General features: G+C 48.3%; 39 protein-coding genes, 17 tRNA genes and 3 rRNA genes (1 of these 59 running past the window's edge). 12 read left to right on the top strand and 47 right to left on the bottom strand.

The window, feature by feature from the left end; translation table 11 throughout:
- Positions 1 to 75 carry the 3' end of a chromate transporter gene (locus MHI48_RS01910; protein WP_076329890.1) on the top strand. Its footprint begins 471 nt before the window's first position, so 75 of the gene's 546 nt are visible here — the last part of the coding sequence; its start codon lies off the left edge, out of view; it ends in the stop codon at positions 73 to 75.
- Positions 76 to 479: 404 nt separating this feature from the next.
- Here MHI48_RS01910 and MHI48_RS01905 read toward each other — a convergent pair whose 3' ends face one another.
- Positions 480 to 2,837: an Ig-like domain-containing protein gene (locus MHI48_RS01905; RefSeq protein ID WP_340388586.1), complete on the bottom strand. Its 2,358-nt coding sequence runs from the start codon at positions 2,835 to 2,837 to the stop codon at positions 480 to 482.
- A 226-nt stretch (positions 2,838 to 3,063) separates the two neighbouring features.
- On the opposite strand from MHI48_RS01905, the gene MHI48_RS01900 reads away from it, so the two are divergent.
- The gene (locus MHI48_RS01900) at positions 3,064 to 3,669 is read left to right on the top strand and encodes a methyltransferase domain-containing protein (protein ID WP_076319587.1); all 606 of its coding nucleotides are present in this window, start codon (positions 3,064 to 3,066) and stop codon (positions 3,667 to 3,669) included.
- A 321-nt stretch (positions 3,670 to 3,990) separates the two neighbouring features.
- Here MHI48_RS01900 and MHI48_RS01895 read toward each other — a convergent pair whose 3' ends face one another.
- The 6 genes from MHI48_RS01895 to MHI48_RS01870 all read right to left on the bottom strand — a co-directional run bounded on the left by MHI48_RS01895 (position 3,991) and on the right by MHI48_RS01870 (position 11,380).
- Positions 3,991 to 5,127 (bottom strand): glycoside hydrolase family 88 protein, encoded by a 1,137-nt coding sequence (locus tag MHI48_RS01895; protein WP_076319588.1) that lies wholly within the window; start codon positions 5,125 to 5,127, stop codon positions 3,991 to 3,993.
- Between the two features lie 200 nt (positions 5,128 to 5,327).
- Positions 5,328 to 7,280, bottom strand: a complete 1,953-nt coding sequence (locus MHI48_RS01890) for a glycosyl hydrolase (protein WP_076319589.1) — start codon at positions 7,278 to 7,280, stop codon at positions 5,328 to 5,330.
- Positions 7,273 to 9,273: a heparinase II/III family protein gene (locus tag MHI48_RS01885; protein WP_143781523.1), complete on the bottom strand. Its 2,001-nt coding sequence runs from the start codon at positions 9,271 to 9,273 to the stop codon at positions 7,273 to 7,275. Before MHI48_RS01885 ends, MHI48_RS01890 begins: the two co-directional genes overlap by 8 nt.
- 292 nt (positions 9,274 to 9,565) lie before the next feature.
- The gene (locus tag MHI48_RS01880) at positions 9,566 to 10,222 is read right to left on the bottom strand and encodes an SGNH/GDSL hydrolase family protein (protein ID WP_076216567.1); all 657 of its coding nucleotides are present in this window, start codon (positions 10,220 to 10,222) and stop codon (positions 9,566 to 9,568) included.
- Positions 10,223 to 10,355: 133 nt separating this feature from the next.
- Entirely contained in the window at positions 10,356 to 10,685 is a 330-nt protein-coding gene (locus MHI48_RS01875; protein WP_036673050.1) for an AzlD domain-containing protein, read from the bottom strand.
- Entirely contained in the window at positions 10,676 to 11,380 is a 705-nt protein-coding gene (locus MHI48_RS01870; protein ID WP_036673217.1) for an AzlC family ABC transporter permease, read from the bottom strand. The genes MHI48_RS01875 and MHI48_RS01870 overlap by 10 nt, the downstream gene beginning before the upstream one ends.
- Positions 11,381 to 11,826: 446 nt before the next feature.
- Between MHI48_RS01870 and MHI48_RS01865 the strand changes: the two genes are divergently transcribed.
- Entirely contained in the window at positions 11,827 to 13,827 is a 2,001-nt protein-coding gene (locus tag MHI48_RS01865) for a methyl-accepting chemotaxis protein (protein WP_076329889.1), read from the top strand.
- Positions 13,828 to 14,023: 196 nt separating this feature from the next.
- Here MHI48_RS01865 and MHI48_RS01860 read toward each other — a convergent pair whose 3' ends face one another.
- Together MHI48_RS01860 and MHI48_RS01855 are read right to left on the bottom strand one after the other, a co-directional pair.
- Entirely contained in the window at positions 14,024 to 15,220 is a 1,197-nt protein-coding gene (locus MHI48_RS01860; RefSeq protein ID WP_076329888.1) for a DUF2087 domain-containing protein, read from the bottom strand.
- Between the two features lie 272 nt (positions 15,221 to 15,492).
- Complete coding sequence (locus MHI48_RS01855; RefSeq protein WP_076329887.1) at positions 15,493 to 17,466, bottom strand: methyl-accepting chemotaxis protein; 1,974 nt, start codon at positions 17,464 to 17,466, stop codon at positions 15,493 to 15,495.
- A gap of 266 nt (positions 17,467 to 17,732) precedes the next feature.
- Between MHI48_RS01855 and MHI48_RS01850 the strand changes: the two genes are divergently transcribed.
- Positions 17,733 to 19,133 carry a serine hydrolase gene (locus tag MHI48_RS01850; RefSeq protein WP_076329886.1) on the top strand — a complete coding sequence of 467 codons (1,401 nt, stop codon included), beginning with the start codon at positions 17,733 to 17,735 and terminating at the stop codon, positions 19,131 to 19,133.
- Positions 19,134 to 19,301: 168 nt separating this feature from the next.
- On the opposite strand, the gene nagZ is transcribed toward MHI48_RS01850, so the two are convergent.
- The 7 genes from nagZ to MHI48_RS01815 form a co-directional block, all read right to left on the bottom strand.
- Positions 19,302 to 21,020, bottom strand: a complete 1,719-nt coding sequence (gene nagZ, locus MHI48_RS01845) for a beta-N-acetylhexosaminidase (RefSeq protein ID WP_076329885.1) — start codon at positions 21,018 to 21,020, stop codon at positions 19,302 to 19,304.
- 31 nt (positions 21,021 to 21,051) lie between these two features.
- On the bottom strand, positions 21,052 to 22,248 hold the full coding sequence (locus tag MHI48_RS01840) for an exo-beta-N-acetylmuramidase NamZ domain-containing protein (protein WP_076329884.1): 1,197 nt from the start codon (positions 22,246 to 22,248) through the stop codon (positions 21,052 to 21,054).
- Positions 22,248 to 22,958 (bottom strand): hypothetical protein, encoded by a 711-nt coding sequence (locus MHI48_RS01835; protein ID WP_076329883.1) that lies wholly within the window; start codon positions 22,956 to 22,958, stop codon positions 22,248 to 22,250. The genes MHI48_RS01840 and MHI48_RS01835 overlap by 1 nt, the downstream gene beginning before the upstream one ends.
- Before the next feature lie 48 nt (positions 22,959 to 23,006).
- The gene (locus MHI48_RS01830; protein ID WP_076329882.1) at positions 23,007 to 24,116 is read right to left on the bottom strand and encodes an ABC transporter ATP-binding protein; all 1,110 of its coding nucleotides are present in this window, start codon (positions 24,114 to 24,116) and stop codon (positions 23,007 to 23,009) included.
- A 43-nt stretch (positions 24,117 to 24,159) separates the two neighbouring features.
- A complete protein-coding gene (locus tag MHI48_RS01825; protein ID WP_017691096.1) occupies positions 24,160 to 24,993 on the bottom strand; it encodes a carbohydrate ABC transporter permease in 834 nt (277 codons plus the stop codon).
- A 64-nt stretch (positions 24,994 to 25,057) separates the two neighbouring features.
- Positions 25,058 to 25,981 (bottom strand): carbohydrate ABC transporter permease, encoded by a 924-nt coding sequence (locus MHI48_RS01820; protein ID WP_036616502.1) that lies wholly within the window; start codon positions 25,979 to 25,981, stop codon positions 25,058 to 25,060.
- 55 nt (positions 25,982 to 26,036) lie between these two features.
- A complete protein-coding gene (locus MHI48_RS01815) occupies positions 26,037 to 27,389 on the bottom strand; it encodes an ABC transporter substrate-binding protein (RefSeq protein ID WP_076329881.1) in 1,353 nt (450 codons plus the stop codon).
- A gap of 356 nt (positions 27,390 to 27,745) precedes the next feature.
- Here MHI48_RS01815 and MHI48_RS01810 point away from each other — a divergent pair, with 356 nt between their 5' ends.
- Together MHI48_RS01810 and murQ are read left to right on the top strand one after the other, a co-directional pair.
- Positions 27,746 to 28,708, top strand: a complete 963-nt coding sequence (locus MHI48_RS01810; RefSeq protein ID WP_076329880.1) for an N-acetylglucosamine kinase — start codon at positions 27,746 to 27,748, stop codon at positions 28,706 to 28,708.
- Positions 28,709 to 28,730: 22 nt separating this feature from the next.
- The gene (murQ, locus tag MHI48_RS01805) at positions 28,731 to 29,636 is read left to right on the top strand and encodes an N-acetylmuramic acid 6-phosphate etherase (RefSeq protein WP_076329879.1); all 906 of its coding nucleotides are present in this window, start codon (positions 28,731 to 28,733) and stop codon (positions 29,634 to 29,636) included.
- Between the two features lie 147 nt (positions 29,637 to 29,783).
- Here the strand turns inward: murQ and MHI48_RS01800 are convergent, their stop codons facing one another.
- On the bottom strand, positions 29,784 to 30,623 hold the full coding sequence (locus MHI48_RS01800; RefSeq protein ID WP_076329909.1) for a MurR/RpiR family transcriptional regulator: 840 nt from the start codon (positions 30,621 to 30,623) through the stop codon (positions 29,784 to 29,786).
- 125 nt (positions 30,624 to 30,748) lie between these two features.
- Positions 30,749 to 31,978 (bottom strand): anhydro-N-acetylmuramic acid kinase, encoded by a 1,230-nt coding sequence (locus MHI48_RS01795; RefSeq protein WP_076329878.1) that lies wholly within the window; start codon positions 31,976 to 31,978, stop codon positions 30,749 to 30,751.
- A gap of 378 nt (positions 31,979 to 32,356) precedes the next feature.
- On the opposite strand from MHI48_RS01795, the gene MHI48_RS01790 reads away from it, so the two are divergent.
- Positions 32,357 to 33,673, top strand: coding sequence for an N-acetylmuramoyl-L-alanine amidase (locus MHI48_RS01790; protein WP_405142832.1), 1,317 nt, complete (start codon positions 32,357 to 32,359; stop codon positions 33,671 to 33,673).
- A gap of 73 nt (positions 33,674 to 33,746) precedes the next feature.
- Positions 33,747 to 34,268: a GerMN domain-containing protein gene (locus MHI48_RS01785; protein WP_405142830.1), complete on the top strand. Its 522-nt coding sequence runs from the start codon at positions 33,747 to 33,749 to the stop codon at positions 34,266 to 34,268.
- 76 nt (positions 34,269 to 34,344) lie between these two features.
- On the opposite strand, the gene MHI48_RS01780 is transcribed toward MHI48_RS01785, so the two are convergent.
- From MHI48_RS01780 to MHI48_RS01765, 4 genes are all read right to left on the bottom strand, one after another.
- Positions 34,345 to 35,922, bottom strand: a complete 1,578-nt coding sequence (locus tag MHI48_RS01780) for an MBL fold metallo-hydrolase (protein WP_245838470.1) — start codon at positions 35,920 to 35,922, stop codon at positions 34,345 to 34,347.
- A complete protein-coding gene (locus MHI48_RS01775; protein ID WP_076329908.1) occupies positions 35,919 to 37,589 on the bottom strand; it encodes an iron ABC transporter permease in 1,671 nt (556 codons plus the stop codon). The genes MHI48_RS01780 and MHI48_RS01775 overlap by 4 nt, the downstream gene beginning before the upstream one ends.
- 88 nt (positions 37,590 to 37,677) lie before the next feature.
- Positions 37,678 to 38,751: an ABC transporter substrate-binding protein gene (locus tag MHI48_RS01770; RefSeq protein WP_076329875.1), complete on the bottom strand. Its 1,074-nt coding sequence runs from the start codon at positions 38,749 to 38,751 to the stop codon at positions 37,678 to 37,680.
- Positions 38,752 to 38,821: 70 nt separating this feature from the next.
- Entirely contained in the window at positions 38,822 to 39,838 is a 1,017-nt protein-coding gene (locus MHI48_RS01765; protein ID WP_076329907.1) for an ABC transporter ATP-binding protein, read from the bottom strand.
- Between the two features lie 357 nt (positions 39,839 to 40,195).
- Between MHI48_RS01765 and MHI48_RS01760 the strand changes: the two genes are divergently transcribed.
- From MHI48_RS01760 to MHI48_RS01745, 4 genes are all read left to right on the top strand, one after another.
- Complete coding sequence (locus MHI48_RS01760; RefSeq protein ID WP_076329874.1) at positions 40,196 to 41,104, top strand: LysR family transcriptional regulator; 909 nt, start codon at positions 40,196 to 40,198, stop codon at positions 41,102 to 41,104.
- A 146-nt stretch (positions 41,105 to 41,250) separates the two neighbouring features.
- Positions 41,251 to 42,111: a hypothetical protein gene (locus MHI48_RS01755; RefSeq protein WP_076329873.1), complete on the top strand. Its 861-nt coding sequence runs from the start codon at positions 41,251 to 41,253 to the stop codon at positions 42,109 to 42,111.
- A gap of 372 nt (positions 42,112 to 42,483) precedes the next feature.
- Positions 42,484 to 44,166: a helix-turn-helix domain-containing protein gene (locus tag MHI48_RS01750; protein WP_076329872.1), complete on the top strand. Its 1,683-nt coding sequence runs from the start codon at positions 42,484 to 42,486 to the stop codon at positions 44,164 to 44,166.
- Positions 44,167 to 44,260: 94 nt separating this feature from the next.
- Positions 44,261 to 45,310: an ABC transporter substrate-binding protein gene (locus MHI48_RS01745; RefSeq protein ID WP_083677607.1), complete on the top strand. Its 1,050-nt coding sequence runs from the start codon at positions 44,261 to 44,263 to the stop codon at positions 45,308 to 45,310.
- Positions 45,311 to 45,534: 224 nt separating this feature from the next.
- Here the strand turns inward: MHI48_RS01745 and MHI48_RS01740 are convergent, their stop codons facing one another.
- From MHI48_RS01740 to MHI48_RS01620, 25 genes are all read right to left on the bottom strand, one after another.
- The gene (locus tag MHI48_RS01740; protein WP_076329870.1) at positions 45,535 to 46,140 is read right to left on the bottom strand and encodes a short chain dehydrogenase; all 606 of its coding nucleotides are present in this window, start codon (positions 46,138 to 46,140) and stop codon (positions 45,535 to 45,537) included.
- 184 nt (positions 46,141 to 46,324) lie between these two features.
- Positions 46,325 to 46,395, bottom strand: a tRNA-Gly gene (locus tag MHI48_RS01735).
- A 12-nt stretch (positions 46,396 to 46,407) separates the two neighbouring features.
- Positions 46,408 to 46,481 (bottom strand) — tRNA-Pro (locus tag MHI48_RS01730).
- Positions 46,482 to 46,497: 16 nt separating this feature from the next.
- Positions 46,498 to 46,574 (bottom strand) — tRNA-Arg (locus tag MHI48_RS01725).
- A 6-nt stretch (positions 46,575 to 46,580) separates the two neighbouring features.
- Positions 46,581 to 46,655 (bottom strand) — tRNA-Gly (locus tag MHI48_RS01720).
- 8 nt (positions 46,656 to 46,663) lie between these two features.
- A tRNA-Leu gene (locus MHI48_RS01715) sits at positions 46,664 to 46,750 on the bottom strand.
- A gap of 9 nt (positions 46,751 to 46,759) precedes the next feature.
- Positions 46,760 to 46,835, bottom strand: a tRNA-Lys gene (locus MHI48_RS01710).
- A gap of 9 nt (positions 46,836 to 46,844) precedes the next feature.
- Positions 46,845 to 46,919 (bottom strand) — tRNA-Gln (locus MHI48_RS01705).
- Between the two features lie 11 nt (positions 46,920 to 46,930).
- Positions 46,931 to 47,006 (bottom strand) — tRNA-His (locus MHI48_RS01700).
- 97 nt (positions 47,007 to 47,103) lie between these two features.
- Positions 47,104 to 47,179 (bottom strand) — tRNA-Thr (locus tag MHI48_RS01695).
- A gap of 23 nt (positions 47,180 to 47,202) precedes the next feature.
- Positions 47,203 to 47,280 (bottom strand) — tRNA-Asp (locus tag MHI48_RS01690).
- 26 nt (positions 47,281 to 47,306) lie between these two features.
- Positions 47,307 to 47,380, bottom strand: a tRNA-Met gene (locus tag MHI48_RS01685).
- A gap of 16 nt (positions 47,381 to 47,396) precedes the next feature.
- Positions 47,397 to 47,472, bottom strand: a tRNA-Val gene (locus tag MHI48_RS01680).
- A 6-nt stretch (positions 47,473 to 47,478) separates the two neighbouring features.
- A tRNA-Glu gene (locus tag MHI48_RS01675) sits at positions 47,479 to 47,550 on the bottom strand.
- A 15-nt stretch (positions 47,551 to 47,565) separates the two neighbouring features.
- Positions 47,566 to 47,657, bottom strand: a tRNA-Ser gene (locus MHI48_RS01670).
- 3 nt (positions 47,658 to 47,660) lie between these two features.
- Positions 47,661 to 47,736 (bottom strand) — tRNA-Asn (locus MHI48_RS01665).
- A gap of 1 nt (position 47,737) precedes the next feature.
- A tRNA-Ala gene (locus tag MHI48_RS01660) sits at positions 47,738 to 47,813 on the bottom strand.
- 33 nt (positions 47,814 to 47,846) lie between these two features.
- A tRNA-Ile gene (locus MHI48_RS01655) sits at positions 47,847 to 47,920 on the bottom strand.
- Positions 47,921 to 47,979: 59 nt separating this feature from the next.
- Positions 47,980 to 48,096: ribosomal RNA gene (gene rrf, locus MHI48_RS01650) — 5S ribosomal RNA — on the bottom strand.
- Between the two features lie 78 nt (positions 48,097 to 48,174).
- Positions 48,175 to 51,102 (bottom strand): 23S ribosomal RNA (locus MHI48_RS01645).
- A 309-nt stretch (positions 51,103 to 51,411) separates the two neighbouring features.
- Positions 51,412 to 52,964: ribosomal RNA gene (locus MHI48_RS01640) — 16S ribosomal RNA — on the bottom strand.
- The 16S, 23S and 5S rRNA genes sit together here with 17 tRNA genes alongside, the layout of an rRNA operon.
- 616 nt (positions 52,965 to 53,580) lie before the next feature.
- The gene (gene rocF, locus MHI48_RS01635; RefSeq protein ID WP_083677620.1) at positions 53,581 to 54,546 is read right to left on the bottom strand and encodes an arginase; all 966 of its coding nucleotides are present in this window, start codon (positions 54,544 to 54,546) and stop codon (positions 53,581 to 53,583) included.
- Positions 54,536 to 55,756: an ornithine--oxo-acid transaminase gene (locus MHI48_RS01630; RefSeq protein ID WP_076329977.1), complete on the bottom strand. Its 1,221-nt coding sequence runs from the start codon at positions 55,754 to 55,756 to the stop codon at positions 54,536 to 54,538. Before MHI48_RS01630 ends, rocF begins: the two co-directional genes overlap by 11 nt.
- A gap of 141 nt (positions 55,757 to 55,897) precedes the next feature.
- Positions 55,898 to 56,554, bottom strand: a complete 657-nt coding sequence (locus MHI48_RS01625) for an amino acid ABC transporter permease (RefSeq protein ID WP_338707557.1) — start codon at positions 56,552 to 56,554, stop codon at positions 55,898 to 55,900.
- Between the two features lie 23 nt (positions 56,555 to 56,577).
- Entirely contained in the window at positions 56,578 to 57,399 is an 822-nt protein-coding gene (locus MHI48_RS01620; RefSeq protein ID WP_405142824.1) for a transporter substrate-binding domain-containing protein, read from the bottom strand.
- Between the last annotated feature and the right edge of the window lie 272 nt (positions 57,400 to 57,671).

Below are 57,671 nucleotides of genomic sequence, written 5' to 3'. Positions count from 1 at the left end.
ACCAAGCTGCATCCGGCCATTCTGATCGTGATCGCTTTTGCCTATGGTGCGCTGGTACTGTCTCACACGATGTAGTTATAGAACATACAGGGAACGTCACAGAATCACTTGATACATCTGCAATGGGTGTATCAAGTGGTTCTGGGCGTTGGCGAATGGCTAGATTATTTTCATTTTCTAAGGAACTCAGGACGTCTTATTTGGTCTTTAGGTCCTCTTTATAAATTGTAAGGAATCTCAGACACGTTATTCACCAAAAATACCTGACAAAAGTGCTATAACAGACTGTACTTTCCGATATAACGTGTCTCAGATTCCTTAGATTTCTGCAAACGCTCCAGACCCCTGAATAAGACGTTTCAGATTCGTTAGCGCTTGAAGACATGCCTAGTTTATAAACAAAAAACGGTGATACCAGCTATTAGCTGGCATCACCGTTTTTATTTCCACGTTTCACACTCACAGTTGAAAAATATCGTTTACTTTGCTTCAACCACTACCGTTACTTTGGTTTTCACACCTGCAAATGTCACCGTAATTGTTGCTTTACCTTTGCCGTTCGCCTGAATAATTCCATCTTTCACCGATGCTGTTGCAATACGGGAAGATTTCCAGAGAGCCGGTTTGGATACATTCGCTTCACTGCCATCAGCATACGTTGCAGTAGCCGCCACAGTTACCTTTTCACCAGGTTTCATGGTCAACGTTACTTTATCCGTCTGCAAATATTTCAGTGTATCCACATCTAGAGCAATCGTTACAGACTTGCTGCCGTATTTTGCTGTGATTTTGGCTTTACCTGAACCTGTAGCTTTGACTTTACCTTTGGTCACTTGAGCTACTTTGTAGCTGTTCGTTTTCCATTCAGCTTTGTCCGTAACATCACGCTCGCTACCGTCGCTCAAGAAGGCAGTTACCGTCAGATCAGCTGTATCGCCTGATTTCAGGGAAAGAACCGGCTCGGAAGCTTCAATACGTGTGATGACATCCACTTCAACTTGGATCGTCACTTTTTTGGAGCCGTATTCTGCTGTGATATTGGCTTTACCACTGCTGTTACCCGTAATCACGCCTTTTTTCACATCCGCTACACGTGCATTGCTGGATTTCCAGGTTGCTTCAGATGTAACATCCAACGTGTTGCCGTCCTCATCCGTACCTGTTAGAAGGATCGTCTGAGTTTCTTTGGCAGACAGAACAACGAAGTTCACATCTGCTTCCAGTCCACTAGCCATACCTACTTCAACAGGCAGAGTCAGTGTTTTGCCTTCAATCTTCGCGGTAATGGTTACTTTACCTGTAGCAACACCTGTGATAACCCCTTTGCTATCTACCTCAGCGATTTTGTCGCTGCTGCTGCTCCAAGTTGCATCTTCAGATACATCTTTGGATGTTTCACCATACAACGCCAGTACTTTGGCCGAAGTCGTTCCACCAACAGCTACTGATGCTTTCTTCTTGTCCATCTCATACTTGTCTGCTACGTCTACATTGACTGTGAATTTAACCGTTTTACCGCCATAAGCTACAGTAATCGTAGCCGTACCGGATTTGTATGCAATCAGATCGCCGTTTGATACATATACAACATCTGCATTGCTTGAAGTCCATGTTGCTTTGGAAGTTACATTTTCTGTGCTTGCATCAATATACTCTGCATTGGCTACCAATTTTTTGGACTTGTTCTCACCTGTAACACTCATGGCGAGCTTGTCAGTCACATCTTTGATATCCAAATATCTTGCCGTATCTACATCCACAGCAACTTCTACGGTTTTACCACTGTAGGTTGCTTTAATCGTTGTTGAACCTGCACTAATCGCTGTGACCTGTCCCTTGAATACCGTTGCAACCTTCTCGTTGCTGGATGTCCATGTTGCCTGATCGGTTACATTCACATCGCTGCTGTTTGGATAAGAAGCCGTTACAACGACATTAGCCGTTTTGGTTGTATCACTCAAACGGAAGAAAATACTTTGTTTCACCACACTCAGTTTGCTCGTCAGATCCACATCCACGTCAACGGATACTGATTTCGTACCGTATTTGGCTGTGATCTTGGCAGAACCTGCCGAGTATCCTGTAATTTCGCCTTTGAGAACATCTGCGACCTTCTCATTGCTGGATGTCCACTCCGCCAGATCGGTTACATCTTTGGTTGTACCATCTGGATACGTAGCCGTCACTTTCACACTTTCACTTTTGTTCAACAGCAAGTTAACTTGCTGTTTATCTACATCTACACGTTTAACCACTTCAACGTTAACATCCACCGTCACGCTTTGGCTGCCAACTTTGGCTGTGATCACAGCTGTACCCGCGCTTTGTCCAGTTACTTTACCATTCACAACGGTAGCAACCTTCTCATCACTGGTAGACCATTCTGCCGTACTTGCTGCTTCATTATTTGTTTCATTGTCACTATACGTTGCTGTCAAAATAATTTCTTTCGTATCTCCCGTGCGCAAATCCAGACTTTGCACGTTTTTCGAAAGGGCTTTGACCTTCTTCGTTACTTTCACTTGAACGGTCTGACTCTGACCCTGGTAAGCTGCCGTAATCGTCGCTTTACCTTCCTTTTTGGCCGTGATTGCACCATTATATACAGTTGCTATCGAAGTATCTTCGCTACTCCAGGTTGTACTAATCGTTACATTAGCCGAGGTATTGTCTGAATATACCCCTGTCACCGTAACAGACCCAGAATCACCAACTTCGAGCGACATCTCATTCTTGGAAACCACAATTTTGGACAGTTCTTTATCTGCCGCAGCGGCCAAGCCTACGTTGGAAATACTCAGCATCAACACCAGCATCATCACCATGTACTTGGTCAATCTTGGCTTTAACATCATTTCCCCCCGATTATCATCATTTTTTTCCTTATGTTTTATGTCGGCAAGTCCTTTCCAGATGTTTAGACTTTCAGGAAATTTTCAGGGAATTCTATGGAAATTAATTTATCTTCTATTCCTGTTTCAACCGATCATACCTGCGAATATTGCGCATACCTATGTATATTGGCAGTCTTGAACTTCTTTTAACAGGATTGGAGGAAACATAATGCATCAGCCTTTTGATTACATCGGGTATTGGGAGGAAACATATCGTTCGGGTGAAACTTCTGGGAGGGGTTCATACGGGGTTTTGGCTGAATTCAAGGCCGAGGTCGTGAACGGACTGATTCAACGTGAAGGGATTCATCGTGTCATTGAGTTTGGATGTGGGGATGGCAACCAGTTGCAATACATGAATTATGAGGACTACCTGGGCGTGGATGTAGCGGCTTCTTCAGTAAAGCGTTGTGCTTCCCAATTTGCCAAGGATTCGTCCAAGAGCTTCATGTTGTATACACCAGGCCTATGGATTAACCGTGGTTTCCTGCAAGCCGATCTGACGGTCTGTCTGGATGTGTTATATCACATCACGGATGAAACAGATTTTCGCAATACCCTCTATGATATTCTGCACTCCTCAACAGCATGGGTGGTGCTTTACACCCGTTTGAAAGAAAACGGTAACCCGGGGATTGATACAATCCAGGACCGTAATCTGTTTGAATATCTCTTCGACTACCCTGATTTCAAAGTTCATGAGATTATTCCGCAGCGTTATCCAGATCAATCATCAGCCGACTTTGTCATCCTGAGACGTAAACCTTCGAAGTGAAAATCGATTTTTTCAGTAAAGCATAGCTAATTCTGCACCCAACTGGACCCGTAAGAATGAATATTCATAGGCCAGATACTTCTTTTGTCTTCATTCGATTATGTACACCATCTGCCTGTCCGCTCACCTTAATTTTCTATCCAAAGCTCAAGCTTAGGTATACTCTGTCTCCAATAGAAGGAATATCGTTCCTGATACTGAAGACAACCGCACGCGGACAGGTGATGATGGTTTGCTAACAACTCGAAGGCTCATAACACTAGGACCTTACTAATCCGCTCTCAATCTCAGTTCCTCTTGTGCATAGTTTCAATTCTTTTTTTAAAATAACCCCGCATGTCCACGCAGCTTCGCCAGCGCTTCCATATAGAAATAATCGCCGTATATAATCGGCACATTCAGCCCTCGCCCTTCCGGGTAATGCACCGTTCCCTGCATGATCAGACCTTCTTCCGCTGCCGAGTCGCCAGAGCTATAGTGCTCATGCAAGCCGCGGACAATACGTTCTCCCGCGGCGGCATAGGTTTCCCCGCGTGGCGACAGCTTCGCCAGCTCTAGCAACCCGCTCGCGGCAATCGCCGCAGCGGACGAGTCCCACGCCACCTGATGCTCCGCAGGTGCGCGGAAATCCCACACCGGCACGATCTCTTCGCCAAGCATGGCGAGGAAGAAATCGGCCGCACGCTCCGCTGTCTCCAGATATCGGGCTTCGCCCGTATACCGGAAAGACAGCGCAAACCCGTGCAACGCCCAGGCGGTGCCCCGCGCCCAGGCGGAACCTGGAGCATGGCCCTGTCCGCCATGCTCTCGCAGCTTCTGCCCCGTGTGTGGATCAAACTCCACCACGTGGCAGATGGACCCGTCAGCGCGGATGAATTCGCGCGCGACGGTGTCCGCATGTGCTTCCGCCAGCCAGCGGAAGCGAGGGTCGCCGCTCTGCTCGGATGCCCAGTAGAGCAGCGGCAGGTTCATCATGCTGTCAATGATGGCTACGCCGCGCGTATCCATTGCTGACGAGCTGAAGTTCCAGGCGCGGATGAACTCACCGCGCACGTGGAACCGGGCAGCGAGCAGGTTGGCGGCAAGCATGCCGCGCCGCCGTCCATCCATGCTGCCCGTCTGGCGGTAGTTGGCTACGCCACTAAGCAGCCAGATGAACCCCAGATCGTGATCTACCGATTCGGGATCACGCAGACAACCTTCCAGTTGCCGCTCACAGCTTTCGGCAATGCGATGTAGCGGAGCCGCCGCTTCATTTTCCGGCGCATCCCCATAGACCAGCCATAACAATCCAGGCCAAAAACCTGCTGTCCACCATTCCGGATCATTCCGATCATACGTCCCTTGCGGGGCAATGTGCGGAAATGTATCCTTAATCCGCTTTGCATTCCGAATCGTCTTGGCAGCTCCCTGTTGCCACGCTTCCTCGAGCCATTTTACCGACGTTGATGTGTTCATGAACATATCCCTCCTCGATTCAATACCAGACATCTAAGCTTGATGCTCCAGCTCATCCTCAACTTATCTATAGCGTCGTATGCCGTAACTGCAATATCTATCCGATAAATATCACTAATCATCCACGAATAACACTTTCAACTATGCTTCGAGCTGTTTTGAGGTGTTTGGAGATCTAATGATCCTCAACCTGAACACCTTCAGTTAACCTCGCCCAATCGGATCGCAAATGACAACCTACGTGCTCCGTTCACTTCAATCCGGGCTTCCTTCAGTAAACCATTACGGGAGGCCACAGCCTGTTCCTCCAGATGAATTATGGCTCCCTGATCAAGCGCAGTGGATTCTACATACGCCCCCCGATACTCCGTTCGCACGCTATGATCCGTATGGGTAATTACCGCCTGTTCACGGCCATCATGGAACATCAACGGAATGAGTGCACCTGCCGCCGCAATCTCACCTTCGAATTCATACGTTATAGTCAGCACATCCGCCTGTTGTACATAATGGGTACGCAATGTTTCAATTCCCGGTAATGGACCGACCCATGTCACGGCAAAAGCATTCTCCAAGGCGTTCACGCCATCTTCTGCCGCTCTTTCCTCCAGATGCTGCTCCACTTGGTTCCATGTATCATCGTCCACCTTCTCATACACAATGGAACCACCTCCCTGAGCAGGGTCTAATCCAACATCCCGATCATATGCACCACCGGATGGAATCCCCTCTGCAAGACTGTGCCATACCCCATCTGGTGTCTTCCAGGCAGGACAGTAGCTGAGCGGTCGGACCTCCCCATCGGCAAATTCCGTGAATCCGGCCTGCACATGGCTGGCGGCGGACGGACCAATCAGACCAGGTAACCCCATCTGCTGAATCCGTACCAAACCAGGGAGCGTATACGGATCATTCATCGCCGTGTGTAATACCAGTTGCTGACCAGGTATGGAAGCAATCACAGTTTCAAACCACCCATCGGTCTGCAAAACCCTGCTGCCTAACTCGGAAGGAAGGTACACTTCGCTCACATCGTCTCCCGGATCACTGAGACAAGCGTGAGCCAGCGCTGCTGCCGTCCACAGATTGTAACAGGTATGGTTGGTATAGATTTCATACCCATGCCGATCTTCTGGCTTGTATTCATTGCGTACAATTTTCAAGCGTCCATCATCCATCTTCCAGCGCTCCACAGCAGCAAAACACCGATTGGCCGCACGTGCAAAAGCACCCGCCATCACCGGATCTCCCGCCTCCAGAGCGTGCGTTGCATGTGTAGAACATACATAAGCTGCGGCAGCTTCATTCCACTGATGCTGGGAGCTGCGACCACGCGGTGGAATCTCACCTAGCGGCGAGAGCGTCAGTAGCGAGCTGAACGCACCATGGCGCAGCTGCTCACGTAACGTATCGGCAGTGGCTCCCTCGTAACCAGCTTCAAGCATCACCCCAAGGTGATAACGGGTGGCAATATCATAGGAAAATGGACAATTCGGACGGTCTAGCGGTCCATCCTGATACAACCCAAGGGCCGTAAATCGGGGCAGATGATAGGCTTCCAGATAACGATCCATCCACGTTGTACCCTCATTCGCGAGCTGTTCATGCCACCGCAGATATTCACCAGAGATCATGATGGCGTTCCAGTTAATCATGCGATTGGGATTGTTCATCTTGCTCATCGTAAATACATAATCTTGTTCAGGACTGATCGTCTTGAGTGCCTCAGCCCAGATCTGTGCTTGTTCAGGCAGATGTGACTTCAACAACATGTAAGCTCTCATCATGAGCACTGGAAAAAAATCGGGGTGATTGTCAGGTGCGCTACCTTTGACCACAGCATCAATGCTCTGTGATAGTGCTGCCGCTGCGGAATCCAGCAGATCTGTACATCCCGCGTCAACCAGAACAGCCGCAGCCATCGCATAGGCTGGTGTAGAATAATACCTCTCCACACCCGAGAACGGGTCGATAATTGCACCCTGACTGTCCTGATATGATGTGTAAGCGCGAACAACACTTTCAACAAGTGCCAACTTGCGCTCCCTATTCCAGCCGTCTGCCGGAGGGGGGCCCGCTTGTTCTGCCAATGTACGGTAATGTTCGAGTTCGTCTTTCCATGGATACGTGGACGCAGATGTATATTTACTCACGCATGCTCACCTCGGTTTCTCCCATTTTCGGTTCAATGATGAAGCGTACCTCACATACCGTTTCAAGCGGATTAGGGTGTTCTGTCCGAACATCCGTCTCATCAATTGCACCTGTCCATGATAGTGACGTCCGATAGAATGTGACAGGAACATTGTCATGATCAACTGTGTTCATAACCTCCGTAAAGACCTGCCACTGGTTCGCATCATACGTCATATGGATCGCCCCATGTGCACCTTGCCAGCGAAGATTACCGCTCTTCACCACCTCAGGTTGTACTCTGCTCATCCAGCGCTCCACTACGCTCGAACATCCTGCATCTGAATCATCCACCGAAGAGAATCGTTCTGCCGAAGACACCACCCTGCTCTTCCATTGAAAACGGTCAATGAGACGCAATTCCGCTCCATTCCCGCTCCCGTCAGAAGCCATCTTCCAATGAAATTGGCGCGTATAACGAGCCAGTGAAGCTGCCCCAGAGTATGCGGATGTCAGATCCAATGTAGTATCCAGCTCACCGCCACCCTCTGCCAGCTTTGCCTCTAACACATGGGCTTGCGCTTGCCGACCGGAGCATTGCTCCTGGCCTTCAATGAGCGGAACGTTATGACCGGATGACGAGATGTGGAACAGTTGCTCTCTGCCTGGCGCAAAATACGCTTGGGTATACAACCCTGCTCCTGGATCACACAGAATATTCTCACCACCGCAATGGATAATGAACTGCCCCAGATCATTATGGTTGTGAGGTTCATCGTTATGCCCGCCTTTAATGGAAATAGCCACATGAAGGGGTGCGCCGTTCGCATGTTTTGTATCCGGAGAATCGAACGATCCTTTTGCAATCATCCATCCCAGATTTTGAAAAATAAATCCTCGTTCAGCCTGCCCAGAGGCACCTTCATCACCGTACACTGGCGGATCTCTCCACATCACGTTCCGCAACAGATGAGCCCAGCGATGACAGGGATCATCAGTAAGCAGTGGGATATGAAGCGGCAAATCCACCTGCAACCCAAATCGGGATGCGAGCAGGGAAAGCAATCCGGAAGGGATCTCTTCCTGCTCGGCACTGTCCGAATAATTCACATATGTGCCGCCCGACAGATGAACTCGCAGCGGGAAGGCTGAGATAGCTGTTATTTTGGAACCCGTCAGCAGATCTAGTTCGCCCTCACTGTACTCACGAAGCATCTCGGCATAATAGGTGAAATAACCAAATCCATATACCCAATATCCAATGCCTTCGGCACAGCCGCCATCCTCTCCATAACCGCTCAGGAATGCGTTCATACAGCTGACCGTATGGGAGATCGATTCCTGTAGTGTGGACTCATCCTCGAGCAGCAACAATGCGGCCATGCCACAGCACCCACCACAGACCGCCGACCAGTTGTGATCCGCTGTCTGCCAGTGGAACTTCCGTTGATCCCGGTAAAGCGGAGTGAAGATTCGCCGTTCTGCTTCAGACCTGATCCGTTCTATGACAAGGCGATCCAGCCGCTCGGCGTGAATGGTCACAATCTCGGCCAGCATATGTACCGTCTCTGCTGCGAACAGATCGATGTTCCCATTCACCTGGTTGACCTCTCCCGTACCCAGATGCGCGGGCAAACACCACGTATACTCACCACACACGTCCCACAACATTTCCTCCAGCGCCTGCAGTGCGTCCGGCCTAGCTGTGTCTAATGCGAGCATCGCCACAGCAGCAAGTCTGCCCCTTCGATCGAAATAAGCCTCTTCATAGGCTTTTCGCTCACCCATATCACTGAACTGTCGATATAGACGGAACGACAAGGAAGGCATGGGTTCATTCAAGGCACGTTCACCGTAAGCCTTCAAGTCTGTGTATAACGTAGCCAATTCAGGCCGGGATAACTTCTCCAAGAGTCTGTCGGCACTTAAGGATCTCAATGCTCTGCTCTCAGTTCTCCGTTGGTTTATATTTTCATTTTCGACTTCGTGAATGGAATCTTCCACTGGATTCACCACTCTTCGTTAATGGATTGTCATACTCACATTATAATGTAATCGATTTCATTTTACCGGATATAATAGCACTTTTGAAGAATTATCCATTAGAATCCTTTCCACGACGTTACGTCCTTCTCCTTCCTAACCAAAAAAAACGAAGAACCTTCGTCAGGTCCTCCGTTGTATTCGGCCTGTCACCACAGGCTTTTTATGGCTATCTCATCTTCTTAACTATCTTATGTCCTCAACTAATCCTGAATATCTTTAATGCTGCTGCCCATACCGCAACTGTCCGCTGTTGTTGTCGTTACACAATCGCAAGCGAAGAATTCTGTACAACAGACAACCATTGGCGTGCAATCAGCTCATGACCTGCTGCGGTTGGATGTACGCCATCCCACAACCAGTAGGCTGCATCCGCCTGTTTCAGAGCGTCATTAAACGTCTGCTGCAATGGCACCCACACAGCTCCAAATTCTTCAGCAAGACCTTGAGCCAGTTTCTGATATTGACCGATGTACTCTTCCCAGGCTTCCCATTTCTCCGCAGTTGCTCCGGTTCTCAGAATAAACGGCTCCATCAAAATCAGCCCCGTATCCGGCATCACTTCCCGAGTTTCTTCAAGCAAATGGCGATACGCCCGTCCGAAACGATCCGTTACCCCGCTAGGTTCACCATTCATCGTGCGCCAGGCATCATTAACCCCAATCAGGATGCTGATCAGGTCCGGTTTTAGACTAATGGTATCCTCATTCCAGCGTGCGTACAGATCGGATGCCCGATCCCCGCTGATGCCTCTGTTATAGAAGGTCTTTTGCTTACCCGCCAGTTCCATACCCAGTTTGCTGGAGATCAGATACGCATACCCATGGCCGAGAAAATGATTCGGATCATCATTGCGTGATCTTCCCCCATCTGTAATCGAGTCTCCCTGAAACAATATAACGGATGGACTTGTACTCATGATTGAAATCGTTCCTTCCTCTTGTGCAAAATGGAAACACTGAACACCTCAGTCTCCATTTTATCCCTTTCGGCTACAATAGAAAATAGCGTTTTCATCACTGAGGGTCGCCATCTTATGACTCTCCTAGCAATTATCCGATCCAATATCGCAAAATCATCATAGCCACAATACCGACCAATACGGTTCCAAGTAGACTGCGTGTCCAGATGGCTACTGCAATCGTAGGCAGGGAGGCCCACAGAGCTGCATTGTGCCTAATCGGCACTAACTGGTTGCCCGACATGAACAGTTCCTGACCAATCAGTGCTGCCATGACTGCTACGGGTACATACTCCAGCCAGCGTAATAACCACATTGGAATCTGTATCTTGCTGAACAGCATCAGTGGCAGTACACGCGGGATAAATGTTAATAGCGCCGAACCCATAATAATCCAGAATACATCCCATCTTACTTCCATCGTTCCATGAACACTCCCATCGTTGCCGCAATGACCGCAGCCACAATGACACTCATGCTGCCAAGTGAAGCCATGCTGGCGAAGATTACACAGACAACGGCGATAATAGCCACATTAATGTGTATTTTTTTGTTTTTGCGATGCACCAACTGGAGTACAACCAGTCCAATAAACATCGCTGGCAGGGCATAATCCAGACCCAGTCGTTCAGGATTGGTGATCCAGCGTCCAAAGTACGCTCCCGCCATATTAGCCACGAACCAGTTCAGATATGCGGTAATATTCAGACCGTGCATCCAGCGTTCACTGAGCCTTTCTCTGCCAATTGCACGTGTCATCGCAACGCCGAAAGACTCATCGGTAAGCAGTGAACCAATCCACATATTTTTAAGCGGGGTCAGATGCCGAAAATACGGTGATACAGCTGCACTGAGCAGCAAATGACGAAGATTCACAAAAAATATGGTGAACATGATGGCTATTGCTGATCCATTCGATGCGAGCATGCCTGCTGCAATGAACTGAGCCGATCCTGCATATAAAATCAGGCTGAGCAGTGCCGTTTCCGCCAGACTCAGACCTGCGGTCATTTCAATAACACCCGCCGCAAAGCCAATACTCAAATAACCAAGCAGGGTTGGGATACAATCTTTGACCCCCTGCATGAATGTAGCTTGATCCTGGACCTCTTCCATGTTCTCCTGTCCAGATATCTGTAGTGTACTTTGGTCCAACTGCCTTACAACCCCTCTCCAATTTCAGTCCCCATAAACCGATATATATGGATGTAGATCCATCCAGGTCCACTCTTCATGAAAACAACTTCTTTGTGTATTCAACATGACCAGTTACATGTCTTATGGATTTCACATTTTGCAGAATTCACTTCACATTAATTCAGAAATATACCACAAGATGTGCACTAAGGGAGAGACAGATTACTTTTTATAGAACAGATGTAATCCTAAATACCTACAAAATCGAAAAATATTTTCGCGAAACTCATAAATTATGTTGAATAAACGCGAAATTTGTCATACGATAGCACCAGAAACTTCTGGAAAGGATGGAATGAAATATCTTTTACCAGATGGGCTTGTCCACTAGACATGGGGATGGGTTACACAGAGGGGGAATGTGTATGAAAAAAATTCGTAAACAAGGGGTCAAAAGAACAATGCAGATGAGAGAGAAACTGATTTTGTCATTTGCCATTGTATTGCTCATTCCAACCATTAGTCTGGGCATTATCTCGTTCCAAACAGCTGATGCCAAGGTTGAAGAGAAAATGTATGAGAACGCGATCAGCAGTGTTACTGTGCTCAACCAGACCATTGACCAGATCATTGGTGCAACACGCAAAAATGTTGATTTCCTGGCAAGTCAGCTGGATGCAGGCAATGTCGGACCCAATCAGGGTGACGAAACAGATACCATCCGTACCTTGCTCGACGCTTATAAGGAAACGCATGATGACGTAGAACTTGCCTCCATCGGTACCGATCAGGGCGTGTATATTAACTCCCCTGTAACTGCGGTGAACAAAGAAGGATATGACCCGCGCGAACGCCCGTGGTATCAGGCTGCTACGCAGAACAAAGATGTCCCTACCGTAATCACCCCCTACTTATCAAGCAATACCGGCAATGTTGTTGCTTCGGTAGCTCAGACCTCAGCGGATGGCCATGGTGTCGTCTCTGTCAGCCTATCGCTTGAAGCCCTCTCGAAAACGGTTAACTCCACGAAGATTGGCGAGAAGGGTTATATCTATATCATTGATAATGCCAATAAAATCATTGTACATCCTACCGAAAAACCGGGGACCGAAGGAACCATGGCACCCTATAAAGATATTTTTGCACAGAAAAACGGAAGTCTGACTTATACGCTAAATGGAAACCAGGAACACGCCTTTTTCTCCACCAATGAAACGACGGGTTGGACCGTGGTTGGTGTCATTGACAGTGGGGAAGTGACGGCTTCTGTCCGTCCAATCCTATACACCACACTTATTGTTGTAGCGATTGCAATTGCGGTAAGCTCCATTATTATTTTCTGGATTGTGCAATCAATCACCAAACCACTGAACCGCTTGGTGAAGGCATCTGACGAAATTAGTAATGGTAATCTGACCATCGAAGTTGCTGTATTGGGACAGGATGAATTCGGCAAGCTGAGCACCAGCTTCAATAAGATGAGCGAATCCCTGCGAACCGTTATTCAGGACGTGCGACACACGGCTGACGAGTTAACCGCCTCATCCACACAATTGGCAGTCAACTCATCGGAGACAACCAAAGCAACAGAGCAAGTCGCCCTAATCACGGAAGAATCCGCAGCTGGACTTGAGAAACAAACAAGCAACCTGAAACATACGGCACTGCAGATGAATGAACTTGCTGGAGGTGTGGGACAGGTAACGAACAGCACACAGCAAGTATCCGAAGCTGCCATGCAAGCAAGTGAGCTCGCGGATAAAGGGAATGCTACCATGCAGACGGCCGTATCCGAGATGAGTTCCGTCAGTCGCTTTGTGCAAGGTATGGCAGATACTGCTGGACGACTTGAACAGCATTCCACATCCATTGGTGAGATGGTATCTGTCATTACAGATATCGCTGCACAGACCAATTTGCTTGCTCTCAATGCTTCTATAGAAGCAGCACGTGCAGGTGAGCATGGACGTGGCTTCTCCGTTGTTGCCAGCGAAGTCCGCAAGCTGGCGGAACAATCGAGCCTGTCCGGCCAGAAGATTGTAGAGATGGTCGGAGCGATTCAACAGGAGATTTCAATGGCCAATCACAATGTACAGATCGGGCAACAGGATGTAAGCAACGGCATTCGTGCCGTTCAGTTTGCAGATGAAGCTTTTGCCCAGATTAGTGAGGCTGTTGGGGTCGTCAATCATCAGCTTGAGAACATTGCAGCCGCCTCACAACAGATGTCTGCAAGTACAGCCGAAGTGGTGCAATCCATTGATCAGATCCACGCCATATCGGAAACCAATGCCGATGGAACAGAGAACATCTCTGCTGCTACGGAGGAGCAGGTGGCTTCCATGCAGGAGATATCATCCTCTGCTGATTCCCTTGCCCATCTGGCTCACAAGCTGCAGAAGCTGGTGGAACAATTCAAGCTGTAATCGTTGAACCAAAGATTATTTACACTGACACTACGATGACAGAATAACCTTCCAATCGCTGTTATCGTGTAAAAGATTAGTTCAACTTATATAATAATAAGTAGTCTGTAACACCCAAAGCCCCTTTGCCATCATATTGGCAAAGGGGCTTATGGGTTATAAAAGGTCAGGCATTTTAGAGAGGAAAATGCCTCTCCTATTCAGCAGATTGCTTTTTATCTCCGTGGTACCCTTGATCTCCGTAGGGCTCTAACTGTTCAAACCAGCGATTCAGACATTTGGCGAGTGCATCTTTGGAATCGTAATACGGGTTATCGTCTTGTTTCAATGTCTCCAGCACCTCAATCACAAACGCAGTCTCTCCATATTCATTCCATTCAGCCTGCAATCTTCGATTCAGATGGCTACCCATCTGTAACATAAACCGTTGTCCGTTAATGGTTTTCAGGTTCAGTGTGCTGTCGATATAAACTTTACCGTTACGTTCATTCCGAATTTGGTAGACGCCCGCTTCCGTTTTAACTTCTTTGGCCTGTTCCTGCAATTCTTTGCGACGATTCATCTTCTCCTGCTCCCCCTTTTCTTTGCGCTTCTGTTTTCCAACTTTGGCGCTCTGTTGATCTGTGTGGCTTCCCAACCAATACTGACTGCCGTCTGGCTCACGTTCCAGCAAACCATAGTCGACGAGATACCTCCGTATTTCCACGTAATCATCATGAACTTCCTTCAGCAGCTCATTGACCTGTTTCTCGGAATATTTGCGCTCTGTCTCGAATCGTTTGGCAATTTCGATGAGCACAATATATTTATGCTTTTGCTGCATATGAAATGTCGTCAGCCGACCGCCAGTACCCTCTGGAAAATACTTGTTTAACACCTTCTCCCGATCCTGTTCTGTAATATCAAATGAGTTCGGATGGATCGTATGCCCATGTCTTGTCACCGACGACACCCATTCAGCCGGGGCTTGGGTATCTTTACTCTTGAGAAGCTCCATTAATGCCAGAAATATCTTGGCCTGCCGTTCCTTCTCCTTTAATACAAACCGATGATTCCGGATCGTGGAAGCACTCCCGATGCCAAGGGTCTTCTGTACTTCAGCATCCTTCTTGCCTTCATAGAATTGTGACAACAAGCCCCGCTGGACATCAGACAATCCGGTTACGCTTTTATCCAGCTCCAGCAAATATTCAAATACCGATCCATGAACCTTCTCAATATGCACTCGCATATAACGGGCTGCCTCATAGAGCACTCCTTCTTCAGGATAGATAATCCCCGATTCCGTCCTGTATCCGCAGCAGACACATATATAGGCGGGACCCTCCTCCATATAACCACGCTTGATCTCTTCCAATGAAGCTGTTTGCAACCAGGATTCCGATGATTTCATGTAAAAGCTCCTTTTTATCATTGTATGGTCATTCCAACCGTATATCAATCAAATATTTTATAATTATGTTTGTTTATTTATAGATATAATATAGTTTTGTTTATTTTATGTCAATATAACGGAAAAGAATGCTATGTTTAAAGACATAACGGATGCCCCTTGTTCAACAGAAAAAAGACCGCAGGGTCGCAACCCTGCAGTCTCATCGCAGAAAGGGCATTTCAGCACCTTCCATAAGCATTTATCCTCAATCATTATCATTTCAATCTCTGTTACAACTTAAACCGTTCAATCATGCTTTGCAGATCTTCAGCCATACGTGACAATGCTGCCGAAGAAGCTGCAACCTCTTCCATTGTAGCCAACTGTTCTTGAGCCGCCGCTGATCCATCTTCCGTTCCAGAGGCAATTCTGTCCGACAGAACCATGGTATCACTTACTGCCTTGTTAATATGACTCATGCCGCCATCAATCTGACGGGAAGCCGCGGATACTTCTCCAGCTTGTGCAGCCACCAACTGAACCGCAGTACGAATGTTATTGAACGCTTCGCCCGCTTCTGTAACCATCTGCGAACTCTTCACCATACCTTCTCCCGTACGGGCAAAAGTGGATTGCACCGCATTGGTTTTCTCCTGCATTTCATGCATAAGCTCATTAATCCGCTCGGCTGAAGCGCCTGAACTGTGAGCCAGTGTCTTCACTTCGTTGGCTACGACCGCGAATCCGCGCCCTTGCTCGCCAGCTCTTGAAGCTTCAATAGATGCATTCAAAGCGAGAATGTTCGTCTGCTTGGCAATGGCCGTAATCTCGGCCACGATCACAAGAATCTCTTCATTTTTCGCGCGCAAATCCTCAATGACCACAGACATGGCTTTGCTCTCATCATTCACCTGCTGAATATGGGTAACCGCTTCTTCTACTGTAACCATACCCGCTTCCGACTTAGTGGATGCATCCAGAGCGATACGAGCGGTGTCTTCAGCACTTGATGAGATCTCTTTGACTCCAATGGACATTTCGCCCACAAGTTGACCTGTAGCAGCAAGACTATTGTTCTGCAAAGTCGTTCCCGCAGCTGCATCCTGCATCAGTTCGGCCACCTGTTCTGTGGCTTTGGATGTCTGCTCGGAACTTGCCATCAGTTCTTCAGAAGACGCCGCCAGCTGGCTGGACGTATCATGTACTTCTCCAAGCACACTACGGAGTGAGGTCGTCATCATATCGAAGCTTTCCCCGAGCTGTCCAAACTCATCCCGGCGCTGTAAACCTACCCGAACGGTGAGATCCCCGGCGCTTACTTTGGATGCTGCCTGCGTTAATTGCAGCAATGGCCGGTGAATGCTGCGGATAATGAATATAAGCAGAATCAACCCGATAACCAATGCAGATGCCACAATTGTAATTGCACGGATCAAAATAGGCATTACAGCTTCACTTGCTTCGGAAGGAACCATCTCGCCAACAATTTTCCAACCTGTCACCGGATTGGTGAAATACACAGCTTCCACTTCGTGACCATCATATGTATACTTCACCGTTCCACTTTCCTTCGTATACATCTCATTAATGTAGCTTTCATCCGACTGTGTACCGGATTCAATATTGTAGTGGAACAGGAATTTACCCCCGTTATCTAGCATGTACAGTTTGCCTTCTTTACCAATACGTATCTGATCAACGGATTCTTTCAGATGATTGAGACTGACATTGGCCCCGAATACCCCTTTGCCATCAGCCAGCTTGGCAGCTGCCGTTACAACCCATTCACCTGTTGTGACCGATTGGAACGTATCCGAGATTACAGGTTCGTCCTGGGACATGCCCATCGTATACCATGAACGTTCACGTGGGTCATAGATCTGTTCCCCGGGATCAGGAGATTTCATCCAGCTGCCATCTTCCGCACCTGCGGTGAGTACACCCAGTTCCTTATGATTCTGAGACATCCGATCCATCTGCCTTTGCAGTGCAGGGGATTTATTAATAATATCGTTTGAAGTAATACCCGTAGCCATCTGCGCTGCGTTATCCTTCTCCATATCCAGCATTTGATTTATCTGCAGACTAAGCATTTCTGTTTTGGCTTGTGCGGAACGAATAATTTCCATTTTAACCTGGTCAGCAGCTTTTTGATAAGACAACCAACCAACAGTAATGCTCGGTACAATCAGGAACAGGAGCAATGCAGCGATCAGGCGTTTTTTTACGGTTAAAGTAAACCAATTTCGAATCCTTTTCTTCATTAAACTATCCCCCATCATAATCTTCACCCATCCTTTTATCGGACATTTGCTGTAAAAATATTATGTATAGATACTAAATTAGAATAAATTTAATCTTTTTGGTCAGTTTAGATGGATTCACCTAATCCTTCTATTCGTTTTGACCCCCTTAGCGAGATCGTTTACAATGCTCATAAGCTGGCTATTCATGAAACGATTGGAAGGAGAGGATTCAAATCTTACGCAAGTCAAATGAAAGACAACGTATTTCCACGGTATATTCATCCATGTTCCGCATTCTGTTAGCGCTCATCCTGTGTACAGGCCCGATTCTGGGACAGGCTGGTATTACGGCATCCGCAGCGCAGGCGACGCAAGCAGTTCACATTGAAGTGAATGGTGAGCAACAATCCTGGAAGAACGCACCACTTATCATCAAAGGCTCAACGTTTGTTCCACTGCGGGATGTGGTCACATCGGTTAAAGGCACGTTGAAATGGGATAATCGCACGAAGACGGCTACCATTACCGTTGGCAGAGACAAGCTGATCCATCAGGCTGGCAGCAATTCCATTAAAGTAAACAAGGTCGATCTAGCTACAGGTGTGAATTCACGCACCGTTAACGGTACGTTGATGGTACCTGTTCGGGCCATGGCTAATGCAATCAAAGCAGACATCAAGGTCCAACGTACAGCCACGGGGCAGATGAGTGTAAGTATGGTCACTGATCAAGTCAGTCTGCTGAACAGCGAGGTTGCCAGCGTTGATACGTATCTGCGCGAGATCAACTATCCAGGTATGGCTCTGATCGCCCGCGATGGTGAAGTACTTCTAAAGCAAGGCTACGGACTTGCCGATGAACAGACGCTGAACCGCCCGGATCAGAAGACTCGAATCGCATCGCTGAGCAAATCCTTCACGGCCGCGTCCATTCTGAGTCTCGTGGAGGATGGTAAGATTAATGTGCAAGATCCAATCTCCAAGTATATCTCTGGTATACCAAAGGGAGATCAGATCACGCTGCATATGCTGTTATCCCAGACTTCAGGTCTGCCATCTGCATTTGGTCGGGGTGAAGGAACTTCTATGGAAGAGACTGTAGAGGAGATTCGCCACAAAACGCTGAAGTTTGAACCAGGAAGTGCCTATCTGTACAGCAACAGCGGGTATGTTTTACTTGCATACGTCGTTGAACAGGTATCTGGCATGAGTTATGCCGACTACGTGCAGCAGACGATACTGAAACCACTTGGTATGAAGAATTCGGGAGAGGCCTCCCGTAAAGTGCACACGATTAGTGGTTTTGTTCAAGAAGATAACGCATGGGTAACTGCACCTTACTATGTGTCTCAATCCGGATCAGGAACCATCTATTCCACGGTGGACGATATGCTGAAATGGGATCGTGCGCTGTATACGGACAAGATTCTAAGCCAGGATACGATTGAACAGATGTATGAGCCTTATTCTGATAAAAACTATGGCTACGCCTGGATTCTCAAAGAGAATGGCGCAAACCGTACCGTCTTCCACAACGGTAGTGGTGGCGGGTTTGCCACAGCCTTTTCACGTAATCTGTCCGATGATATCACCATTATCCTGCTTGGCAACCACGCAGGTATGGACATGACTTCACTTTTGGATGAAGTTGAGGCACAGACAGCCAAAGCACTGCAATTGCAATAATCTATAATTAATAGCTTATAATGAGCAAAGAGACGGTCCTTTAAAGGATCGTCTCTTTGTGTTGTATATGTTCTCATTTTAACGACTCACACTTCCGTTTCGCTCAACCCACAATCCATCTCTTCTCCATCCTGCAAAAGGTAGTTTTACTCATATTCTTATCACTGCCTAGGAGACATCCGCTCTTTCATCATCTGTCTGCTTTAATGTTACAGGAAGTTTCCCGGCAAAATGAATGCGCCCCATCATCGCCTGAGCGACGCTATCCATGGCAAGTGGTCGGCTCTCGTAAGCCGCTACATAGACCTGGGCATCCGGAAGCGCCAGCAGATCATAGGGGCTTCGCAATGCCACTACAGCAAGTGGTTTACCCAATTGCTGTATCCAACCAATCAGCCTGCACTGTGGATCGCCAGAGGGACTTCCCGCATTGTAGGTTCCCACCACAATCTGCCGAATGTCATCTGCTTCCGCTGCCTGAAGCAGACGGGCGGAACGAATGGCAACCTCCTCGGGCGTGACCGTCAGATCGACAACATCCAGACCATACATGGATAAGGCTGAGCCCAAGGTGAACGTCTGAGTCAGCTGTTCGTCGGCAATTGACGTCACGGACGTGGCAACCGTTATGACCAGCGTACGTTCCGGTTTCAGAGGCAGCATATTCAGCTGATCGCGCACCAGTGTGATACTGTTCTCGCTAATACGGCGAGCAACCTCTTGGTGTAATGAACTTTTGCGCTCCGACCCACTGGATAGAGCAGGAGCGTTTGATGCCTTTGGCAATGATACATTCGATACTACACCATACACTTCCTCATCACCTGCGCCACCCGTTTCACTCTCTAACAAACCACGTTTCGCCTTGTACATCAGCAAGCGATTCACCGACTCATCAATACGTCTCTCGCTAATCCGCCCGCTCCTCACAGCAGCTAACAAAGCATCAAATGCCTCTGCCTGAAGCTTAGCCGTATGGCTAATTAACACCAGATCTGCCCCGGCCTCTACCGCCATTACGGCTGCATCGACAGTGCCATAGTTCACGGCAATGGCATCCATCTCCATGCAATCTGTCACGATCATGCCCTCATAACCCAGTTCCTGGCGAAGCAGACCGCTTAATACGGTTTGCGATAGCGTTACGGGCAGACGCTCTGGCTCCAGTGCAGGGAAATAAATATGCGCCGACATCATGGCATCGACACCTTCGGCGATAGCCGCTCGGAATGGAATCAACTCCAGGCGCTCTACCCGTTCCCGATCATGAGTGATGATCGGGAGATCCAGATGGGAATCGGTATCCGTATCCCCATGCCCCGGGAAATGCTTGGCTGTCGCTGCAATCCCAGCGTCCTGTATTCCCGCAATGGTTCTGGCCCCATATTCTGCAACCGATTGTGGAGATTCGCCAAATGATCGTACACCGATGACCGGATTGGCCGCGTTATTGTTAACATCCAATACCGGAGCAAAGTTCATGTTAATGCCCATGGACTTCAGCTCCAACCCACTGATATATGCCGCCTGATATGCATCGTCAATGGAACCGGCAGCGGCAATGGCCATTGGTCCAGGCATCAAGGCGATTCCTTCGGTAATTCGTGCAACCATGCCGCCCTCCTGATCAATGGATATCCAGAGCGGCACATTACCGCTGCTTTTGGCAATCTGTTGTAACCCTGACGATAACCGCTCTACCTGCTCTGGCGACTCAACGTTGCGAGCAAAGTAGATTACGCCACCGATTGGATACATTCGGAGAAAGGATTCCACATCGCCAGCAGCTTCGGTGCCACGAAAGCCACAAAGCAGCATTTGCCCGATTTTCTCACGCAAGGTCATCTGTTTCAGCTTCGACTGGTATAACTCTTTTGGCCCACTCATTTCATGCCTCCCTCCGCTAACAAACATCCGTTCATTCATATAATAAAAACGGCTTTCGCCGCTCCTTCCATTCCGCTGCCTGTACATTCCACGCGTTCATTAAACGAATGAATTCCGCACGGTCATGAATCGTTTCCCTGGCTTCCTTACCCCCTGCCAGCAGGTCGATAAAGTACCTTGAACCCGGCTCTGGTGGCTCCAGCCAGCAGAATTGCTCCGGATAGAGTGACACCAGTTCATGCAAAAGCACCAACCCTGTCTCTACCGCCCGGAATTTCCCGCTGTCCGTTACAAAAATCCTTACGCCACCACACAGCTCACCTGCATGTTTGGAGAATGTTGGGGACATGTATACTGGATGCACATGTACACCTTCCAGCTTGTATTCCCGAAATCGTTCCGCCAAACGTTCACCCTCAATCCAGGGGGCTCCAATCCACTCGAATGGGCGGGTCGTGCCCCTGCCCTCCGATACATTAGTGCCTTCGAACAGGCACGTACCTGCATATACCCGCACACTGTCCAGCGTGGGCATATTGGGAGAGGGTAACATCCAGGGAAGCCCACAATCCGCAAACTCCATGGATCGCTGCCATCCTTCCATGGTAACCACGTCCAATTCGCAAGGTACATCCATCTCGCTGTTAACCATCAGGGCGAGTTCACCTATCGTCAATCCCGTACGTACAGGTACACGCCAAGCGCCAACGAGTGATTCATACCCCGCGTTCAGCACACCGCCTTCCACAACGTTTCCACCCAGCGGATTGGGACGGTCCAGAATCAGCATACGTTTGCCTGCTCCAGCACAGGCATCCATCATATGGAACAAGGTTGAGGCATATGTGTAATAACGGATACCCACATCCTGAATGTCGAACAGCACCGTATCCACTCCAGCCAGCATTGCAGGCGTAGGTTTCTTGTAATCTCCATACAGGCTGAACACCGGAATGTCCAGACGTGGATGAAGCATGTCTCCGAATCTGACACCCGCCTGAAGCTCTCCATACAGTCCGTGCTCACAGGCATAGAGCGCTGTAAGCTCGGTATTAGCCAGTCCGGCGCACACATCTATTGTCGATACAAAATCCGCTGTATTACCAGTCGGGTTTGTAATTAGACCGATTCGGTTACCCGTTATCCATGGATGCGATAACCCTCTGGACAGAAGATCAACTCCCGTTTTTACAGCCGGGATCTGCTCGGTCCCATTCAATTGACCCATCACACATTCCCCTGGCTGACCCAGCCTGTATGCTGGTGATCATTACCACCTGTTACGACAGGCTCTTCTTCAGGCTCCAGCACATTAAGAGCAACCTTATGCTGATAAATGGCAAACATACCTCCAAACAGCGCTCCGAAACCAACGACAGTCAGCATCAGCAGAGCCGTCAGGCACATGGCCTGAAAACAAGCGCCCATCGTGTACCCCGGGTGACGGAAGAACAGCTTTACACTTTCCCCCATCGCCTGAACGATGCCCATGTTTTTTTGTAAAACAAGCTGCCAGGTATAGAACTGTGACATCAGCGCCATGAGGACAAAGAACGTCTGGAATACACCCACTGCTGTACCTGTAATTCCACCCTGTCCACCGTAATACCACCAGGTTGACCATAGAATGAAGCCAAGCACCGCGAAAAGCACACCCAACGATCCTCCCGGGATTATTCCCTTCAATGTTCCGACCCAAATATCCTTAAGTCCATTGCGCCGTTCCTTACGTTCCAATCTGTGATGCATGGCATAACAGACCCCGAACAGGATGGGCATATACATCAAGGCCAGAAGCAGCACCGCGATCGGCAACGGAGCAAACATCAGAATGGGAATCAAAACGATGGAGCTAACGACACTGTACAAGGCCACCGAAATAATATCCCGATAGATTTCCGCACCCGACTTGATCAATACTTCACTCAGCTTACGCATTTTTATTCTCCCCTTTCTCACCGTTCCTTCTTCACCAGGCATCGTCTCTTACTCACGTCCGATCGCAAGCTCCGTCTCTGGATCAAAAAAGTGTGCCTTACGCAGGTCCAGTACAAAAATTTTGTCCATACCTACATAAGCATGTGTTTCCGGGTGGACCTTGGCCGTAACAGTACGGGCACCGGAATGGAAATACACCAAATTCTCGGAGCCCAGATGTTCTACAACCTGAACTCGTGCCTGCAGCATATGGTCTGTTGGGATATTCGGAGCGACATCATCACCAAAAATATGCTCTGGACGGAGACCCATAATCACCGGCTTGCCTTGATGACTCTGAAGACGAGCGAGTAGATCTTCTGGCAAGGTGAATGATGCACCGTCCACGACAACCTGCGTGCCTTCAATCCGGGCATCGATGAAGTTCATCGCCGGGGAACCGATAAATCCGGCAACAAACATATTCCGCGGACTCGCATACAATTCTTTCGGTGAAGCCACCTGCTGAATATCTCCATGATTCATGACCACGATGCGTTCCCCAAGTGTCATGGCTTCTACCTGATCATGCGTCACGTACACAATCGTGGCACCGAGACGTTTATGCAGCTCACCCAACTCCACCCGCATCTGTACCCGCAACTTGGCATCCAGATTGGACAGTGGTTCGTCGAATAAAAACACCTGCGGATCACGGACGATCGCCCGTCCCACCGCAACACGCTGGCGCTGACCACCAGACAGCTCGCGTGGTTTGCGCTCCAGCATAGCTTCCAGTCCCAGAATGGAGGCCGCATTCTGCACCTGTTCATCAATGTAGGACTTTGGCTTTTTCAGGTTTTTCAGGCCAAAGGAAAGATTCTCGCGGATGGTCATATGCGGATAGAGTGCATAATCCTGAAACACCATCGCGATATCCCGATCCTTCGGATGCAGATCGTTAACTAGCCGGTCACCGATCACAATATCACCGCTTGTTTGCTTTTCAAGTCCGGCAATCATCCGCAGTGACGTTGTCTTGCCACAGCCCGAAGGACCCACAAACACTACGAATTCCTTATCTTCTATAACAAAGTCCGAGCCGGCCACAGCCGTGAACGTTCCTTTATGATCGTCTTTGAATTCTTTGCGCACTTGGCGAAACTCCACGCGTGCCATAGGTAGATCCCCCTTTACGTTGTCGCTTGTCCTGAACTAACAGTTAACCTTTTACTGCACCGATCGTAATGCCTTGTAGGAAATAACGTTGCAGTGAGAAAAACAGAATGATCATGGGCAGCGCACCTATTGTAGCCCCAGCCATCATTGCGCCGAAGTCCGTTGATTCGGCAAATACAAACGAGGCCAGCCCCACCTGAATGGTACGCATCTCGTTGGAATTGGTAATGAGGAACGGCCAGAAGAATTCGTTCCACGAAGCCACAAACGTGAATATCGCCAGCACCGCGATTCCCGGCTTTGCCATCGGCAGAATGACTTTCCAGAAGATACCGAATTCACTACATGCATCGATACGTGCCGCATGTATCAGCGATGTGGGCAGCGTAGACATGAACTGTTTCATCAAGAAAATGTTGCCCACACTAACGGCAGCAGGCAGAATAATGGCCGTATACGTGTCCCCTAGGTCAAACACGTTGACCATCAGAATGTACAAAGGAATCAGCGTCACCTGCGCCGGGATCATCATTGTCCCAAGCAAAGTCCAGAATACCGCCTGACTACCCGGAAACTTCAGTTTGGCAAACGCATATCCCGCCAGGGAGGCAAAGAATACATTCGTTACGGTCAGAATAATCGAGATGAGCAGCGAATTGTATAACCAGCGCCAGGCATCGGTTTTGGCAAAAAAGCGCTCATATGGTGATAACGATAACTGCTCCGGAATCATCTGTGGTTTAAACGAAGCCGACATCGCACTATCCTGCACCGAACCAACGAGCATCCAATACATCGGAATGACCGTCACCAGCGCCCAGACCACCAGCAGAATGGATGCAACAACGAGCAGTATCTTTTTCTGTGTTGATTTCATGGATTTCATTCACCCCCGGATGCTTAATGCAACGTGCTCTAATAGTTCGTGTTTTGAACTACCTCTAATACTCAATATCGCTGGAGAAATATTTGAACTGAATGACGGAGATGACAATGATGATAATCGCCAGTACAAACGACTGTGCAGAAGCCAATCCGAATTCATAGAACTTGAATGCCGTCTCGTAGATCAGATAAGCGATTGTTGTTGTCGCAAAGTTTGGCCCACCCTGTGTCATCAGATATACCGAGATAAACACCTGGAAGGATGTAATGACACCCGTGACGAGCAGATACAGCGTCGTTGGTTTGAGCAGCGGCCATGTAATCTTGCTGAACTGGGTCCAGCCGCTGGCATGATCAATATCCGCCGCCTCGTACAGCGATTTCGGAATACCACCCATGGCTGCCAGATACAGAATAATGCCCGCTCCGTGCGATCCAAGCCAGTTCATCAGAATGAGGGAAAAGAGTGCCGTTCCCGACTGGCCCAGCCAGATTACCGGGTCCAGGCCGAACAGACCGAGGAAACGGTTGAGCAGTCCTGAATCCGTCGGGTCAAAGATCGCCAGCCATACAATGGAGATGGTCACCCCGGAGGCTACCGCAGGCAGATACATGGTAGCTTTGAAAAATGTCTGCCATTTGCTTTTCATTTGATAGATGAAATAGGACAGTACAAATGTAATGAGAATATTGACCGGGACTGTGCCTACGGTGAAGATGACTGTATTTTTAATCGACTTCCAGAATGTCTCATCCTTCACCAAACGCTCGTAGTTATCCAATCCAACCCACGTCGAGTTCATAATATTGTATTTCTGGAAGCTCATCACAAGAGCCGTCAGAACGGGATACAGTGTGAAAATGAGAAACAGCAGGACAGGCGCCAAAATAAACAAATACGCCCACCCGTAGTCTCGCCAAAACCGGGCAACCCGGGAAGTCCGGGGCACTGACGATTTTGGCGCAAGGGCGGTCTGCATAGCGAATCCTCCTCTCCTAATCAGTGTGGTTTTACGTTATGTTTGATTGTCCGAGTTATTGTCCAAACATCTGCTGGCCTCTGCTCTTGAAGTCTTCTGCGATCTGCTCCGGTGATTTTTCACCCGAGAACAGCGCCTGAATATTAGGCTTCACAACCTGTTCCTTGAATTGTTTTTGCTGAGATGCTTTGTCGATATCCAGTTCAAGTACAACCGGCATGGCGATATTTTCTGCCATGACTTTTGCAGCAGCCAGATTATCCGGTTGACCAAGCTCTTTTCCTTTAAACAGATCCACCTGGGACTGTCTTACGAATGGAAGCGCCAGTTCATTGGCCGAGTTCCCTGCTTTGGCACCACTAAGCGCCTCCATCACCAGGAACGTATTTTTAGCATGCTGTTCGCCCTTGTCCTTTTTCTGTTTGAAGGCTACATACCCTTCGCCGCCCATCGTTGTGGCCGCAGGTTGATCATCATTATGTGGTACAGGCAACAGGACAAAATCAATCTTCTCTCCCTGCACCTTGCCATCATCGATGTCCTTGTTGCGGTTCTGAATCATCACATCATAATAAGGAATCGCTTTAGAGATGATCGCCGTTTCCCCCGCGTAGAACATATCCGTCCGTTTCGCTGGAGCGAGAGCCGCCGTTTCCTTCGGCATATACCCTTGATCCATCAGGTTTTTGATAAAAGAGAGGGTATCCAGAATGCGACCATCATTCCATTGGAACGTGCCGTCTTTATCAAGAACATCGATCATCCCGTTGTTACGAGACAGCATTTCAATGAAGTCAAGCGAGGTTCCATCGGTAACCAGTGCATATTGCTTGGCCCCGCCATCCAGCGTTTTGGTCAGCTTGGCAGCAGCATCGTTGAATTCGGACCAGGTCCAGCCATTTTGTTGAATGGACTTCCAATCAATGCCTGCTTCCTCCAGAATGCGTTTGTTGCCACCCCAAGCCCATTGGAATTGATACAAAGGCAGTCCATACTGTTTCCCCTGAATCTGGCCTAAATCCAGCGTACCTGGCAGGTAGTCGTCCTTGATCTCAGGTGTCAGGTAGCTGTCCAGCTCAAGTGCCAATCCCGTATTCACATATGTGCCGTCTACGCTATGAAAATAAAGATCCGGCGGGTTACCTGCGTTCAGAGCGACATCGAATTTTTTGGGCCCTTCCGCCCAGGAAAGAATTTCCGTCTTCACGGTAATGTTCGGGTGTTCTTTATTGAAATCAGAGATTAGATCCTTCAGTTCATCTTCATATGTGCCATGTACAGGATAGGTCCATACCGTTACCGTATCATCGGCATTCGGGTCATCCGAAGCAGCACCTCCGCTATTCCCACAGGCTGTAACCCAGACCATCATCAACAACATTGCCCATACCAGACCCTTCTTTTTCATCCCTTCATCTCCTTTGCATGTCATCATCCGATTCTTTCATTGCCTAACCATGCTACCCCTTTGTGATCGTTCGGCCTTCAAACGCAATCCACCTATACACGCGGCAGTAAGGAAAAGCACCTCCCCTGTAGATTGGGCCTGCCAGTCGCAGGCTAAATCTCTTAAATGCAATATTAACGTCAACTTAATTGACATTAACAGTATTAATTCCTTCCGAAATTGTAGATTGAATTCATTATATGAGTTGTAAAATAAAAATTCAACATTTTTTTTTATTATAAAATTTAATTTTACTTTTTCTTTTCATGCAACTATACTATGTAAAAAGAAAACCCAAGCAAGCGAGGTGAGCCACTTTGCGAGTATATGTAGGCATAGATGGAGGCGGTACCAATACTGATGCAGCAATCATTTCTGAATCTGGTGAAATTCTCGCCCGACTCAGCGGCGGTCCCACGAATCCTCACAGCGTATCCACTGAACAGGCCATTTCCGAACTGCAACGAGTGCTGGAACAGCTATTTAATCTAATAAGTGATTTATCGACAAATTGTGAGGGTATATGCCTTGGTATGTCAGGTGTAGATACGATCCAAGAACGGCAACTTGTAGCCAAAGCAGTAAATAACTATATGAAGAGTCGTAATCAACAGGCATCAGAAGGTTGTCCAGTCTGGGTTGTATCCGAAGGAGAGATTGCTCTGATGGCCTCTCTCGGACATACGCACGGTGTATTATGCATCTCTGGAACAGGGTCCATCGTGTACGGATTTACGCGGGAAGGCGAGCGATACCGTGCAGGAGGCTGGGGTCATCTGCTCGGAGATGAGGGGAGCGGCTATCGTATTGGGCAGCGTGCACTCCAAGTGGTTATGCAGAGTTATGACGGCGTTCTTCCTCCCACCCGTTTAACCCCGCTTCTTCTAAAGAATCTGAACCTTCGGGATATATCGGAGCTAAAGACGCGGGTGTATCAGACGGATTGGGGCAAAACCGAGACCGCATCCATCGCCCGCCTAGCTATAGAAGCTGCTGAACTCGGAGATGAGGCCGCCCGCGCACTGATCATTGACGAAGCCTCACAATTGGCGGATACCGCCAAGGCGCTGATTGCACGTCATCCCGAATTTGCATCCACTCCGGTTGTCCTGTCCGGATCACTGTTTCGATACGCAACACTTTTCCGAAATACATTTATTCACAAGTTATCTGAATATTATGAAGAGTTGGACTTTGTATATCGTGAAGATGCCCCCGCTCCAGCGGTTGGCGCAGCACAACTGGCAAGAAGACGCTGTTCCCTGAATGAATCATTTTAAAAGAGAGAAGGAGGCCATACGGATGAATCACATGCTGAATTCACTACTAACAGAACAACCCAATCCACTAACGGATCATATAGATGAATTGCCTTCGGCAGAAATTATGGAGCTCATTAATAAGGAAGATCAACGGATTGCGGAGCTCATTCAGCCCCTCATTCCGGTCATTGCTCAAGCTGCGGATCGGATCTTGGAGGCGTTTCAGTCTGGCGGCAGGCTTTTTTATGTAGGCGCAGGTACCAGTGGACGATTAGGAATACTTGACGCTTCCGAATGCCCGCCTACCTACGGAACCCCGCCCTCCATGGTGCAGGGTATTATTGCAGGGGGATTCCGGGCAGTGAAGGACCCGGTTGAAGGTGCTGAAGATAATGAGGAGTTGGGAGCTGCCGACCTTGATGAACATGGCTTAGAAAAAAACGATGTTGTGGTTGGCATTGCAGCCAGTGGACGAACGCCGTATGTGCTGGGTGCGATGAGACACGCCAAGGAGATCGGGGCTACGGTGATCAGCCTGAGTAATAATACAGGCACGCCGATGACCCTGTTGGCTGATGTGAGCATTGAGGCTGTTGTCGGCCCAGAGGTTGTCATGGGTTCAACACGTATGAAGGCAGGCAGCGCCCAGAAAATGATTCTGAACATGCTCACCACTACCGCCATGATTCGTCTGGGCAAGGTTTACCGTAATTTCATGGTTGATCTGAACCCTTCGAACGAGAAGCTTGTTCATCGGGCCAAACGCATGATCCATCTGGCAACCGGAGCGAATGAAGCGGATATTGAAGAGGCTTTTACCGGTGCAGACGGTCATGTAAAAACGGCAATCGTCATGCTGATGGCAGGTGTGGACGCAACGGAAGCCCAGCACAGGCTTGATCTGGCTGACGGATTTGTCCGCAGCGCCATTGCGGGGCCTTCCTGAGACATACAGGGGGATTATTAGAGGTTGAAAGAGAGGAGTCCGACATTAGTCTGGGCTCTTTTTTTTATTTTTTTATTCTAAAGGCGGATATAATCCGTCAAAAAATCCCCTCCTGCATAAGCAGAAAGGGATTCATATGGTTCTACTTCACTTGTGCTCCAGAATAGCCTGTCGGCTCTTCTCCAAATATTCCACCGACTGGTTATAATCCCGACTGGCAATCGCCAGATACAAAATATCGATCACGTTCAACTGTGCAATCCGTGACGAAGTTGCTCCGCTCCGAATATCACTTTCGGTAGAAGTAATCATCAGGGGCACATCCGCCATACTACTGAGTGTATTGCTGCCCCACTTGGTAATGCTGATTGTCGCTGCACCACCATCATGAGCATGCTTGAGACAGGAGATTACGTTCGACGTCTCCCCTGAATACGAGATACATACAACCGCATCATCCTCACGAAGCGTCGTTGCGGACGAAATCTGCATATGCGGATCGGCGAACGAAAAGCTTGTGCGATTGATTCGCATGAACTTGTAATGTGCATCCAGCGCAATCAGGTTGGAGGCCCCTACTCCATAGAAAAAGATCCGGTTTGCCTGATGAAGCACGTGCACAGCTTTTTCCACCAGACGTGGGTCCAGAATATGAACCGTATCCTTCACCGACTGAATATTGTTTGCGGACACATGCTGAATAATGCTCTCCATGGAGTCCTGGGGACGAATCTCCGTATATTGATATGGCTCACTCGTCTGCAAATCTCCGGCAATCTTCAGCTTCAGCTCCTGAAAACCCGTTACACCCAGTGATTTACAGAGACGGATAATGGCAGCTGGGCTGCCTCCACTCCTTTCAGACAACTGGGCCACCGAGGATTGAACAGTTTCTTGCGGGTGATCGAGAATATAAGCTCCGATCTTCCGTTCGGACGGGGTCAAGTCATCCATTAATGCGCGTAAACGTACAAGTCCACCTTTCATGCCTTCCATTCGCTCCTCCTTTCCGTACTGCATTCATGTACAAGCATTTTATCTTATAATTCCACTCGCGTCTAATCGAATTCCTCGCCCTTCCATAACTGAACTCATATTAAATTCAGGTCTCACTAAAGTGTGAGATTGCCCGAGATTACGGCGTGTTTTGCGCCGGTTACTGCCGGAAGTGTATTGGTTCTTCCCATAAGTGCCTCATGGCCAAGTAAAGCAAATCCAATGGCTTCCCGAGCATCATCGGGTATACCATAATCTGCCGTTCGCTCCAAACGGATATCCTTCGGTAGTCTCTGACGGATCATCTCCATTAACGTGGCATTGGAAGTGCCACCACCGCACGCGAGCATGGCCGATATTTGCACCTTGGGCAGGATAAAATCCTTCACTGCACTCACGATGGTTTCCGCGGTCAGACAGGTGGCAGTAGCCAGCGTATCTTCAAGAGATAAGGAACGCTTTGCGGCCATCTCCATCAGTCTCACTGCATACGCGGCTCCATATACTTCTCGCCCGGTACTTTTCGGTGGAAGTCTTTTGAAATACTCATCCTCCAAACACAGGTCTACCAGACCCTGATCGACCTTCCCCTGTGCGGCAATACTTCCATTCGGATCATAATGCTTCCGTCCATCCGTTGCCTGCCGCACAATGGCGTCCATCACCATATTCCCTGGTCCCGTATCAAATGCCGAAATACCTTCGGTAGATGACTCGGAGGGAAGCACCGTCACATTGCCAATGCCGCCGATATTCTGCACCAGCCGCCCTTCCGTCAGGCTTCGGAACATCAGAGCATCCGCATAAGGCGTAAGCGGGGCACCTTCCCCACCAGCCGCCATATCCCTTGCTCGCAGGTTGCCAATCACTGGCAGTCCTGTCCGTTCTCGAACGACAGCACATTCACCGATCTGCAATGTCGATACCACATCAATACTTGCTCCCGTTGGCCCTGGAAATGCAGATGCTACAGGAGCATGCCATACCGTCTGTCCATGCATGCTAATCATATCCACCTGCTGCGTTGAGATACCGGCAGACTGTATCAGTTCCGTAACGCTATGCGCATACCACTCCGATACACCAAAATGCGCGGCTGTCAGCTCGTCGACACGCGCCGTCTCCGGTGAACATAACCGGATCAGTACGTCTCTCAATCCATTCGAATATGGCACACAGACGAAATCAACCAGCTCGATCTGCTGTAATGCCCCGCTCATATCGGTTTGAATACGCACCAGTGCGGCGTCAGTTCCATCAAGTGACGTTCCTGACATTAGTCCGATGACCAGATGCTCCTGCTTCAAACGATACTTCTCCCACATCGGATAGCTGCCTGTATCCATCCACTTCCAACCTCCTGCAAGACCCGATGAACACGTCATCCTGCCATAATTTCACCCAGTATATGATATTAAATTTCACAAGTCAAACATTATATGAAATTTAATTACATCATTAAAAATATAAAGAGAAATATTCATCCCATTTGAGATCACACATCATGTTTTCATCCATCAATTGATAATTAGATATCAGAAGAGAAACATTTTTACATTTTTACCGTTTATATTATGTAGGGATATTTTGGAATTAAGAAAATGATCTAATATTAGTCGAGGTGCATAATGAAGAAAACCATTTTACTACTGTTTTTGAGTCTATTCTTACTCGTTTTGCTCCCTAATCAGGGAAATGCCGCTGCAAGCACGTCGAAAATCTTTATGGATGGAGAGGAATTAGTCCTCCCAAGTGATGTACAGGTAACGATTATCAATAAAAACGTGATGATCCCGATTCGTGTCGTTGCCGAAAATTTGAAATTCAAAGTCGATTGGAACCAACAAGCACGCACTGTAAAAATTCAGCAAGATCAACAGACGATTTCTCTTACCGTCGATCAAAAGCAAGCCATGGTTGCTGACAAACAAGTCACTTTGAACACAGCACCGCAGATTTTGAATAAAACGCTGGTGGTGCCCATTCGATTTGTCAGTGAACAAATGGGGCTTAAGGTGAGATGGAACAATCAAGACAAGATCGTATACTTAACAAACACCAGTAAGGAACCTGCTATTGAACCAGGAAATAGTCCTGGAAAAGGGGATTCAAGCTCTACCGCTCAGGTTACCGATATCCAATTTGCCAATAATCAGCTCGTGTTATCCACCGATGGGGCCGTTCAGCCGATAGTAACGACCCTCAAGTACCCTGATCGTCTGGTTGTGGACTTGCCCGGAGCCACCTTTGGCGATATCTCCCAGCCGCTGGATCAAGGACTCAATGGCAAGTTGGATGTGAGCGGTTATCCCAATGTGACAGAAGTGAGATATTCACTGTTCAAACGAGAACCGGCACAAGTTCGCATTGTCGTAGAATTGAATAATGTGAAGGATGTCCAGTACAACCAGAACGTCATTGCCGACAAACTGATTATTGATCTGAATGTTGCGGGTGACAATGTCACACCTGCTCCAGTCACTCCAGTAGGCGACTCAGGACGCAAGGTTGTGGTCATCGATCCAGGACACGGTGGCAGTGATCCAGGGACGATCAGCATCACGAACAAACCCGAAAAGGAATACAATCTGGCATTAGCTCACAAAGTACAAGCCCTGTTGCTCAATGAACCCAATATCGAATTGGTGATGACTCGTGAAGGTGATACCTATCCGACCCGCCCTGAGCGTGTTCAACTCGCCAATCAATTAAATGCGGATGTATTTGTATCTATCCATGGCAATAGCGTGAAGTCCGCCCCCCAAGCCACAGGTACGGAGACATATTATTATCAACGCAGTAACAGCAAGGAATTAGCTACTATCATTCATCAACGTTTGGTGAAAGCCATGGGTCTCAGAGATCGTGGTGTGAAGAATGGCAACTTGGAAGTAATCCGAGACACGACCATGCCTGCAGTGCTTTTGGAAGTGGGATTCTTGAGTAATGTGCTCGATGAAGAACTGATGTCGTCCGAAGTTGTTCAGATGAAAGCCGCTCAAGCGATAGCCGATGGAATCAAGGAGTATTTGGGCCTATAAATCATCAAATAAATCAGATAAAGGAAGTGATTCTTTGAATAAGAAGCTAGGTTGTGCACTTATATTATCATGCTTGATCCTTATCGGAGTTGGATGTGCCCAGAAGCCAGTGAGCCAATCCGGTTCGAATGAACCTGCTGTTCAGGGAGGACAGGTGCAGGCACCAAACCCATCCGAAACGGAGGTGGATCTGGGCACAATGAATACACAAGCCGTCGATGTATATTTGGCAGACTCTCAGGTACTTGAGCTAGAGAAAACAGAGCAGGAAATTGAGTACAAGGATGACTCCGAAAAATATGAAAAAACATTTGCAGCGTTGCAAACAAACACCGATTCAGAGCTTGTTTCCCTCTGGGAGCAGGTGGAATTGCTCTCTGTCCAATATGCTGAGGGTACGGTGACTTTGGATGTTCATATCCCCGCTGAAGCGAACCTCGGTACCAGTGGAGAATTGCTCGCATTGGAAGCTTTAACAACAACGATGTTTCAATTTGATGAAGTGAAGAGTCTGGATATACTGGTGGATGGTGAAGCCGTTGATAGTTTGATGGGTCATGCCGAGCTGGAGCACCCCATTCATCGCGAACCCTAAATGATCAGACAACAATGGAAAAAGAACGTCCCCAGGGACGTTCCAATCTGACGCATCAATTCGATTCATGCACAATTCACACATATAGCTCGTCACCAGCAGACAGTGAATGTATCACTGTTCCCGGTGACGGGCTATTTCTGAGCAAACCTTCTTTTAATCGGTCCGTCTCTGCCCGGTCAGCATGCACAAGGACCGTATGCATTGCTGGAACCTGATGCAGCATCCGTTCAACATCCTTCCAGCCCTGATGTACTTTATAACGTATTTTCCGCACATCACACACTCCATACTTGTCAGGAACCCGTAGCAACTTATCAGCAAATGTACCATGAGCAACATGCCCAGTGAGCAGAATCAGATTCTCCTCCCTGTCCGATAATTGACTATAGTACCAACGGGCAAGCGAGGACTGCATCATACCGTCCGGAATGAACCATAGCGAAGCAGCATGATGTTCCAACAGTTGTTCCCGCTCTTGGGTGGTTGTAGGCAGCTCCCATCCTCGTCCGGTCAGAAAGCAATCAATTTTGTCTTTCAACGAACTTCCGATGACATGCTCTCCCTTCTCCCTCAACCAATACGGAACATGCATAAGCTGCTTCATCCCTTCCACCAGCCCTTGTTCCACTACGATTGGGATAGCTGGGAATTGTTGCTGTGCCCACAGTACGATCTCCTGTCCACGCCCTACAACAGGCATGGGTAAGAGCACCTTTCCACCTTGAGCAATCGTCTGGCGAATGGCTCGTTCAAGCTGTTCAAGTTTGTCCGCCTGTGTATCCTGGTCCGTACCGTAGGCCGCATCAACGATCGCCAGATCTATCACGACGGAAGATATTGGCGCAGCGTCTGCTACGTTTGCTCTGCCTGCTCTGACTGCTCCATTGGATGTGAAATTTCTCTCCTTCATGGGTATCTCCATGGATACAAGTGTTCTTGACGACGCTTCTGATGCAACAGATGTCTGATCTGGTGACGTTATGAGTTCTCCAGCCTTTTGCCCACTGTTTATAGCAATTAGTTCCTCCGCGCCCCACTGTTCACTGCTCGGAGTATCGAACAACGTATCTTCACGAATCATGTTTTCCCGTAAGAACGCCTCCGCTGGATAATCCTCCTGTAAAAGCATCGATTCTGACGTGTAGTCCCCGGAATAAAAAATCCGCTTACCTTCCATTTCGACCCCAAACCACACCGATCCAGCCAGATGTCCACTCCGGCCCCACATCACTTTTACTTCGGGAATGGGTTCGAACCAGGTTTGGGATACGACCTCATCTTCCAGATACCGATAACGAATAGCCTGCTCATCTGCTTCATCGTAAGGGAGCTTCTCTCCGACACGTTCTGAAAACCTTCGCCAGTTGGCAAAATACGTACGTAGCTGCGCCCTCGTCTCTCTCGTCGTCCACACTTCACCCTGGTAGCCCATCTTGTACAGCAAAGGGATGCCGACCGAATGATCCTCATGGGCGTGGGACAACAGGACCGCATCCAGTTGCGGGACAATCTCCGGGTCAATCATCGGATACTCGCCCGTGCCTTCTTTTTTCACACCACAATCCAGCAAAAGGTGGAACTGGCTCCCGCTCAGGAGATAGGCCGAACGTCCGTGTTCCCCTGCACCGCCCCATACGTTCAGTTTGATCATGATGCATTCCACTTTCTCTTTGAATTCAGCAGTTCAATTCCAAGCAGCATCAGCACCGTCATACCTACAGTCACAACGGCCATCGCCATTCCCAGTGATACCTGACCTTGTTCAAACTGGGCAAAAATATACGTAGCCGACGTCTGCATCGACGGCGGAAGAATCAATAACGAACCTACCAGCTCCCGGGTAGCAATCGTAAAGGTCATCATCCAACCCGCCAGCATGCCGGGCAGGATCAGCGGGATCAGGATTCGCCGCAGAATATACAGTGGCTTCCCGCCAAACACTTGCCCAGCTTGGAACAATGTTCCGTCAATCTGGGTAAAGCTCGATTTTACATACTGCACCGTGTAAGGCAAGAAGAGCACAACGTACGTGAGCACAACCATGCCGTAGGTGTTATACAACGTAACTGGCATCCAGGGTGAGTTCCAGAACAGAATCAGACCCACGACCATCACGATACCCGGCACCGTATTAGGCAACAGACTGAACAAGTCAATTACACGCTGCATGAATGAAGATGATCTGCCGATCGCCAGCGCAAATCCAGTTCCGATAATAACAGCGACCGTTGAAGCCGCAAGGGATAGACCGAGACTGTTCCCGATGGCCTTCATGCTCACCGATCCCCAAGATAACAGCTCTTTGTAATGATCCAAGGTCAGATTATCAAATGCAATTCCCGATCCCCGTAACTTCATGGTCGAAGCGGCAATGATGGAGAAATACGGGATACCTATCGACAGGATCAACAGAATCGCAAGATACACCCCGCATAACAATCCTGCTCCGCCACGAAGAGAATATCGCTTCGAACGTTGCCCTTTGCCACCGACCAGACGATACGTGAACTTTCGACTCATGGCAGACTGCATATACCACATCACCAGACAGACGGACAACAGCACCGATGCCAGCGAAGTCGCCTTGCCGAAGTCAATCGGCCAACTGGAGATGTACTTATGGATCTCGGAGGTCATGACATAATAGCCAATCTTGCGCCCGAAGGTTGCCGGAGTTCCGAATTCCGCAATCGTTTTGACAAAGACCAGCATGATCCCCATGCCGTAGGACGACAACAATAAGGGTAAAATAATACGTCTGAAACGGTATCCTGCACGTGCACCGTGCACAGCTCCCGCTTCTTCGAGATTGCCACCGATGCGGATCAACGCATCTCGAAGCAGCAGATACAGGAACGGGAACAGGTGCAAGCTCATGATGAGCACCATGCCCCAGAAGCTGAAGAACAGCTCACTCCAACCCGCAGATGAGGGCACCCATTGCTGCAGATATCCCCCTTTTTGCATAAACAGAATCCAGCCCATCGATCCGATATACGGCGGAGTCATGAACGGAATCATCAGGATTACATCGACCCAGCGATGCTCGCCCATTCGGGTCTTCGCCATCATCCAAGCCAGCGGTAGCGCCAGCAGCGTAGTTACCGCTACAACGCAGATGCCAAGCCAGACGGAGTTCAGCAATACACCTGATAGATGATGACCGGTAATCGTGCGAATCGGAGCCATCCAATCCCACTGCCCGTCCGGATACACACTTTTCCAGAAGATGAGCAAGAGCGGCACGCCAATACTTATGGTCAGCAGAAAGAGGGCCAGAATCACGCCCACTCTCCGAAAAATTCGGTTGTTGTCCATTCCAACAGGTTTCACTACGTTCACCTCACATGACTTTCCACAGACAGCAGGTATTCCTTTTGCCTAATTGTCTCTATACTTGTTCTTCTTACTTAAAAGTCTCGGAAAAACGCGCCGCTGTCTCTTCGCCATGTTCGCTCATCCAGTTCCAATCCACTTTAAGCTGTGGAATATCCTTCACATTGGCACGGTTAGTCGCTTCAATGTCTTCGCGGCCCGGAATCAGATAAGCATCTGCAACAAGCTTCTGTGCTTCATCGGACAACAGGTAGTCAATGAACGCTTTGGCGTTCTCTACATTTGGACTGGATTTCAGAATCGCTGCCGGTCTTGGGCTGATTACCGTGCCTTCCTCAGGATATACGATATCCAGTGGTTCGCCTTTTGCCTTGGAGGAATACGCCATGTAATCCACACCTGCCGCTACGATGCTTTTGGCACCCGTAATGACCGGATCAAGTGCTTCCTGATTGGCACCTGCCATCGCTACACCATTGGCTTTATAGGCACTCAGCAGATCCCATCCTTTTTCACCATTCGCGCTCAGGTAGCCTGTGATGAAGTCGAGTGCTGAACCTGATAATGTAGGGTCGGGAATGTTCACTGCATCTTTCCACGCAGGCGTAGCCAGCTCTGCCCAACTTGTTGGTGGTGTAGATACCAGTTTGGTGTTATACACAATGCCCAGTGCGGAAGCACTGCTGCTAAAATAGTTGCCCTCTGCATCCGACCAGTCCTTGTTCAACTTGTCTGCATTGGCTGCTTCAGGGTATGGCATAGTCAGTCCATCGGTTTTCAGAGCCTGTGCTGAAGGTAAAGAGGCCAGGATCACAACGTCTGCAACCGGATTGGATTTCTCAGCTTCCATACGAGCCAGAATTTTTCCTGTCGTTCCCTGGAACATCTCAACTTCGATCCCTGTTTTGTCTGTAAATCCGCTCACGATGTTATCCGCCAGCTTCTGTGGGCCAGCACTGTACAAGACCAACTTGCCGCCAGCTGGTTTCGTTGTTTCCGCCGCTGCTGCCGTGTTTCCTTCGCCCGCGGGTTGTGCCGCGTTGCCTGTGGTCGAGTTCCCTGTACTACATCCGAACAAACTGATACTCATTACCGCTGTCAATAACAGCATTGCGCTCTTTTTTCGTGTGTTCATACCCAACATATTCGTCCATCTCCCCTGGTTTCTTATAAAATGTGTACTTCTGCTTCCAACTGCGTGCTCGTTCAACAATCTAATATGCCACTGCGATCGCTTCGTTCTGCTTCATACTCGGGTGGTCATAACCGTCCATTCGGCATATCCGTTCAGGGGTTACATAGAGCTGCACACGCTCCCCTACGCGCACTCTTTGGTTCATATAGGCTGTCCATACGCCAAGCCCTTCCATCTGCACTCGTACTTCATAACGCTCACCTACATAGCTGACGCTGAGTACAGTTCCCGGATAACACAGATCGTCATGACCTGTTTTGTTCCAGGTGACATGCTCTGGACGCACCATCGATTGATTAGGCGTGAGCCAGTTGGACTTTCCGATAAACGAAGCGACATACGGATCACTTGGCGCCGAGTAGATCGTTTCCGGGCTTCCCTTTTGCAATATCCGCCCCTTCTGCATCACCACAATCTCATCCGACATCGACATCGCTTCAATCTGATCATGTGTGACGTACAGCGCAGTCAATCCCATGTCTCGTACCAAAGACATCATCTCAATCCGCATCTCTTCCCGAAGTACAGCATCCAGTGCACTCAGTGGCTCATCGAACAGGATCACACCAGGTCTAACCGCTACGGCTCTGGCAAAAGCAACCCGTTGCTGCTGTCCACCAGACAGCTGATGAGGATATCGGTCTTCCATGCCTTGCAGGCGAACCATGCCAAGCGCTTCGTTCACCTTTTGCCGCAGATCAGATTTCTGTTTTCCGGCCTTCAGGCCAAACGCTACATTTTCGTATACGGTCATATGCGGCCATAATGCAAAATCCTGAAACACCATGCCCAGATTACGCTTGTGTGTTGGTATATCAATCCGCTTCGCCGCAGAGTAGATACACTGACCATCTGCACGAATCTCCCCCGCGTCTGGCTGTTCCAGCCCGGCCAACATGCGGAGCAGTGTTGTTTTTCCACAGCCCGATGGGCCGAGCAGGGTCGTGAACTTTCCATGTTCTAGCGTTAGATCTGTCGGCAGCAGTGCGGGTGTTTGATTAAATGATTTTTGAATTCCAGTTATCTCTAATTTCATAAGCATCCCTGCCTGTCTTCTGTTACTTAATCTCTTGCACTGTTCTCAGTCTAACGTCCGCTTTCGCGAGTTGTATCTCATGTATGTAAAATTGGAATTAACTTTTTAGATGAATTCTGTTGATGTTCATAGATTAAATCTATAGTAGGTGAACTAATCATTTGCACGATAACGGAGAGGACAGAAAAAACCTGAAAAAGCGGAGCGTTCGCCTTTATCACCGGATTTTCCCTTGAGAAAGGGAATCAAAAAAATCTGGGGATAACAGCGATTGGAAGGTTGTTCTGTCATCGTAGTGTCTGTGTAAATAATCTTTAGTTCAATTTATATAGTAGAAGTGAGAGGAGTGTCGGGACATTGAATCTGATCAAATTGCAAATTGTTGAGCTGATCGATAAGCATCATCACATGACAAGCGTGGCCGAGTTACTGGGGATCAAGCAACCCACCGTTACATTTCATATGAAGTCATTGGAGGAAGAGATGGGCGTGCGATTATTCGAATCGCGTAGTGGAAAGACCTTTTTAACCGAAGCCGGACAGGCTTTGCTCCACTATTCCGTCAAAATCAATGCTCTGACCCAAGAGGCAAGGCGGGTCGTAAAGGAATATGACAGTCTCTATCGGGGCACCCTGCACATTGGAGCAAGCTATGTACCGGCTACATATTTGCTGCCTACCATACTCAACACCTTTTCTCAGGAATTCCCGGGCATTCGTATTGTCTTATCCGTCAAACCATCACCTGTTATTCGCGAGATGTTAATTCGACATCAAATTGATCTGGGGGTGATCTCTTCCGAGCCATTTGTTGGACCCGCCCTGCAAGCTGAGACGCTGTGTAAAGATGACTTGGTATTGATCTGTTCTCCACAACATGAACTGGCCCAGAAGGATGCATTAACACCTGATCATATCGCGCAGATTCCCTTTGCCTTACATGGCAATGAATCCAGTACACGACGGTTAACCAATCAATGGCTTGCGCAACATGATATTCGTTTGCGGAGTACCGTGGAGATGGATTCCCTGGAAGCGATCAAACAGCTCGTGTTAATCGGGGGGCATGTCTCATTCATGTCTCGGATGGCAGTACAGTGGGAGGAACAGCACGGGCTCATTCAGGTTCTTCCCATTCCCGGAGAACAAGCGCCGCGCCATATTTATACGGTACATAACAAGGACCGCCACCCTTCCGTTCAGGTAAACCGCTTCAAAGAAGTGCTACGAGAGGTGAGTCACGGCTCTCCTATTTTCCATGGCTGATTGCCCTGATCCGCTATAAACTATCGTTTGCCATTCATCAAATCTATGCAGGGTTAACGCAATGTGCGCTTCCCTTTAATCGCTTTCATATATTCAGGCGATAAAGTGAGTCTGTACGTTAATTCAGATTAGGAGAGTGATTGGTTTTGAAAAAGTGGAAAAAGGTAACCGCCTCATTGATGCTGAGCATCGTAACATTGGGAAGTGGAATGACATTTCTGGGAGCACCCCAGGCTTCAGCTGCTGCCAATGCCGTTCCTGCATATGAAGTAAAGTTTCTGGCCAAGCCGGAACTTGTATTGAATACAGATGGGACACCACGCAGTGAAGTGATCCAGACACTCGGCCTAAATTCCACGTCAAGAAATATTAACGTAGAGTACTTCGACACCAATGCTCTCGGATTGGATCAACAAGGATGGAACGTTCGTTTTCGCAAAAAGGATGATAAAAATAACTACGAATTGACTTATAAAAAACGCTACCCTGTGATCAATGGCGATATCAACGCAGCGCTGACTCTGGCTAACCAAGAGGGATTTGATAAATCGGATGATAACTACGAGGCTGAAATTGATTGGGGATACGGCAAACAGACGCTGAGCTTCTCCAACACCAAAAAAGTCGATACCAAAGCGACAGGAGTCCAACTTCCTTCCCAGCAAGAAGCCTTGAACATGTTACTGGACAAGCTCCCGGGCAAATTGAAAAACTGGTCTGCCTCCAACTGGGGCAAGCAGCAATTGACTCAATCCCGTGCATATGGTCCAATCACATTCCAACGATATGAAGGTACATGGAGTGGTCAAGAGCTTACACTCGAAGTATGGCCGATCCGTGACGCAGCAGGTACAGGTATTGAGAATATCGTAGAGGTTTCTTTCAAAACCGATGATACTGTAGCCGTATCCGGACTGCGTACCCAACTGTTGCAGTTGCTGGAGAACAACAACTGGCTGATTCCGGCTGATGGCTTGAAAACACAGACGATTCTGGAAAGATACTAATCGCTAGCTCTAATTAAAAAGACAAGCTCCTCTTCCTGCGGACACCGTAGGAGAGGGCTTGTCTTTTTTTCCGTAGTGAATTAAATGATCTGTTATTTAAGTAATTCTACGATTAACATCAGTTGAGATTTTACTGGTTATTCGCTTAACAGTTTGGATGATGGACACTATGTATTGGCTATTCTACAACTCGGTAACCTATATCAATTCAATTTATAGTGGAAAGTTACGCGGTTCAATGATCAGATTTCGCTATTTCATTTTCATATTATCATATGGACTACTTATTTGTATGACAATATGCGATAATTGATAATTATTCTCAAATACATCATATGTAATGTTACTATGGTAAGTTAAGGAGGGATTCTGGTGACTTTGCAAGTCTTTCCACTGATATCTAACGGTGACCATACCCGTGACCTATATGCAAGATTCAAGACATCCGAAGTTCTCGATCAAGCGTCTTTTCTTGCCCCATTCGTATTAGCGGACTCACATCTTCTGCTCATCTGTACTGGTGGTGAAGCTGATATTCGTATTGGGCACAGGCTGAATCATGCCACACTCGGCAAGATGTATCTGATCCTGCCAGGAACAGCGATAGAATATACAACGGATGAGGTTCATCCTTTACAGGGCATCGCGATATATTTTGATATGTTGAAGCCTCTCTCCGACATCAATAAAGCTACTTCCGGATCTACTGTAATGGAGGTATACCAAAAAGGGTTACTTCGTTCGGCTTATGCCGATGAGTTACCGCATGAACTTTTTCAGGAATGTACTAGAATTGCCTCACAGCTCCATGAATGCATCTCTGTACCTCAAGAAAATCGTCCATTTCGTATTCAGACTTTGATGCATGAATTGTTAACCCATGTGTATGCTCCTCCCAAAGAAAGTGCAATAGGAGATTCCGAACACACCTCTGCTTTGGATCAAACGCTTGAACTTATTGAGCTTGGATATGCTGAGCATCTTTCTCGTGAAGTTCTTGCCGGAGTGGCAGGCATGAGTGTGTGGCACTATTCGCGGGTATTCAAAAACAGCACTGGCATCAGTCCCATGGAATACGTGAATAGCATCCGCATGGACCGGGCCAAAGAGATGCTGCTCGTCCCCGGCCAAACCATCAAACATATCGCCTCACAGGTTGGTTTTCAGGACGAGTTTTACTTTAGTCGCAAATTCAAAAAATATGTTGGCGTGTCTCCCTCTACCTATCAACGACAGAAACGCAGTAAAATTGCCGCTCTCTCCTTCGGAACCACTGGCCATCTGCTGGCATTACAGATCATCCCCCATGCGGCATTGATCGATAACCGACGGGATCAACACAGGAATCTGTTTTTCTCGAATATCCCTTATCATCTGGGACGTAGCAAACGCATGAATCCTCGTATCTGGCAAACCAACGTTGAGTTGTTGATGCAAGCGAGCCCTGACCTCATACTCTGTAATGAGTACGAAGCCCATACGTTAAAAAGAACGCTACAGCGAATTGCGCCTACCATCGTTATCCCATGGAAAGGATTGAGCTGGCGGGAACACTTCATACAAGTTGCCTCCATTGTGGGACAGCAACAAGATGCTCAGCAGTGGTTGGAGCAGTATGATGACAAAGTAACCCATGCCAAAGAAATGCTTAGTCATCTCATCGGTAAGGATACGGTCTCCATCATTCATATCATGATGGGTCATCTGTTAATCTACGGGCGACGCAATGGGGGTGCTGTTCTATATAACGATCTCGGTGTGTCCCCTTCACACGATCTGCTTCCAGGGCAAGTCTATCGCGCATTGGATGAACAGGAGTTGCCTCGAATGGTTGGAGATCGCATGTTACTGATTGTGGATCAGGACTCAGAATCCCAGCAACGTTGGCATAAACTACAACATACTCAGCTATGGCAAGATTTGATGCCCGTGCAGAACAAGCATGTATATCTGCTAGATGAAATGCCTTGGTTGGATTATTCACCATATGCTCATGATCAGATTGTCAATGAAACCCTGAAACTATTTGGTGGTACTCAGCACATTAATCCATGACCGGATAGCACAGAAGGCTATGTCTCCCCCAACATGAGACCGCTACAATATAAAGTGTACTGAGAATCAATATCATTAGAAACACAGGGGGATTATGATGTACAAACTGCATTATGTCAAAATAACGGGGATACTGTTCATACTCGCCATGTTACTTGTTGCGTGTGGGCAGACACCTGCAAGCACTTCGCAGCCATCTGCAGATGGCGTAAAATCAGCTGCGGGTACAGATGGCGACTCATCCACTGAATCAGCTACTAAGACCGTGGAGAGCGCCAGTGGCAGCAAAGAAATCCCGGCACATCCTGAACGAATTGTGTCCATTAATATGGAGGATATTCTCCTCTCCTTGGAGGTACCACTGGTACTTGCTACACCTATTGGCCGGCAAGATTATCTGAATGAGCAACTTGAAGCCCAAGGCGTAGCTGTCGAACCCATTAATGAAAGTGTCAATTTTGAAGCTGTAGTTAGCGCCAATCCGGACCTCATTATTGCCAATGCCAGTTTGGATGCCAAAATTCTCGAACAACTCGAGAAGATCGCGCCTACGATCACTTATGATCGCCGTAATTGGCAGGAATCTATCGTGCAGGTAGCTACTGCGCTAGATATTGAAGAGCGGGCTGAACAGCTTTTACAAAAAAATAAAGATCAAGTAACTAAAGCTCAGAAGCTCGCAGCCGATATCACCAAGACCAAACCTACAGCTGCATTCCTGCGCCTGGAAGAGAAGGATATGCGTTTGTTCTTCTCTTCTATTCCATCCACGCCATTTCCAGCTTCCAGTTATGTAGGATCGGGTTATGAGGTTGGATTCACTCCCGATGCTCTCGTTACCAAACTCGAGGCAGAGAACCCGGATCGGATGAATGCCAGTATCTCGGTAGAACTTTTGCCTGAAATCAAAGCAGACTATCTGTTTATCGTGTCTATTAGCTCAGATGGGTCAGCTGAAGCGTTGCAAAAAACAAAAGATGAACTCAACGAAATCCAGCAACTCCAAGTATGGAAAAGCCTACCCGCTGTCCAAAATGGTCATGTCTATGTCCTCAATGCTAAGAAATGGCTTATTGATGGCCCCATTGCCGAATCGCTCAAACGCAATGAAATGCTCGAAGTTCTTGGACTACCTGCTCCCTGATTCCAAACATACCGACTATTTCATCCACAACAAACAAAAGGAGATTCACCGGATTTTCGGTGGATCTCCTTTATATTTAATATTCCATATGGCCTCATTCAGTCCTGTTTCAGGAAAAATCATTCTACATGCTTAACATTTAAATGCATTTCATGTACACCCTTCTCTTCCTACAAATAATTAGGGATAGGTATTCATCAAAATCATAAATAACTGTCCAGCTTTTAATATATTTTGAAATTTTGGGCTGTTTCAATCCCAAGTGCACTCTGGATAAACGTATTAGCCACTTTCTCTACAGGTACAGGATTAAATCCAATAAAGAAATCCTTATATTTTTCCGCCGACTCTACAAACAGATTAGGACTAACCGAATTCAAACGAATGCCTCTTGGTAACTCAAACGCTGCCGCTTTGGCAAACGAATCAATAGCCCCATTGACCATAGCACTTGATGCACCTTGCTCAATAGGGTGGTCTTGTATAATGCCACTGACCAGCGTGAAACTCCCCTTGTCGTTAATATAGTGCTGTCCAATCAATACGATATTGACCTGTCCAAGCAGTTTACCCTGCACACTAATCATATTGTTCTCAGGTGTAAGTTCTTCGAGTTTCGCATAATGGGTCTGGCCCGCCGCCACAATGACGTAATCAATATTTCTCACCGTTTCAAAAAGGGTAGTGATACTCTCTGTCGAGGTCATATCCACCTGAACATCTCCGGATTGTCTACCTGCTGTAATAACCTCAACAGAATAATCTCTCAGTTTCGCAACAACAGCTTTACCTAGCGTTCCGTTTCCACCAATGACCAGAGCTCTTTTCATTACTGTTTGTCCTCCTTTATAAATAAATATGGTTATTCAGATACGAATTGTTCTATTTATTTAAACAAAGATTCCATCCTTAATCAAATGACAATTGACCCTATTTTAAATAGATTACACTTATTCTTTTTAACACAAAAAGAGCCTTTGCTATAAGCAAAAGCTCTTCTATATGTTACTAGGAAGCGGGTGATGGGAATCGAACCCACGCTATTAGCTTGGAAGGCTAAAGTTCTACCATTGAACTACACCCGCAAATAAAAAAAATCGGGATGACACGATTTGAACATGCGACCCCCTGGTCCCAAACCAGGTGCTCTACCAAGCTGAGCTACATCCCGATACTTATGAAAATAATGGCGCGCCCTGAGAGATTCGAACTCCCGGCCTTTTGATTCGTAGTCAAACGCTCTATCCAGCTGAGCTAAGGGCGCAAATATTGGAGCGGAAGACGGGAATCGAACCCGCGACCCTCGCCTTGGCAAGGCGATGCTCTACCGCTGAGCCACTTCCGCAAAACATATGGTGCGGTCGAGAGGACTCGAACCTCCACGGGGGTTAGCCCACACGGACCTGAACCGTGCGCGTCTGCCAATTCCGCCACGACCGCAAAATATAATGGTGAGTCATGAAGGGCTCGAACCTTCGACACCCTGATTAAAAGTCAGGTGCTCTACCAACTGAGCTAATGACTCGTAATGAAATGGCTGGGGATATAGGATTTGAACCTATGCATGACGGAGTCAAAGTCCGTTGCCTTACCGCTTGGCTAATCCCCATTAAAAAATCATGGGGCGATCGAGGGGAATTGAACCCCCGAATGCCGGATCCACAAACCGGTGCGTTAACCACTTCGCCACGACCGCCATAGAGTAAGCCATTCATCCACTAAGAGAATCTTAGTATTAACAATTTCACTTGTAATATACATTCTATCACAAATTCAGATGTAAATACTAAAAATGGTGCCGGCGAGAGGACTTGAACCCCCAACCTACTGATTACAAGTCAGTTGCTCTACCAGTTGAGCTACACCGGCACGGTGTATATTTAATTATAAAATGGCGGAACCGACGGGATTCGAACCCGCGATCTCCTGCGTGACAGGCAGGCATGTTAGGCCAACTACACCACGGTTCCAGATCACTTTCTCAAGGAAAGTATAATTGCGGGGGCAGGATTTGAACCTGCGGCCTTCGGGTTATGAGCCCGACGAGCTACCGGGCTGCTCCACCCCGCGTCGTTATAAAGTTATATGGTGGAGGCTGAGGGGATCGAACCCCCGACCCTCTGCTTGTAAGGCAGATGCTCTCCCAGCTGAGCTAAGCCTCCATATTATGACCCGTAGGGGATTCGAACCCCTGTTACCTCCGTGAAAGGGAGGTGTCTTAACCCCTTGACCAACGGGCCTTGCTAAAAAATATCTGGCGGAGAGAGAGGGATTCGAACCCTCGAGACGCTTGTGACGCCTACACGATTTCCAATCGTGCTCCTTCGGCCAGCTCGGACACCTCTCCATATGGCTCCCCGAACAGGGCTCGAACCTGTGACAACTCGATTAACAGTCGAGTGCTCTACCAACTGAGCTATCAGGGAATGGTGGAGCCAAGCGGGATCGAACCGCTGACCTCCTGCTTGCAAGGCAGGCGCTCTCCCAGCTGAGCTATGGCCCCATACACTGTGTATTTCTTGTTGTGGTCTTGCTATGGGCCCTGGTGGACTCGAACCACCGGCCTCACCCTTATCAGAGGTGCGCTCTAACCAACTGAGCTAAGGGCCCTAATATATATCCCTTATTCCTTGGCAAGGGGGGCAAAAAAAATACCCCAAAGGGAAATCGCTTGGCGGCGTCCTACTCTCCCAGGACCCTGCGGTCCAAGTACCATCGGCGCTAGAGGGCTTAACGGTCGTGTTCGGGATGGGTACGTGTGGAACCCCTCCGCCATCGCCACCAAACGCATAGCTTAGCTTACATTCAGAGATCGTTCTCTGAAAACTAGATTCGAAACGAAACACGCGAATTACAACTTGCTATTGGATAAGCCCTCGACCGATTAGTACTGGTCAGCTCCATGCATTGCTGCACTTCCACCCCCAGCCTATCTACCTCGTCGTCTTCAAGGGGTCTTACATACTGGGAAATCTCATCTTGAGGGGGGCTTCACGCTTAGATGCTTTCAGCGTTTATCCCGTCCGTACATAGCTACCCAGCGGTGCTCCTGGCGGAACAACTGGTACACCAGCGGTACGTCCATCCCGGTCCTCTCGTACTAAGGACAGCTCCTCTCAAATTTCCTACGCCCACGACAGATAGGGACCGAACTGTCTCACGACGTTCTGAACCCAGCTCGCGTACCGCTTTAATGGGCGAACAGCCCAACCCTTGGGACCTACTTCAGCCCCAGGATGCGATGAGCCGACATCGAGGTGCCAAACCTCCCCGTCGATGTGGACTCTTGGGGGAGATAAGCCTGTTATCCCCAGGGTAGCTTTTATCCGTTGAGCGATGGCCCTTCCATGCGGTACCACCGGATCACTAAGCCCGACTTTCGTCCCTGCTCGACTTGTAGGTCTCGCAGTCAAGCTCCCTTATGCCTTTGCACTCTTCGAATGATTTCCAACCATTCTGAGGGAACCTTTGGGCGCCTCCGTTACTCTTTAGGAGGCGACCGCCCCAGTCAAACTGCCCACCTGACACTGTCCCCGCACCGGATTACGGTACCAGGTTAGAACCTAGATACGATCAGGGTGGTATCCCAACGTTGCCTCCACGCAAGCTGGCGCTCACGTTTCAAAGGCTCCCACCTATCCTGTACAGATCGTACCCAAATTCAATATCAAGCTGCAGTAAAGCTCCATGGGGTCTTTCCGTCTTGTCGCGGGTAACCTGCATCTTCACAGGTATTAAAATTTCACCGGATCTCTCGTTGAGACAGCGCCCAAGTCGTTACGCCATTCGTGCGGGTCAGAATTTACCTGACAAGGAATTTCGCTACCTTAGGACCGTTATAGTTACGGCCGCCGTTTACTGGGGCTTCGGTTCACAGCTTCGGGATTGCTCCCTAACCACTCCCCTTAACCTTCCAGCACCGGGCAGGCGTCAGCCCGTATACTTCGCCTTACGGCTTCGCACAGACCTGTGTTTTTGCTAAACAGTCGCTTGGGCCTTTTCACTGCGGCCCCCTCGTGCTATTCACACTACCGGGGCACCCCTTCTCCCGAAGTTACGGGGTCATTTTGCCGAGTTCCTTAACGAGAGTTCTTCCGCGCGCCTTAGAATACTCTTCTCGCCTACCTGTGTCGGTTTGCGGTACGGGCACCATCACCTGGCTAGAGGCTTTTCTTGGCAGTGTGAGATCATGACCTTCGCTACTATAATTTTCGCTCCCCATCACAGCTCAGCCTTACAATGTGCGGATTTGCCTACACATCAGCCTTACTGCTTAGACGGACATCCATCAGTCCGCGTCACTACCCTACTGCGTCCCCCCATTGCTCATAACGGCTTACGGTGGTACAGGAATTTCGACCTGTTGTCCTTCGACTACGCCTTTCGGCCTCGCCTTAGGTCCCGACTTACCCTGAGCGGACGAGCCTTCCTCAGGAACCCTTAGGCTTTCGGCGGATCAGATTCTCACTGATCTTTTCGTTACTCATACCGGCATTCTCACTTGTATAATGTCCAGCGCTCCTTACGGTACACCTTCAACCCTTATACAACGCTCCCCTACCCCTGATGCAAAGCATCAAGCCATAGCTTCGGTGGTGTGTTTAGCCCCGTTACATTTTCGGCGCAGAGTCACTCGACCAGTGAGCTATTACGCACTCTTTCAATGATGGCTGCTTCTAAGCCAACATCCTGGTTGTCTGTGCAACTCCACATCCTTTCCCACTTAACACACACTTGGGGACCTTAGCTGATGGTCTGGGCTGTTTCCCTTTTGACAATGGATCTTAGCACTCACTGTCTGACTCCCGGAAGTAAGTCTATGGCATTCGGAGTTTGACTGAGCTTGGTAACCCTTGCGGGCCCCGCACCCAATCAGTGCTCTACCTCCACGACTCTGTTTTCCGAGGCTAGCCCTAAAGCTATTTCGGGGAGAACCAGCTATCTCCGAGTTCGATTGGAATTTCTCCGCTACCCCCACCTCATCCCCGCATTTTTCAACATGCGTGGGTTCGGGCCTCCAGTGCGTGTTACCGCACCTTCACCCTGGACAGGGGTAGATCACCCGGTTTCGGGTCTACGTCCACGTACTAAGTCGCCCTATTCAGACTCGCTTTCGCTGCGGCTCCGGCTCTTCACCTTAACCTTGCACGGGAACGTAACTCGCCGGTTCATTCTACAAAAGGCACGCCATCACCCCTAAAACGGGCTCTGACTTTTTGTAAGCACACGGTTTCAGGTTCTATTTCACTCCCCTTCCGGGGTGCTTTTCACCTTTCCCTCACGGTACTGCTTCACTATCGGTCGCTAGGAAGTATTTAGCCTTGGCAGATGGTCCTGCCGGATTCATACGGGGTTTCACGTGCCCCGCACTACTCGGGATCCGTCTCGGAGGGAACAGACTTTCAACTACAGGGCTTTTACCTTCTTTGGCGGGCCTTTCCAGACCTCTTCGCTTAACCGGTTCCTTTGTAACTCCATGTGAGACGTCCCACAACCCCAAAGAGCAAGCTCTTTGGTTTGGGCTTCTCCGCGTTCGCTCGCCGCTACTGACGGAATCACTATTGTTTTCTCTTCCTCAGGGTACTTAGATGTTTCAGTTCCCCTGGTATGCCTCTACACAACCTATGTATTCAGTTGTGAGTAACTGGAAATTACCCCAGCTGGGTTTCCCCATTCGGACACCCCCGGATCAAAGCTTGCTTACAGCTCCCCGAGGCAGTTTCGTTGTTCGCCACGTCCTTCATCGGCTCCTAGCGCCTAGGCATCCTCCGTGTGCTCTTAGTAGCTTAACCATTTTGTTCCGGTTTCGGTCGCTCGCTTCCCTTGTTTTGCTTGCGCAAAGCCAAAAGTCGCTCTCACCCGATACCCTCACAAAAGCAATTTAACTACCTTTATACACTTGACTTGTTTGCACAAGTTCAGCTTAAAGGAATGTTCTAATTCGCGTTTGTTTCGTTTCGATATCTAGTTTTCAAAGAACAAGCTCCATGCAAAAGCAAGCTGTTTGAGAGTTTGAGCTCTCAAAACCGAACAACGAGTGAGTGTTTTGCAGCTAAGCTGCGTATTTGAATGTTTCCGTTGCAGGAAACGATTCTCCATAGAAAGGAGGTGATCCAGCCGCACCTTCCGATACGGCTACCTTGTTACGACTTCACCCCAATCATCTATCCCACCTTCGGCGGCTGGCTCCTTGCGGTTACCCCACCGACTTCGGGTGTTATAAACTCTCGTGGTGTGACGGGCGGTGTGTACAAGACCCGGGAACGTATTCACCGCGGCATGCTGATCCGCGATTACTAGCAATTCCGACTTCATGCAGGCGAGTTGCAGCCTGCAATCCGAACTGAGACCGGCTTTGTTGGGATTGGCTCCATCTCGCGATTTCGCAGCCCGTTGTACCGGCCATTGTAGTACGTGTGTAGCCCAGGTCATAAGGGGCATGATGATTTGACGTCATCCCCACCTTCCTCCGGTTTGTCACCGGCAGTCTATCTAGAGTGCCCATCCGAAATGCTGGCAACTAAATATAAGGGTTGCGCTCGTTGCGGGACTTAACCCAACATCTCACGACACGAGCTGACGACAACCATGCACCACCTGTCTCCTCTGTCCCGAAGGAAAGATACATCTCTGCATCGATCAGAGGGATGTCAAGACCTGGTAAGGTTCTTCGCGTTGCTTCGAATTAAACCACATACTCCACTGCTTGTGCGGGTCCCCGTCAATTCCTTTGAGTTTCAGTCTTGCGACCGTACTCCCCAGGCGGAGTGCTTAATGTGTTAACTTCGGCACCAAGGGTATCGAAACCCCTAACACCTAGCACTCATCGTTTACGGCGTGGACTACCAGGGTATCTAATCCTGTTTGCTCCCCACGCTTTCGCGCCTCAGCGTCAGTTACAGCCCAGAGAGTCGCCTTCGCCACTGGTGTTCCTCCACATATCTACGCATTTCACCGCTACACGTGGAATTCCACTCTCCTCTTCTGCACTCAAGTCACCCAGTTTCCAGTGCGATCCGGGGTTGAGCCCCGGGATTAAACACCAGACTTAAATGACCGCCTGCGCGCGCTTTACGCCCAATAATTCCGGACAACGCTTGCCCCCTACGTATTACCGCGGCTGCTGGCACGTAGTTAGCCGGGGCTTTCTTCTCAGGTACCGTCACCTTGAGAGCAGTTACTCTCCCAAGCGTTCTTCCCTGGCAACAGAGCTTTACGATCCGAAAACCTTCATCACTCACGCGGCATTGCTCCGTCAGGCTTTCGCCCATTGCGGAAGATTCCCTACTGCTGCCTCCCGTAGGAGTCTGGGCCGTGTCTCAGTCCCAGTGTGGCCGATCACCCTCTCAGGTCGGCTACGCATCGTCGCCTTGGTGAGCCGTTACCTCACCAACTAGCTAATGCGCCGCAGGCCCATCCCCAAGTGACAGATTGCTCCGTCTTTCCAGTTTCCTTCAGGCGAAGAAAACAACTATTCGGTATTAGCTACCGTTTCCGGTAGTTGTCCCAAACTTGAGGGCAGGTTGCCTACGTGTTACTCACCCGTCCGCCGCTAACCATCAGAGAAGCAAGCTTCTCTTCAAGTCCGCTCGACTTGCATGTATTAGGCATGCCGCCAGCGTTCGTCCTGAGCCAGGATCAAACTCTCCAATAAAGTATTGAAAAGAGCGATAAGCTCATTTTGAATCTGACGAGATTAAAAATCTCATTTGTGCTCCAGCCGATTCAAGCCAAGGCTTGTCTCAAACTTTCGCGTTCATTCTGCAAGCAGAATGTTCACTCACTCGTTGTTCAGTTTTCAAAGATCAAACTTGTTTCGTTACCGAATGTCGTTCTCTTCAGCAACTCTTATATAATATCATGTCCGAACCAACTTTGCAAGCTCTTTTTTTAAGTTTCTTTCGAAGCTTATTTCATTCGCTTGCCGCACCGTGTAAACCGTGTTTTCTTGGCCGGAATTAGAATATATCATGTACAGATTTCAATTGCAAGTCTTTTTTCAAAAATGATAATCAACCCACATCATCAGCACAATATGTAATCTGACGCTCCTGTATTATAGAAATCACTCTCAGCATCCTTATTACGGCGCTTCTAATATACATATCCATTAAACATAACCAGGGAAGCCACTTCCACTGCGATTGCAGTGAACAATTGATTGTGACTAGCCCTAGTTTTCGGAGATCTCAGTTTTCTTTCCTTCTATAATAAATAAGAAAGTATATTCCTTGGGCACAGCTTACACATTCCGTTTCACTTCTCAGTGCTTACAATATGCGCTTACCAAGTAAGGAAGCGATCAGTTCCACACCAAGCCTTGCCGTATGTCTATTGTGATCAAACAACGGATTCACCTCAACCAGTTCCATCGACGTAACTTGATTTGTGGAAGCAAGTATCTCCAATGCATAATGTGCCTCTCGGTAATTCAGACCACCAGGTACTGGGGTGCCCACACCCGGAGCCTCCCGCGGATCCAGACAATCCATGTCGAAGCTGACATGAATACCATCTGTCCCTTTTCCCGCTGTAGCTATTGCTTCCTCAATAACTTGCTTTATTCCCATCCGGTCAATATCATGCATCGTAAATGCTCGGATTCCCATTCCCTTAATCTGCTCTTTCTCATACTCATCCAGATCACGCAGACCAATATAGACCAAGTTGGACGGATCAATAAACGCGCCTGCTCCAGCAATGTGCGACAGATTGAATGCAGTATGCCCCAAGGATGCAGCCACACTCATCCCATGCATATTACCGGACAAGCTGCGTTCTTCCGTATTCAAGTCTGCATGCGCATCAAACCAGATCACACCCAAATTCGAATAATGTGCTGTTAGCCCGGCAAAAGTACCAATCGCTACACTATGATCTCCCCCAAGCACAAGTGGAAAAGCCCCCTCCTCTACTGCACCTGATACTTCACTACACACCTTCTCACTGACCTGACGTACCTCATTTAAGTGTTTTACACGATTTCGCTCAATAGGGGCAGCTGGTTCAGAAGGACAATCTACCCGCACTTCTTTGGAAAGCACTAGCCCAAGACTCGCAATCTCCCGCTTCAGTCCAGCTGTAATCAATTCATCCGGCCCCAACTCTGCTCCACCTCTTGCTCCACCGAGTCCAAAAGGAACCTTAATGATAGCAATATTACGTCGCACAGATGTTTGACTTGTATCAATAGAAGTATCTTTTATTCCACCATGGACATCATCATCATTTTTCATGTAGGTCAGCTCCCTCTTTGGTGATCAATACCTGCTCAATTCTCTCCAGTGCCCAATCAATCTCGGACTCTTTAATCGTCAGTGGTGGGGCAAATCGAATGGTTGTCTCATGCGTTTCTTTACACAGCAGTCCAGCAGACATCAAACGCTCACAATAAGGGCGGGCTGGTTCATGCAGTTCAACACCGATAAACAAGCCTTTCCCCCGAATATCCCGTATGGCTGAACTGCGAATATCTCGAAGTCTTTTCATAAAATAGTTCCCCAGACGCTCCGATCGCTCGGCAAGCTTCTCATCTTCAAGAACTTTCAGAGCTGCTATAGCTACGGCGCAGGCGAGTGGGTTACCCCCAAACGTAGAACCATGAGACCCCGGCTCAAACAAGTCAAGTATCTCCGCATCAGCAGCAATAGCCGAGATCGGCATGACTCCTCCCCCCAGCGCTTTGCCCATAATCCAAATGTCCGGTTCAACCCCTTCCCAGTCGGAGGCAAAACGGCGACCTGTTCTTCCAAATCCGGTCTGGATCTCATCAGATACAGTCAACACCTGCTGGCTCTCACACAGAGCAAAAGCTTCTGCCAAATATCCATCAGGCGGGATAACGATTCCTGCTTCGCCCTGAATAGGCTCTACAAGAAAACCAGCCGTATTTGGTGTAATGGCCTGCTTCAGCGCTTCTATATCTCCATAGGGAATAATCCGAAATCCAGGTGTGAACGGTCCAAAATCTTTTTTATACTCCGCTGAAGAAGAAAAAGACGTAACCGTCAGAGTTCTTCCATGAAAGTTACCAGAGCATACGATAATCTCGGCTTGATTTCCCGGTACACCTTTGCAACGATAAGCCCATCTACGTACCGCCTTCACCGCAGTCTCCACCGCTTCCGCTCCTGTATTCATGGCGAGAATCTTCGATTTCCCCGTGAATTGTGAGAGTTTCTGATAAAAAAGAGAAGCTGAGCTGCTGTGGAATGCCCGTGATGTCAGCGTAACCTGATCTGCCTGATCCTTGAGCGCCTGTATGATCAAAGGATGTCTATGACCATGATTCAATGCAGAGTATGCACTTAACATATCCATATAACGGCGGCCTTCAGGGTCTTCCACCCATACCCCTTCTGCCTGTTCAATTACAATTGGGAGCGGATGATAATTAGGTGCAGCATAACGCTCCGACCAATCAATTAACATTTTGGAATCTGACATACACACCCAACACCTTTCCAAAATATTGTATACAAAATACAATAACAATGTATGCGATACCATCGCCATTTACGACTACATCTCTCTTTTTCCACTCCAGCCTAATCCAAGCCTTTCTCGAATCCAATCCTTTATCCATAGTTAGCGAGAAGTAGAAAGTCTACGTTCCAACCAAGAGAGTAAATTAGCCAGTGTAAATGTGATTATAAAATAGAGGCCGGCGGCAACAAGCAGCGGAGCAAGCGGCTGGAACGTAACACCCTGAATCGTCCTGGCCGTGTATATAATCTCGGCTATGCCGATCATGGAGACAAGCGAAGAATCTTTAATGATAATAATGAATTCATTACCGATGGCTGGAAGCATGTTACGAAAAGCCTGCGGCAGTATAATATAACGAAGTGTCATACCATTTGTCATACCAAGGGAGCGCGAAGCTTCAGTCTGTCCTTTATCAATCGCTTGAATCCCGGCCCTGAACACCTCCGCCATATAAGCCGAGCTATTCATCGTCAGAGCTACCACCCCCGACATAAATGCCGGCAAGTTCACACCTACAACCGTCAGACCATAATGAATAATAAGAATCTGTACGAGCATTGGCGTTCCCCGAATGAGTTCGATATACGTCGATGCCACAAATTTAATTGGCCATATTCGGGATATTCGCATTAGCGCCATGATTACACCCAGCAACGTACCAAACAATACGCCGAAGAAGGAAAGTTCAAGCGTGACCCACGCACTTCGTGCATAATCCTGCCAATGTTCTAATAGAAAGGAAAAATCTAAATTCACGGCATATCCCTCACTCGTCCGGTTTATTCGCCGAGCATCTCATTCGCTTCAACGACGAACCGTTCAATATCTCCGTTTGTTTTGAGCTTTTCCAATGTAGTGTTGATCTGATCCAGCAGCTTCTGATTACCTTTCTTCACCGCGATGGCCGAACCACCCTCGTCTTCAGCCTGTTCAATCTTCACACCTGCAACAACAAGCCCCTCTTGGTTCTTCACATACTGTTCAGCCACCGGCTTCTCCAGGATGAGTGCGTCTACACGCCCCGTCTGCAACTCCAGAATCAGTTCAGGTATTTTGGCCAGAGAAGTGAGCTTTGCTCCCTCTATTTCCCGAGCAATCCCTTCCTGAATGGAACTCTTTTGTACACCAACCTGCTTGCCTGATAGATCATCTATGGACTTTAATGCCGTATCTTCCCCTTTTCTAACAAGTACAGCCTGCTCTGCATAATAGTAGATATCCGTAAAATCAACATTCTTCTTTCGTTCTTCGGTAGGGGTTAAGCCTGATATCACAAAATCAACCTTATCTGTACCGAGGGCCATAAGAAGGCCATCAAAGTCCATGTCCTCAATCTTCAGCTCGGCTCCCAGATCAGCCGCAATTGCTTTGGCAATCTCGATGTCAAAACCTACAATGGTATCTTTACCATCGATTTTCTTATGAAATTCATAGGGTGCATAGTCCGCACTGGTTCCAAGTACAATGACTTCCTTTTCCGCAGAGCTACTGCCCGAAGACGAAGTAGCGTCTGATCCGGTCTCTGTCGTTTTTTCATGCCCACATGCGGACATGAATACAACCACTAACAACAGCATCATTGGCAAGAGCACTTTTTTCACACATCATACCCCTATTCTTTTTTTGAATGAGTAACATAATGATTTGTATACAATATACATAAGACAATATATGGACTTATATGTAAGTAATACTAACAAACATTCTGGTTTATCACAATCATTATTTAAACATTTATACGCTTTAATTCCATAAAATGTGCTATACATGACACAGCATTTACATCGGCTGAAACATGAAGTTTGCTTGCCCAACTTCCCCCTCGGTGTTAAGATGATAAAAACTTGAAACTCCTGAACGGCGCGTACAGTAC

This window comes from Paenibacillus sp. FSL H7-0942, assembly GCF_045040715.1.
GTDB classification, from domain to species: Bacteria; Bacillota; Bacilli; order Paenibacillales; family Paenibacillaceae; genus Paenibacillus; species Paenibacillus amylolyticus.
Note: the sequence above shows the minus strand (reverse complement) of the source record. Positions and strands in the feature narration are given on the sequence as shown.

Bases quoted from the DNA above. Each gene is read 5' to 3' on its own strand.
- MHI48_RS01790 (WP_405142832.1), top strand. From the start codon at position 32,357: ATGGATGGAGAGGAATTAGTCCTCCCAAGTGATGTACAGGTAACGATT.
- MHI48_RS01795 (WP_076329878.1), bottom strand. From the start codon at position 31,978: ATGGATACAGGCAGCTATCCGATGTGGGAGAAGTATCGTTTGAAGCAG.
- MHI48_RS01830 (WP_076329882.1), bottom strand. From the start codon at position 24,116: ATGGCACGCGTGGAGTTTCGCCAAGTGCGCAAAGAATTCAAAGACGAT.
- MHI48_RS01825 (WP_017691096.1), bottom strand. From the start codon at position 24,993: ATGAAATCAACACAGAAAAAGATACTGCTCGTTGTTGCATCCATTCTG.
- MHI48_RS01775 (WP_076329908.1), bottom strand. From the start codon at position 37,589: ATGGACAACAACCGAATTTTTCGGAGAGTGGGCGTGATTCTGGCCCTC.
- murQ (WP_076329879.1), top strand. From the start codon at position 28,731: ATGAATCACATGCTGAATTCACTACTAACAGAACAACCCAATCCACTA.
- MHI48_RS01880 (WP_076216567.1), bottom strand. From the start codon at position 10,222: ATGAGTACAAGTCCATCCGTTATATTGTTTCAGGGAGACTCGATTACA.
- MHI48_RS01765 (WP_076329907.1), bottom strand. From the start codon at position 39,838: ATGAAATTAGAGATAACTGGAATTCAAAAATCATTTAATCAAACACCC.
- nagZ (WP_076329885.1), bottom strand. From the start codon at position 21,020: ATGAGTGGGCCAAAAGAGTTATACCAGTCGAAGCTGAAACAGATGACC.
- MHI48_RS01780 (WP_245838470.1), bottom strand. From the start codon at position 35,922: ATGATCAAACTGAACGTATGGGGCGGTGCAGGGGAACACGGACGTTCG.
- MHI48_RS01870 (WP_036673217.1), bottom strand. From the start codon at position 11,380: ATGGAAGAGGTCCAGGATCAAGCTACATTCATGCAGGGGGTCAAAGAT.
- MHI48_RS01770 (WP_076329875.1), bottom strand. From the start codon at position 38,751: ATGTTGGGTATGAACACACGAAAAAAGAGCGCAATGCTGTTATTGACA.
- MHI48_RS01860 (WP_076329888.1), bottom strand. From the start codon at position 15,220: ATGAAATCATCGGAATCCTGGTTGCAAACAGCTTCATTGGAAGAGATC.
- rocF (WP_083677620.1), bottom strand. From the start codon at position 54,546: ATGAAAAATGATGATGATGTCCATGGTGGAATAAAAGATACTTCTATT.
- MHI48_RS01630 (WP_076329977.1), bottom strand. From the start codon at position 55,756: ATGTCAGATTCCAAAATGTTAATTGATTGGTCGGAGCGTTATGCTGCA.
- MHI48_RS01800 (WP_076329909.1), bottom strand. From the start codon at position 30,623: ATGAAAGGTGGACTTGTACGTTTACGCGCATTAATGGATGACTTGACC.
- MHI48_RS01850 (WP_076329886.1), top strand. From the start codon at position 17,733: ATGTTCCGCATTCTGTTAGCGCTCATCCTGTGTACAGGCCCGATTCTG.
- MHI48_RS01740 (WP_076329870.1), bottom strand. From the start codon at position 46,140: ATGAAAAGAGCTCTGGTCATTGGTGGAAACGGAACGCTAGGTAAAGCT.
- MHI48_RS01835 (WP_076329883.1), bottom strand. From the start codon at position 22,958: ATGCGTAAGCTGAGTGAAGTATTGATCAAGTCGGGTGCGGAAATCTAT.
- MHI48_RS01815 (WP_076329881.1), bottom strand. From the start codon at position 27,389: ATGAAAAAGAAGGGTCTGGTATGGGCAATGTTGTTGATGATGGTCTGG.
- MHI48_RS01840 (WP_076329884.1), bottom strand. From the start codon at position 22,248: ATGGGTCAATTGAATGGGACCGAGCAGATCCCGGCTGTAAAAACGGGA.
- MHI48_RS01865 (WP_076329889.1), top strand. From the start codon at position 11,827: ATGAAAAAAATTCGTAAACAAGGGGTCAAAAGAACAATGCAGATGAGA.
- MHI48_RS01900 (WP_076319587.1), top strand. From the start codon at position 3,064: ATGCATCAGCCTTTTGATTACATCGGGTATTGGGAGGAAACATATCGT.
- MHI48_RS01745 (WP_083677607.1), top strand. From the start codon at position 44,261: ATGATGTACAAACTGCATTATGTCAAAATAACGGGGATACTGTTCATA.
- MHI48_RS01855 (WP_076329887.1), bottom strand. From the start codon at position 17,466: ATGAAGAAAAGGATTCGAAATTGGTTTACTTTAACCGTAAAAAAACGC.
- MHI48_RS01875 (WP_036673050.1), bottom strand. From the start codon at position 10,685: ATGGAAGTAAGATGGGATGTATTCTGGATTATTATGGGTTCGGCGCTA.
- MHI48_RS01895 (WP_076319588.1), bottom strand. From the start codon at position 5,127: ATGAACACATCAACGTCGGTAAAATGGCTCGAGGAAGCGTGGCAACAG.
- MHI48_RS01820 (WP_036616502.1), bottom strand. From the start codon at position 25,981: ATGCAGACCGCCCTTGCGCCAAAATCGTCAGTGCCCCGGACTTCCCGG.